Source organism: Limnothrix sp. HT2024 (assembly GCF_059138625.1).
In genome coordinates this window covers 1-57,671 of sequence record NZ_CM181121.1, presented here as the reverse complement: position 1 = coordinate 57,671, position 57,671 = coordinate 1, and the positions used below count along the sequence as shown (strand labels likewise).

Here is a 57,671-nt window from a genome sequence, read left to right as displayed (position 1 = left end):
CCAGCCCAGCACATTCAACAGGTTCAGTAACTCCGTGGTGTACTCGGGCAACCAGCGATCGGGTTGGATCTGGCTTAAGGGAGAGGGAGGACGGCGATCGCCCAAGAGGGGGCGGCTGCGATCTCGCTTACGATAGCTGAACCAATGCAGAATCACCGGTTTACCAGAAACCTCATAATTCCAAACCGCAGCGGGCACGTTGTCGATATAGCCATCGCCCACATGGAGCCGATCGTGGCTGGAATCGTGGCTAATGGTGTCTGGCATTCGGTCAGGATCAGCCGGAATCTTACCATCCTTGGGGATTGTCGGGCGGCGATCAGTTCGCAGGCGCGGCGGCCCCGGTGGCCGGCCCTGGCTCGGGTCAGCACAGCGATCGCCAAACGTATGCAACCACAGCACCTGCTGCCCGATTTCCAACGCTTCAGTAAATAACGCGGGATCGGCAGTCAACGGAATCCGAATTCCTGGTGTTTTTAGCTCCGTTTTAAAGCGCTTTGTAAAACCCGAATGGGCGGCAACTGCTGCCAAATACGCCAACAGCAATTCGGGTCTAATAGCTTGACCAAACGTTTTACTAAAATAGTCCAGTAACTCAGGCTTGATGTTAGAAACCCTTGCCTCAGCATCAGCCCAAAGCGGAAAAACTCGCCCTCCGAATGAACCTTTGTAATGGTCGAGATCAGGGATGAGTGCAGTGAACGTAAAGCTAGGCCCGGTAGCTGGTGAAGTTCGTGAAAGAGCTGTCAAATAAATTTGATGGTCTGAGTGCCACTGCCAAATAGTCGGATTTGGTTGATTGATTAATCGATTATCGGGAATAATCCATTGACGATCGAATGATCGATATGCATACTCCATTGGTTGCACAACCGGTTGAGTTTCATTCGCCACTGATACTAAGCGTTGGGGTTGACCGGCCAAGGGCTGATTGATAACCTTTGCTGAGTGTTTATCTCCTGGCTTACCTTTCCTCAGATGGGGATGAAAGAGGCGATCTTTTTGACTAATGGGAGCCTTGATTAACGTTTGCCAGCGTTGACTTAATGATTCAACATCAGGTGCAATCACCCAGGTACGACCTGGCATCACGCCCGAGCCGTTGTAGTTAAAAAAGTCCTGTAAGCAAGGATAGGTTGACCAAGCGCCATTTGAGCCAGGGGCAAAGGGCGATCGACTGCCCGATTGTGAACAGTCTGTATCCAAGGGACAGTCGAGCCAATCGGGCCCATCAAGGGTGATTTGGCTTAATTCAGCAAACTTTTGATCCCGCAATCCGATCGGTAGTGTTCGGAATTTTATAGTTGCCAACTCATTGGCCTTTTTCTGCTTTGAACGACTTGCGAGAACAATACAAACAGGCTGCTGAACCCCTTGAAACAGTCGTGTATTAACGTCCGGTTGATGACCTTCGGGGGAACAGTCAATTACCCAAATGCGATCGCAGACTTCCCGCAAATACTGCCGCATTCGCTGAAAGCCAGGCCCGTTTAAAAAACCAGAAACGGTGATGAAGCAAATCATTCCCGTACTGTTATTCGGGTGATGGTCAAAAACTTTCCAAGTGGCCCAGCGCCAAAAATAAACATACAAATTGCGTAAGTGCTTCGCATGGGCGCTCACACCCCAATCCTTCGACGGTTGCCAATCATTTAACGGTGCAAGGGTTCCCGTTTGAGAATTACCAGACTCCACCCAACCGCCACGCCCTTTTGCTTTTTCCTTATAGGGTGGGTTACCAATAACGACGGTAATCGGTTCTGTACGTTTGATTTGGTTGGCAGCTTTGCGAGATTGGGCGATCGGGGCCAGCAGTTGCGGAATCCACCCGGCATCATCCTCCGGATCAGCCAAGGTATCAGCCACAAACATTCGCAGGGATTCGGTCGGACTATCCCCAGTTAACGTAATAATTTCCGCTAAAATTCGCAATTGGGCCACGGCAAACGGTCCCAATTGCACTTCAAAAGCAATCAATCGCTTCAGGGCTGCATTAATTGCCTGGGGAACTGCCCCTTCTCCTTCGTTCTCGCGCACTGATTCAGCAATTTGCTTGAGAATTCCCAGCATGTAAGTTCCCGTTCCCGTCGCTGGATCGATGACGGTCACGGATAGCGCAGCCAAACCCGAATGCAGACCAAAACTGGGACTCTTTAAAAGATCATCAACCAACCGCACCATCGTTTCAACAACAACCGGTGGTGTGTAGTATGACCCGGTTTGTTTGCGTAACTCGTTATCATAAACTTCTAGGAAATCTTCATAGAAGTAAAGCCAGGTTTCAGGATTACCCTTGTTAATCGTTACCCAATCCACAGCATCAAGAACTTGGGTGAGCGATCGCAACGATGTTTTCAGCGTCGCCTGATTTTCAGAGGTTTCCGTTAATAATCGCAGAGCTGCACCAATCAGCGAATAGTTTGCTTTGAGGGCAATTGCCACGCGATCAAGACCCTGCGCCAACTCAATTCCATTAGCCCGAGCCATGAGTAACCCAAACGTTACGGCCTGTGCATAACCATCGGCAAATTTCCCATCTGTTGCATCGGGGAATAGCAGTTTTCGCCAATCTTCTGCAAGGACTGTCAGGGCTTCAGAACCTAAGGCTAATTGCTCAACCACCTCGTCTCTTAATAACCGACAAAGACGCGCACTCATAACCGCCAGTTCCTTTGCATTACGGGGTGGAACTGCCTGCCAAAATAAGAATTGACGAAATAGATCAAGAAGACTTGCTGGTGCAGTTAATTGTTGTCCTGCCGTTGCAATGTCCCCAGAGCAGGAAACGATCGAGCCAACTAATTTCCCATCTTGCCAGAGACTAAAGCTATTGCCATCGGAATAAATCAGATTGGGAAGTGCCTTTAGTTTTTCCCATTGAGCCTTATCGTGGCGATCCTTAAACTTTCTGGGATCTGCACCTTTTCCGGGGGCTTTGAGTTCAATAAATCCCACCCAAACACGCAGCACAGTAACGGAATAATCGGGGCGTGTTTTCAAATCTCCAATGGCCGATTCTCCGACCGGAATCACATCACCCTTTTTGAGTCCAATCAACTCAGCCAGATCTATTAATAATTGCTCAAAGGGGCCTCTGAGTTGATCTTCAGGTTGTCCACTGGTTGCTGGGTTAGAAAGCTTTCCTTTAACTGCTTTTCCGAAAGCTGCAATCGCAGATTCGAGGCTTAGATGCATTTTCGAGATGTGCTGGATTGTATGGATCGCTCAATCATGCGCATTCTATTCACTTTACCAAGGACTGCCGATCGCCACGAAGGCGGCCCAGTAGTAGGGATGGGCCAGGGAGCCGGAATTGTCGGGAAGCGACGGCAGGGGGATCGGCCCCCGGGCGCTGGAGGTGAGGCCGCTCCCTTCGACGCGGACTCGTCCTTCAATCATGGCCATTTGGGCCTGGCGCAGGGCTTGGGACTTGGTGGGGGCGATCGAGAGTTGCCGATAAAACTCGCTCATGAGGGCCAGGGTTCCTTCGTCGCTCACATACCACAGGCTGGCGAGGGCAGATTTCACACCCGCCTGCACGGCCAGCCCCGCAAACCCCAACTCCGCATTCGCATCACCCACGGCCGTGCGACAGGCACTCAGCACCAGCAATTCCACTGGCGGATTGTTCAAACTCAGTTCCCGCAGTCGATCGAGCGTCAGGCGCTCCTGATTCCAGAACTGAATATAGGAATTCACCGGTTGGCCGGGTTTGAATTCGCCGTGGGTAGCCAGGTGCAAAATGGGGGCCGGTTGCCGTTGGCGCTGGGTTTGCAGGTTGGCGATCGTGAAGGCTTCGTTCAGGAAGGTGGTGGTTTGGGCCCGTTCTTGGGCAATGGTTTGCAGCTCCATGGGCACGGCAGGCAGGGGATTCAACCCCGCTGGAAATTCGGAAGCTCCCATGGCCAAAATGGGCGCATCTCGAAGGCTGACGTAGCGGGCATCGGTTAGGTTAACGCTAGGGGTCATGCCCAGGGCAAACCGCTGCACCAAAAATTGCTGACCATCATGCAGGGCGGCCCAAGGGAGCGATCGCAGGCCCACATCGGGCGAGATCAGCAGGGTATCGATCTTTTGGGCGGCCAGTTCTGGGGCGATCGGGGCGATCAGCCAGCGATCGAGCTGTTCTGCTGCGGTTCGGTAGGCGTTGCCCCGCCGCAACACAGGATTGGTGATCGCTTGGCGCAGGCGATCGGCGGCGGCCAACACTTCGGCCCGGCCCACGCCCGATCGCCGGTAGATCGGTTCCCCGCTGCTGGTAATCACCACCAGATCCGTTTGTTGTTCCTGCAACATCACGTAGATCAAGGCGGTTCGGCTGTTGGTTTGTTGCCGAATGTCACCCAACAGTTCCCGCAAGGAGGCGCTGCTCACGGGGTTACTGGTGATGGAACTGTCCAAATAGTTCTCAATTTGTTGTGTCCAGGCGTTTTCCAGTTGATCCAAACCCAAGTCAAAATTTCCCTGCACGAAGGTATCGCCCAGACTGGCATCCAGGGCTAAATTACTGGCCTCAATGTCAGCCAGCATGGCAATACTTTCAGGGCTAAATTCGCCGCCGGGCCACAGTTCGCCCGGTTCAGGGCCAAATTCGCCATCGGGCCCCAACTCACCCGGCTCAGGGCCAAATTCGCCATTGGGCCCCAGCTCGCCCGGTTCAGGGCCAAATTCCCCCGGATCCAAGGCTAGATTCCCCTCTCCCCAAGGGCCACCGGGGCCAAACTCCCGATCGCCAAAATCCCCTTGAGGGCCGGGCGGGTCAAACTTTCCGGCTTCAAAGTCGCTGGCAATATCTTGGGCGTTGTTAGGGGGTAGCCGATCGCCCAGTTCATCGAGAGATCCGGGGCGATCGGGAATCGCTGGCGGCACGGGGAGCGGCGATTGATCGCGCAACACTTGCAAACCCGCGCCCCCCTCTTGGCCATTCACCGGCCCCGTCACCAAGGCCGTGCCGGGTTCCAGGGCCACCGTGTCGCCAGTGCGGGTGAGTTGCACGGTTCCATCGTCCTCCACTGCAATGCTGGTGGCGACATTTTCAGCGGGGCCGCTCAGCAGTTCCGGCAGGGTGAGGGGTGCAAAGAATCCCGTATCGGCGGGCCGAATTGGGCTGTTTTCGGGGCTGCTGAGGCCAGGGATGCCAACATCGAAGCTGAGGATGTTGCCGATCGCCTGGATCCGCACCACCCGATCGCCCTCCACGGCGGCCACCGTGACGGCGTTGGCCCCTGAGGCGATCGACCCCGTAGAAAGGACGGTTCCCCCCAGGAGGGCTACCTGTTGATTCGCCTGAATGGTTCCATCGTGAACGATCGACCCGGCCAGGAACGGCGAAAAGGCAAAGGCCGTGGGCGTGCCGTTCAGGCCCCGCAAGTCATTGCCCTCAAAGACGTTGAACCACTGAAGACCAAATTGCACAGCGTTGGCGCTGGTGGCATAAAAGCTGCCGGGTACGTTCACCTGGGCCGTGCTGCCAAAGACGATGCCCGCCGGGTTCAAAAGATAAAGATTGGCGGAACCACCGCTCAGTTGCACCAGGCCATCAATCACCGAGGGATCGCCACTGCTAATCCGACTGAAGATGTTCTGGATGCTGGGATCGATGATGAAGGTGGCCCTGTCGCCCGGTTTCAGATCAAATTGCTCAAACCCATGGAAGAGGTTGGTTCCACTGCTCGATCGACTGCCACCCGTGATGTTGAACTGTTGATCATTGGGGCGATCCACAAGGGTTCCCAATCCGTCATCAGCCGGAACCACTTCGGCCAGGGCCGGGCCGCTGATCCAGACTGGGCCGAGGGCGATCGTGAATCCCAACCAAAATCCTAACCAGGGCCAAACTTGCGAGATCACGCGAAAGGACATGAGGCGATCCTGAGGTAGGGGAGCGGAAATGATGGTTGTTAATCGAGCAGTCGATCGGGCAATTTTCCGGAAGCGGGTGAAGCGCCTATTATTCTAGGCTTCGTCCCCCATGCATTTGCTGGTTTCCCCCGTGGTCTAGTCGAGCAACTCCGGTTGTTTGCCTGGGGCCGAAATCCACATGCCTTTAGGCGGGGGAGGATATCAAGAATTATCTATTCCAGGAGACTGAGCCGTTATGGTGCTAACCGCTTCAATGATGTTGGAATTGGGTACTCTGGCTCCGGATTTTGCCCTGCCGGAGGTGACCACAGGGGAAACCATTTCCCTGGCAACGGTGGCCGATCGCCCGTTGCTATTGGTGATGTTTATCTGCCGCCATTGCCCCTACGTCAAGCATATTCAGGCGGAGTTGGCCCGGTTGGGTCAAGATTGGGGCGATCGCGCCGGGATCATTGCCATCAGCGCTAATGATGCGGCGGCCTATCCCGATGATGCGCCCGATCGGCTGGCGGACTGGGCCCGGGACTGCGGATTCAACTTCCCGGTGTGCTATGACGAAACTCAGGCGGTGGCCCAGGCCTACTCGGCCGCCTGCACCCCAGATTTCTTTGTTTTCGATCGCGATCGCGCTTTGGTCTATCGTGGCCAGCTCGATCGCAGCCGCCCTGGCAACCCAGAACCCAATGATGGGGCAGATTTGCGGGCTGCGTTGGCGGCCGTTTGGGCGGGGGAACCGGTTCCGGAACCCCAAATTCCCAGCTTGGGTTGCAACATCAAGTGGAAACCTGGCAATGAGCCAACCTATTTTGGTCTCAGTGCAGTTTAGGGGGCGGTTTAGGGGATTGCCGGTTGGTCGGGTGCTGCCGCCGCCATGCGTCTGGATCTCGGCCTAGGTCTCAGTCTAGATTTCAATCTAGGTCTCAATCATGGGTTAATCAACGGCACAAGAAGTTAGCCAATAGCTATGAGCGATCGTCCCCGTTCTCGAAAGATTCAATCTAAGAGTCAGTCCAAGATTCAACCCAAGAGTCGATCAACGAGTCGATCAATCCCCCGAAATACCCTATGGGGAGCGATCGGGTTGGCGATGTTGCTGTGGGGGGTGGGTTCTTGGGGCCGCGCCACTGATCCGGTTCCGGGGCGATCGGTCTTGGCGAGTAATCAGCTAATTGGTAATCCGCTTAATGACCAGTTTGCTGATCGGTTTGTTGGCCGATTTGATGATCAAATTAATGATCAACCCAATAATCCACCCAATAGTCAGCAATATCTCAATAACCAACCCCATCAACCGCTTGCTCAGTGGCTCATGAGCACGCGCCGATCGAGCGATCGGCGCTATTCTCGGGCCGCTTTAGACTATTTCATGGAAGTGGCTTTTGGGAATGAGTTTTCTAACAATCCTGATACCAACTACATTCGCAAGTGGGCCAACGATCTGCAATTAGCGGTGCGAGGTAGGCCAACGACGGACGATCGGGCCACGCTCGATCGCATTGTGGGGGATCTCAATCAATTATTGGGCGGTGCAATTCGGATTCGCTTCACCACTCAAAATCCCAATGTGGTGATTTACTTTGTGCCGGAAGCAGATTTTCCAAAATATGACCCCCACTATGTGCCCCGAAATTTGGGATTTTTTCGGGTTTGGTGGACGGGCAATTTAGAAATTCAACGGGCCCAAATTTTAATTAGCACTACGGGGGTGAGCCAACGGGAGCGATCGCACTTGATTCGGGAGGAACTGACCCAATCTCTGGGCCTGATGAATGATGCGGAAACCTATCGCGACAGCACGTTTTATCAGGGTTGGACAGAAACACAGGAGTTTTCGCCGCTCGATCGGGACTTAATTCAAATGCTTTACGATCGCCGGGTGCGCAGTGGTCAAACCCGTGAACAAATTCGCCAACTCTTCCGTTGACCATTGGGACTCCAGGCAATCCGCGTCAGACCGCTATCTCCTTGGGTGGAAATTCGGCGCAGCAGCTCGCCCCGTCGGTTCCAAATCCGCACCTCTTGGTTATGACTGGCGGTGGCAATTTGTTCACCGTCGGCCCGAATCGCCAAGCCCCAAGCGATTTAAGTGCAAAGAATTTAAGTGCAAAGAGTGTAATTACCAGTTAACCAACTTGTCCATCGTGATTCAGCAACAGAATCGGAGTTGTAATTCAGGGACTCTAACTGTTGTGCGGATTCTCTGTGCAATGCCGAATGATTTTGGCAGGAACACCGCCCACGATGTAGCCATCGGGCACATCTTTGGTGACCACTGCACCGGAAGCAATCACCACGTTGTCACCAATTGTTACGCCGGGGTTGATAATCGCACCGCCGCCAATCCAAACGTTGTGGCCGATCGCGATCGGCTTGCCAAATTCCTGACCCGATCGGCGCAAGTCCGGGTCGATCGGGTGGGTGGCCGTCAAAATGCTGACCCGAGGGCCAATTAGGCAATAATCGCCAATTCGTACTTCACAAACATCCAGAATAATGAGATCAAAATTGGCATAAAAATGATTGCCTAAATGGATGTTATAGCCATAGTCACATTTAAAATTCGGTTCAATATAAATTTCTGGTGGCACTGTGCCCAACAGGTCGCGCAAAATGCTGAACCTTAGGCTGGGTTCTTCTTCGGTGGTGGCATTATAGCGGCGGCAAAGTTGGCGAGCTTGGGCCCGTTCTTGAACAAGTTGGAAATCGGAGGCTAAGTATAGTTGACCTGCGATCATTTTTCCTTTTTCGCTATTTTCTTTAGCAGAATTAGCCATAATTAGCCACCAAAAATTGATCGATCTTCATCAAAATCAAAATCCCAGGAGCGATTTATGAATCATAATCATCTCCTGGAATTTTATGGAACCTGTGCAGTTGTGGGATTGATCAGCCTGGGTCGATCGCGCTGTGCCGCAACACCTTTGGGATTGATCAGCTCCCGATCGATCCAGTGCTGAATCGATATAGAAACCGAGGCTTAATCGGTGTACGTATAGGTTTCCCCGCCGCAAATCGTGCCCGAACTGACCGAATCTGAACCATCCGCAAAGCGAGCCATGAAGTCATAGGTACAATCTTCGCGGCCGTCATCAATGGTGATGTCAACAGACTCGCCAGGATTCAACACATCAACCCCCAAAATGTCCTCTTCCCAAGAACTGGTGCTGGGGGGCGAAGCGTAAAAATGCGTCATGGTTGAGCTAGTGCCATTAACCAGTGTGAAAGTCACTGACTCTGTGTTCGCTTTGGCCATGGCTGCCGACAGGGCCACCATCGGAACTGCAATGGTGGCCGCCAAGGCCGATTTCAAGGTCGATCGCATCGTCCATTGAGTCATATAAAGTCTCTCAAGTTCTCTGCGAGGATGTTTAAAAAGTATTCTTTGGCACGGGCAAGCACCAATAGTCGTGGAGACAAGGGGCTTAAGCCCCTTGTCTAAGTCGATCACTGGGGCGTACAGAGTAGCAATTTTGGCTTTTCAGACATCCTCTAAGGTGATGTGGAGAAATGGTCAAAAACCGAGGTTAAAAAGCATTTCTCAGCCAACGATTTTAGTCTTGAATCGCAGCCAGCAGCAATTCCTCGATCGGGCGATCGCCAAAGGTACTGGCGGGGAACGTATCAACCACGTCGAATTTGGCCCCCAACCCCATTAATTCATCATCCAAAAACTTTAAGAAATTGGTTGCGCTCGGATCGTTTCCCACTTGCACAAAGCTAATGGCCAATTGCTCATCAACGGACATCTTTTTGGTGGCCGCGACGATCGCTTGGGCAGCAGCGGCCTTGTCATCGGGCTGACCATCAGTAATCACCAGTAGAGTCAAGGGGACTTCCGCTTGCCATTTCTTCAACAAAACGGTATTTAGAAGTCCTGCTAAATTGGTAGAACCGAAGGGTTCATTTTGGCTAAAAATTTCGGCCACCGTCGCCGCCGTTGCATTGCCAAATTCACGAATTTTGCTGGCAAAAGTGTAAACTTCAATGCCATCTGGATCCAGTTTTTCCACTGCTTGAGCCAGACCAAAAGCTGCTTCCGCAACAGCAGCCCAGCGGGTTTGTCCATTGGGAAGGGATATACCCATGGAGCTGGAAGCGTCAATCGCCAAAATGTAATCGCGCTTGAGGCTAATCATGTCTCAATTTGATAGGAGAAAAGTGGTTAAACGATCAGAGTGTCTAGAGAAGTTATGCAACTAGCGTCAATCGTTTTCAGGAAATTGGTCGCTGAATCATGCTCCATTCACTGATCGTTAATTCTTGAACATTAAGCACATCAATTTATCTTAATCTTGGATTGCAGCAAGCAGAATTTCTTCAATCGATCGGTTACCAAATTCACTCGCAGCAAAGGTATCAACCACATCGAATTTAGCGCCCAATCCCATTAACTCATCATCCAAAAATTTCAAGAAATTGGTTGCACCTGGATCATCACCAATTTGGACAAAGGTAATCGCTAGTTGCTCGTCCGATTGCATTTTTTTGGTGGCGGCCACCAGGGCTTGGGCGGCGGCGGCCTTGTCGTCCGGTTGCCCGTCGGTGACGATAATCAGGGTGGTGGGCACTTCGGGAACCCACTTTTGCAGCAACACCAGGTTCAGAAGCCCGGCCAGGTTGGTTGACCCAAATGGGCGATTTTGGCTAAACAAATTGGCAACGGTTTGAGCGTCGGCGTTGCCATATTCCTTGACCCCAGAGGCAAAGGTATAGACCTGGATGCCGTCGGGATCAAATTGTTCGATCGCCTGGGCCAGTCCAAAGGCGGCTTCGGCAACGGCGGCCCAACGAGTTTGACCGTTCGGCATCTGGATGCCCATGGAGCTGGAAGCGTCCACGGCCAAAATATAGTCTCGGGTTAGGTCAGTCATGATTTCACGCAGGCAATTACTTTCCAATATCCTAGATACCGCTAATTCGCCCTCATTGATCCCAATTTTCCTATTGAATTAATGCTGATTGAATCTTTTGGATCAATCTTTTAGATCAACCTCAGATTGCATCCTAGGTATCAATGCTGGCTAACAGCGCAATCGGGCGAGATCGGGCGAGATTTGGATTAACCCAATCTCTCGTGGCTCAATGCTAGCTAGATATCTGTACCGGGTTGATTGTTGGGTAGCTGATTGTTGGGCAATGAATCGCTAGGGGCTTGATTATTGGGGATGGATGGTGAATTGGCGGGGCGATCGGGTGCGGCGGGACTGGCGGCGGGGCTGGGCGACTCCAGCGGCGTGACCCATTGGAAGTCGATCGCGATTTTTTGGTCACCGACTTTCACTTGGGTCACTTCAATTTCGCGGGTTCCGGCGGCCAGGCGCTGAAAACTATCCGCCAAAAGCTGATTCACGGTGATGATGCGGGGGTCGGCCAAGGTGATACAGGGCGAATCCACGCGAGCAATTTTGGCTTCTAGGAGTTGCTTAGAGCTGGCTTGCAGCACAAAATCGAGGCTACCGGGTTCTAGGCGCTTGTCGGGACAAACGAATTTGCCAAAGGCTCGCACTTGCCCCTCTTGGATTTCAAAGCGATCGATGGTTTCCACAAAAGAAGCGGGATCGCCTTTAAAACTGATGGGGTTTTGGTTCAGTAGGGTTTCGGAAACTTCGTAGCCGCTGTTAACCACCAAGTTGCCGTTTTGGATGTCGGCTTTGAAGCTGAATCCACAGCCCACCAAGGGCAACAACAGGGCGATCGCCCCGAGGGTGGGAATGCTTGGCCGTAGCTGGAAACGGGCTTGCGATAATCGAGATTGCCTAGCCGATCGATTCACGGCGATCGCCCCTCCCTCTGGGCTGATTGCGGTGCGGAATGCTGAAAAATGGCTGTTGATTAGCCCTGTTCGGTTCCCAACCTAGCGCGATCGCCCTAGGCAGCATCCACACCGGGAACCCGTACCGCATTCATCGGAAATCCGCTGGGGGGCTGATTTTGCCCCTGAATTGACTGCCCGATCGCCTCCCTAGTAGCGTGGCTGCCTTAATTCGCTGGGTTAAATGACATGGCTGTTACCGTCACCTGATCGTTAAGCAGCAAGATGCTCAAGCCCCTTGTTACCACGACTGGCTCCGCAACTTTGACCCAATGTCTTAAGCCTGTCGCGCTACTAGGGTTGGGGTGACAGATAGGGCGAGGCGATCGGGGCTTGGCGTTTTTGCCAAACCAAGGCTTGATAGAGCGCCACGGCCACATCTGCGCGGGTTGCTGGCCGCTGGGCATCCAGGCGATCGCGCAAGGGATAGTAAGTGACCAGATTGTTTTGGCTGGCGGCGGCCACCTTGGGCTGGGCCCAGCGGGCTAGGGCCAAGCCGTCGCTGTAACGCTCCAGTTGCCGTTGGCGATCGGGCGGTTCCGGCAGCGGCAAATTCAACCCCGAGGCAAGGGTGATATAGAGTTCGAGGCGAGAAATCGGTTGTTCGGGGGCGAATTGTCCATTGGGATAACCGCGCATTAATCCCAACACAACGGTTCGATCGACGGCGGATTTTGCCCAATGGTCGGCCGCCAAGTCCGGGAAGGGCAGGGGCGATCGCACCGTGGGCCCCGCCCAGGCATCTCGCAAAATGGCCGCCAATTCAGCCCGGGTCACCGGTTGATCGGGCTTGAAGGAACCATCCTCAAACCCGGCAATAATTTTGTCTTTCCGCAGTTTTTCAATGAAGGGATAGGCCCAATGTTGCCCGTCCACATCCTGAAAGGGCGCGGCTACTGGCTCCGAGGCGGCTGGCGCAATGGCTGGTGCAACAGATGGCGCAGGGACGATCGGCTGGGCCGGAGCGGCAGAAATGGGGTTGGGCCCCGGCGCGGGAGCAGCAGGAGCCAGGGTTTGGCTAGCCACCGGGGGAGCCGTGGGGGAGGCTGCTGGGGCCTTGGCGGGCGCGCCGGGCTGGGGTGTAGGGGCGATCGCCTTTGTGGGTTCTGTTCCTGTGCCCTTGGGCACTTCAGGGGCAACGGGGCGAGATCGCAGCAAGCCCTGCCAACCCGCTGGGACCGATTGGCGACTGGCAAACCACCAGAACAATCCCCCAAAGATTAGCAGGGCCACTAGGACCGCAATCCATTCGTCATTGGTCTCGCGAGCCGATCGCGATCGATCCTCGGGCAAGGGCCCATCCGGCAATTGAGACACGCACCACCTCCAAACTCAGGCCATGGCCGGGGTTTTCACTTACTCGCGCCTGAGGCACAGGGCGACCCCGGGGCTTAACCGTTCCCGGCCCCTTGAAGGTCGGTGGCGGCTAAGTCTCCGGACAGCCTAGCAAATGGCCCGCTGGGAGGCAAAATTAGGGCGCGATCGCAGCCGCGCTCCTAGGAGTCCCGCAAGTCCAAGGACTGATGGCGACGCTGACGACTCATTTCATAGAGCGCCATCCCCGCCGCCACCGAGGCATTCAGGCTGGGCGTGTGGCCGCTCATGGGAATGGACATCAACACATCACAGGTTTTTTGCACCAACAGGCTCAGGCCATCTCCCTCTGCGCCAATCACCAGCACGATCGGGCCCGTGAGGTCTACCTTGTCGATCGGTTCACTGCCCTCAGCAGCCAAACCATGGATCCAGAAGCCAGCAGCTTTCAGGGTTTCCAGGGCTTGAACCAAGTTGCCCACTCGTGCAATGTTCAGGTGCTCGATCGCGCCGGCCGCCACCTTCACCACCGTGGAAGTCACACCCACGGCCCGCCGTTGGGGAATGATGATACCCTTTGCGCCCAAGGCTTCGGCACTGCGGGCGATCGCGCCCAAATTGTGCGGATCCGTCACCCCATCAACTGCTACCAACACGGCGCGATCGGTGGCCGCTTTGGCCTTTTCAATCACATCGGCCAAGTCCAAGTAGTCATAGGCCGCCGCCTGGGCTGCCACGCCTTGGTGATTGCCTCCGTCCGTCAGCCGCGCCAGTTGGCTGTAGGTGGCTTCGTCGATGATCGTGCCGTTGGTCTTCGCCGTTTGCAGCAGCCCCATGAACCGGGAATCGTAGCGCAACTGCGGCACGATCCAGAGTTTGTGCAGGGTGCGCTCGCTCTCTAGGGCTGCCAACACCGAATGACGGCCGTAGATGATGTCATTGTTGGTTTCGGCTTCGCCCGTGGAAGGGTTGCCATTTTGGGCATTGCCATCAAAGGCATGGGCAGCGCGATCGCGCCCGCCGAAGTCCCGGCCCTGGCCGTCCCGATGTTGCTCGCGGAACCCATCCCGACGGCCGCCAAACTTGCCCCCTTCGGGACGGCGACTGAAGGCCGGGCGGTCGCCTCCGCGATCGAACCGAGGAGACCGATCGCCCCGTTCACCCCGATCGCTCCGTTCACCGCGATCGCCCCGGGGTGAACCATAGTCACCATCCCGACGCTCATCCCGGTTGCGCTCCGGCCGGTCAGGTCGATCGGGTCGATCGCCAAAGGGGCGGCTGAACTTGCCTTGACCCTTGCTAAATTTCTTGCCTCGGAAGTCTGAACCCTCACCCCCGCGCGAGTCCCGGTTCTCTTCCCGGTTCCAATCACCCCGAGGACTAAAGGGACGATCGCCCCCACGGTTTGGCCGATCGCCATCCCGGCCACGGCGCTCAAAGGACTGGCCGCCCTGACCGCCACCAAAAGGCTTGCGGCCAAAGGATTTGCCGCCAACGTCCCGGGACTCGCCATCGCGCTGGCCGGAGCCATAGCCCCGTGATCCTTGCGATCGATCCTGGGATCCCTGCGATCCCTGAGAGCCATAGCCCGATCGCCCCTGGGAACCATAGCCCGATCGACCTTGGGAGCCATAGCCCGATCGCTGGCCGCCGTAGTCCTTCTTTTCCTTGCCAAAGTCCCGGTCTTGGCCAAAATCCCGGCGATCGCCCCCGTCATAGTTGCGACGTTCCCGGTCTTCCCCGGAGAACCCGAAATCATCCGCGCGATCGCGCCGTCCCTCGTAACGCCCCTTCGAGCCTTCTCCCCCTTGGGAACCTTGATACCGTCCCTTGCCCTGAAACTGTCCGCCCTTAACCGGTTTCCCCGGACGCTCAAACTTGCTGGATTGACCGGCTTGGCCTGCTGAATTGCCGGTACGACCCTTACGATACGAAAAATCAGTCATGATGAAGAGTTGCGATCTACAGTCGCATGAGAGGAAACAGACGGCGACAAGTCCAACCGGGCCAACAACTCGGTCAGTCGGGACGGCTGGGTTAGATAGAGATAGCCCACCAAGGTTTCAAAGGCCGTGGCGGCCTGGTATGTTCCACCCGCGAGCCGTTTCGGACGCTTATCAGTGGCATTGCGACCGCGCCGAACTATCTCACGTTCAGCCTCGGTCAGGTGGGGCAGCAGCGCCTCTAGATGGCGGGCTTGGGTTTCAGCGCGAACTTGAGCAACCACGCGATCGTGATAGGTTCGGGTGCGTGATTGCGGCAAGAGGTAATAGCAGCGGATGTAAAGTTCGTAAACGGAGTCGCCTAAATAGGCCAAGGCGGCCGGCGACAGACGTTGAATTTCGGCTGCGGGAATTGACGAACTGAGGGGGAGGGGCGATCGCAAGGCCGCGGCGGCTAGCCAGCCTGCTTCGACACTCGGGGAATCCGTCGCGATCGCCGGTTGTAACTCCACAGCCAATCTTAGCCTTGATTCGATTCAGAAACGCGCTTAATCGCCACTTCAACCGAATCTTGGAGTGATAGGAAGCTTTCGAGACGCACGAGTTTAACGGTCTGGGTGACGCGGGGATTCGTCACAATCTGGAAACTACCACCTGCACTCTGGGCCTTTTTCGCCAGTTGCACCAGAGCGCCTAGCCCAGAACTATCTACAAAATCGATATGCGCTAGATCCAGCACCACATGGGGCGGGCCGTCTTCAACATACTGCCCGAGCTTTTTGCGGAACGTGGGTTCCGAAAATGCATCGAGCAGCCCTGTGAGGCGGAACAGTTGACAATCTCCCTTAACTTCGCGCGTGCCTCGTAAGCTGACGGTTAGGGTAAGTTGCTCGGGAATAATGACCTCCTAAGAACACCGTCGCAATCTAGACAACATCCCAATATAAGGATTCCGAGCCTGGTTGTCCACTGAATTTTGTGCGGGTAGCCGCCCGGCTTTTGGGACTGGGGTTCTTGCAGGGGCGTTTTTGCGATCAATTGCAATCAATTTTAAAGATCTTTGGAGATTTTTTGAAGATCTTGGAGATCTAAACCTTGACAATCTAGTAGAAAAAGATCCCTAGAGGGGATGTGCTGACTAAACCCGCTGGCTGAACCCGCCCGCCATTAGCAATATTTCTCGATCCCAATCGCGATCCCGATCCCAACCTCGATCCCGATCGCCCTCTAGATCCCGATCGCCCTCTAGATCCCGATCGCCCGGCGGAACAAATCGCCCAAATCAGCCCGAGCCACCACTAAGCAAGCGTTAGAGCGTTTGCCATAACTGTCGCCAGGGGTGAGCGGAAAGGGTGGATAGGCTTCCAGGGAAATCCAGGTGGCTCCGGCCGCTTGCAGGATGGGCCAAACGGCGGCAATGTCCCAGGCTTTGGGCGTTAGCTCGTAGGCTCCCACCATGCTACCGGTGGCAACGGTGAGCAAGTTGTAGCTAGCGGACCCGATCGCCCGGATTTTGCAACAGAAGGGACGTGGGGCCCGCTCAATGCTGCGGGTGCAAAAACTAAAGGTTTGGTTGGGGCCCGGGTCGGCGCTGGTGGTTCGGATCGGGCGGCCGTTGTGAAAGGCTCCTGGTTCGAGATCCAATCCCGTTTCACCGGGCCAAAAGCCATAGCAAGCTTCTTGGGTGGGGGGATAGTACAGATAGCCAAAGACGGGCCAGCCGCGATAGAGCAGCCCGATCGAGATGCCCCAAACCGGGATGCCGTGGCTGAAATTGGTGGTGCCATCGATCGGGTCAATGATCCAACACCAGTCCCGATCGGGCAAATCATGGTTGCCCTCTTCGCTGAGCAAGCCGTGATCGGGAAATCGATCGGCGATCGCCTGGCGCAGGGTGGCATCGGCCCAGGTGTCCGATTGGGTCAGCAAGGTTCCGTCGTCTTTTTCGGTGGTAGCTCGATCGCCCGCAAAGTCCTTCAGCAGTTGCTGACCCGTGCGCTGGGCCAGGTCGGCAGTAAAGGTTAAAACATCAGTCCAAAAGGCGCGATCGATGGCGGTCATGGCAAGGGTTAGGCAGCGGAGGGCAAGGGAAGAAGGCGCAGGAACGATAGTTGCTCGGGGCCCAGGCAACACAAAGACAGGATAGCGACCGGTGAGCGATCGTCCAATGGCCAACACCGGCCAAGGAATGCGATGGCCATTGGCGGGCGAGCTGGGCATTCGGAGGGCAAACCATTGGAGGGCCGGGCCGGTGTGGTATTTTTCCTGAGAACCCCACCGGTTCCCAGATGCACGCCCAGATGCACACCCATTGCCACGCACCCGTTGTCGATCTTGCAACCCCCTCCTATGACTGAGCCGACTATTGCGATCGTTGCTGGACTGTTGCCGGTGGGATGCGATCGGGTGGCGGCGGCCCTCGAAGAGTTGGGCTGGCGACCGGTTTCCGTGGAACCCTGGCATCAGGCCGTATTGCGGGCCCAAGGCTTCCAAGAGTCCGGTTGGGTGACGCGGCAACCGGAGCCGGTTTCGGCCCTTTGGATCGATCGCTTGGGGCAGCTTTGTCGCCGCTGGCCCACGGGCCCGGTGGTGGTGGCGGACGCTTTGGCCACCTTGTTTTTGAGTGATTGGCAAACCCAGTTCCCCACCGCTCGGTTTGTGTTGGTGTCCTGTGCCCCTTGGGTGGGCGTTTCAGCCCTGTTTCGGGCGGCGGGCGATCGGGCCCTCGAAGATCCAGAATGGGCCCTGCGGGTTTGGCAAACCTACCACGAGGCGCTGTTGGTGGCCCTTGAGCAATTGGGCGATCGCGCCATTTTGGTGGACTTGGCGGCCGGGGCGGTGGAGTGGGGCCACGAAACCCTGATTTTGCCCGACTGGGAGGCGATCGCCGATGAACGCCAAGCCCTTTTCCAGCATTTTTATCCCACGGCCACCGCCCTTTATCAGCAGCTCAACGCCCGGGCCCTGGCTCCGCACCCGCAATTGCCGATCGACCCCAGCGCGCCCACCGATGCCCTCACCTGGTTGCAGGATTGGGCCTTGGCTGAACAAACCCGCGATCGCCAAGGGCAGTTTCGGCAACTGCAACGACAACTGGCCCAACTGCAACCGGCCTTGGCCCAAAGCCAATTTCAACTGGAGCAAACCCGCGCGGATCTCAGTCGCTATCAGGCCCGAGTCTTAACCGCCGAACAGGGGGCGATCGAGGGGCGATTGCAAGTGGATCAGTACCAAGCCCTGATTGGAACCTATGACAGTCGGCTGCAATGCACAGAAGACCTGCTGCAAGCGGCCAACCAAGACCTAGAAAGCCTGCGGGATCAAATCGCCGACCTCCACGAGGAATTGGAACTGGCAGAGTTGGAAGTGAAGCACGGTCGCCAGGCGATCGCCCGGGCCCACGAACTGCGGGATCACGCCAAGGCCCAAATCGCCGCCGCCCAAGATCAGTTTCGGGAGTTGCGATCGCGCCTTGAGGAAACCCGTCGCCTGTTAGACATCATTCGCAGCAGCAAGTTTTGGGCCCTGCGGAATTTTTGGATCAAGCTGAAATACAAACTGCGGCCGCCAGCGGCCGATCACTTTGATCCGGAGCTGTTTGCGCGCACGCTGGTGGCCCTGTCACAAATTCCCCCGGAACTGGCGATCGCCCCAGATCCGGCAGCCCAACAGTCTGCGATCTATGAGGCAATTAAGCGAGAACTGCCCAGCCTGGATTTGCGCAAGCCCCACGCCCTCCTGCGGCTGTTTGATGCGGCCTACTATCTGGAAACCCAACCGGATGTGGCCAACTGTTTGCCCAATGCCACCTATAGCCAGGCCTTTGCCCACTTTGTGGCCAACGGAGCAGCGGAAGGGCGCGACCCCAGCCCCCTCTTCAAAACTCGCTACTACCTGGAAACCTATCCCCAGGTGAAAACGCGATTGGCGGCCAAGGATTTCAACAGTGCGATCGAGCATTTCCTTGAAGTGGGAATGGCGGAGGGGCTGAATCCCAATCCCAACTTTGACAGCGAATTTTATTTGCAAACCTACGGCGACGCGGCCTTGGCGGTGGAACTGGGGCAATATCGCAGCGCCTTTGAGCATTTTCTGTTGGTGGGGGTGCGCGAAGGACGCTTGGCGGCTCCGGTGAAGGTGCAAACGGCGGACGATCGCCCGATCGGGATGTTTGCCTTCATCAGTGGCTGCGGCGGTGCGCCCTACCGCTACCGTTGTCTGCATCAGGCCGAAGCCCTGCGCTATTTGGGCTATAGCGTTGAGGTCTACGACATTGCCCAATATCCTTACCGGGAACTGCTGGATCGATACCGAGTGGTGGTGATGCACCGGCCCACCTTCCATCCCAACCTGGAGTCCGCGATCGAGGAAGGGCGAAAACAGGGCGTGCGGTTTGTGTTTGAAACCGATGATTTGGTTTTTGATCCGGATCTGCTCTACCAGTTGGAAGATGCCAACAGCGGCGAAGAAGAACTGCGGCAGGTTTACAAGGAGATGATGCACCAATACCAACGGGCGATCGCCCGGGTGGATGGGGTTAGCACCAGCACCGCCAACCTGAAACGGTCGATCGAACAGCGATTCCCCGGCACTCCCGTGGCGCTGCTGCCCAACCGAGCCAGCGCCGAAATGGAACGACAAGCGGCCGAAACCCTGGCCGCCGCCACCGATGAGCGAGATCGCTCCGTGGTGCGCCTGGGCTATCTCAGCGGCACTAAAACCCACCAGCGGGACTTTGCGGAATGTGAGACCGCCTTGCAGGTCATTGCCGCCCGCTATCCCCAAGCGCGACTGCTGGTGGTGGGGCATTTGGAACTATCGGCGGACTTCGCGGCAACCTGGGGCGATCGACTGGAGCGGTTGCCGATTTTGCCCTGGGAAAAACTGCCGGAAGTTTATGCCCGTTTGGATATTAACTTGGCTCCCCTAGAGCGCGATCGGGAATTCACCGCCGGTAAGAGCGAGCTGAAATATTTTGAGGCGGCCCTGTTGGCCGTGCCCACGGTGGCCTCCCATTGGGGAACCTATGCGGAAGCCATTCAACCGGGAGTCACGGGGTTCCTGTGTGGTGACTCGGAAGACTGGATCGCCACCTTGGGCCAGTTGATTGAGGATCGGGATTTGCGCGATCGCATGGGCCAAGCGGCCAACCAAGCGGCTCGCCAGCGCTACCTCACCCGCGCCGCCTTGGGAGAAACCTGGGCCGGCTGGCATCACCTGTTGGCCCGCTCGATCCCGGAACCCAGCGCCTTGACCGTGGCGATGGTGGTCTCCCTGGCGGCCAGCGACAGCGTGGAGGTCGATCGAATCGCCACCCTGGCCCGGGCCCTGGATGCCCAAGGCCATGAGGTGCGGCTCGTGGTGCAACCTTTCGGAGCCAGCAGCAGCGGCCAAGTCCATCAGGCCTGTCGTGCTTGGGAAACCCAATTGCAAGGCAGCGGTGTGCAGGTGTTGGAAGGCCAAACGGAACTGCCGGCTTTGGATGTGGCCCTGGCCACCGATTGGCGATCGGCCTGTGCGGTGGCCGATTGGGCCAACGTGCGGCTGCGGGTGCGTTTGGTTCAAAACTGGGAAGTGGATTGTGAAGCCCTGGGCACGATCGAGCGAGAAACGGCCCTCGGTTCCTGTGGGTTGCCGTTGCGGCCGATCGCCCTCGGCCAGGCCCTCGCCGATCGCTGGGAAACGGCCCGAACCCTGCGAGTGCCGCCCCTGTGGTTGGAAGGCGGATTAACGGCGGACTTTTTGCCCAACGCGCCCAATTGGGTGCGCCACAGCGGCCCCGCCCGATCGATCCTTTGGTTAGACGATCGGGCCACCGATGCCGACCAGCGATCGGCGATCATTGCCGGGTTGAGCCTCCTGGCCACCCAACAGCCGGATTTACAAATTCGCCGCTACGGTTCCCACGCGCCGGAGCCGCTACCCTTTGCTTGTGAAGAACTGGGCTGGCCCGATCGGGCCACCTTGGCCGCCGCGTTGCAAACGGCCCAACTGCACTTGGCCCCCTCCGCCGCCAATAGCGCCCTCCCCACCCTGCAAGCGATCGGTTGTGGTTGTGCGGCCCTGCTGGTGGGCGAAGATTTGCCGCTGCATTCCACCCTTTCCGCCGGGATTCACTACGGTACGGTGCTGCCCGTAGCCGAGTCGATCGCCCAAACCCTGCTGCAACTGACCACCGACGCAGTTTCGCGGGTCAACCTGGCCCAAACGGGACGAGCCACCGTTGAAACCCTTGGGATCGATCGCACTGCCAACGAACTGGAGCAACTGCTGCGTCGTCTGCTGTTTTTAGAGTAGGCAATCGCGTAAATTTCGCTATCCTGGGGCCATTGGGGCAATTTTGCTCAATCAGGAGTCCAAAGAGGAGTCCAAAATGGTTCGTAAAATGGTGATGAGCTGCCGCATTCTCAACATGAAAGATGATCAGGCAGCCAAAGCAAGCGACCTAGCCTATTGGCGCAGTCAACCCGCTGAGGCCCGTTTGGCCGCCCTCGAAGAAATTCGCCGCGAATATCATCAATGGGCCTATGGTTTTGAACCCCGATTTCAGAGAGTTTATCGAGTGCTTAAACGCTAACCAAGTTCGCTATCTCGTTGTGGGTGGCTATGCCGTGGCATTCCATGGACACCCTCGATACACCAAAGATCTAGACATTTGGATTCAGCCAACCCTAGAAAATGCCCAAAAGGTGATTCAGGCTCTCGCTGCCTTTGGCTTTGCGAGCTTGAATCTAGTAGCTTCTGATTTCGCCCAATCCGATCAAGTGGTTCAGCTCGGTGATCCTCCCAACCGAATTGACCTAATTACATCACCGGATGGAGTTGATTTTGAAACCTGCTATCAGAGCAAAATCGAGTCTGATCTAGATGGGCTAAAGATTTGCTGGATTGACTTGGAAAACTTGCGGCTGAATAAAAAAGTATCGGGCAGATCCCAAGACTTAGCTGATTTAGAAAGTCTGGCAGGTTCTCAGGATCAAGCCTAAATGAGAGCTTTGAAAAATGTTTGAACTGTTTCTTTGTGACAGAATCCACAAGGTTCGTTGAGTTAATTTGACCAAGCAAGACTTAAATCACCAGACTTAAAACCATGAGCTTATTAGGTAACATCATTTGGCTGATTTTCGGTGGTCTCATCAGTGGGTTGGGCTACATCATCGGCGGCCTCAGCATGTGTTTAACGATCGTGGGAATTCCCTTTGGTCTTCAACAAGTTAAAGTCGGATTGGCCACCATGACCCCCTTCGGTAAAGAAGTGGTGGCGGTGGAAAATGCCGATAGCCCTTTGCGGGTGATTTTGAATGTGATTTGGGTGTTTTTCTTTGGTTGGGCGATCGCCCTTTCACACCTGATCCACGGCGCGATTTTGGCGATCACAATCATCGGGTTGCCCTTTGCTAAACAACATTTCAAGCTGTTGGTGATGGCGCTGTTGCCCTTTGGTCGAGAACTCAAGGAAATGGAGCGTTAACCAGAAAGGACGCGAGGTGAGGATGGTGAATCCTCGGGGCATTATTTTGGGCGGGCCCTGAAACGATATACTGCTCACGGCATAGGGCTAATCAACAAATATGGCGATTGCGCGGTTGGCCAGTTGGCCCGGACGAGCTTGGCGGTTATGGCAACGAGGCGGCCTGGGGGCGATCGCCCAAAAATTGCGCACCAAACTACGGCGGCGACTGTTGGGAGAACGGGCCCAACTGGCCGCTTGGGATCAATATCGCCGGGGTCTGTCGCCCGAAAATCGACGGCGATTTGCCGATCGAGCGGCGGCCCTGGAAAATCCGCCCCAAATCTCGATCATCATGCCCGTCTACAACACGCCAGAGCGCTGGCTGACGGAGGCGATCGAGTCTGTGCGGGCCCAAATTTATCCCCATTGGGAGCTGTGCATTGCCGATGATCGATCGCCCGATCCCCAGGTGAAGGCCACGCTCGATCGACTCGCGGCCGAGGATGCCCGCATCAAAGTAACCTACCGCGATCGCAATGGGGGAATTTCCGCCGCCTCCAATGCGGCCTTGGCTTTGGCCACCAGCGATTTCGTGGTGCTGATGGATCATGATGATCAACTGCCGGAACATGCCCTGCTGCGGGTGGCGGAAACCATCTTGGCCGACGATCCAGACTTGTTTTATTCCGATGAAGTGCTGGTGACTCCCGAAGGCGAGCCGATCGAGTTTGCCTTTCGGCCGGCCTTTTCGCTGGAGTTGCTGCGATCGCACCCCTACATCGTGCATTTGGTGGGGTTTCGGCGGTCTCTTGTGCAGGAAATTGGCGGTTTTCGGGAGTTTTTGACCGTTTCCCAGGATTACGACCTAATTTTGCGGGCCTGTGAGCGGGCAAAACGCATTAGCCATATCCCCGAAATTCTTTACCTGTGGCGACAGCACCTGACCAGCACCGGCAATCAGCGGCGATCGGATGTGTTGGAGATTTCGCGGGCTGTTTTAAGCGAACATTTAGATCGATCGGGCGATCCGGGCGAAGTACAAACGGGATTTCGGTTTAATTATTTCCGAATCCGCTATCCCCTCCAGGGCCCGATCCGCATTGCGATCGTGATCCCGACCAAAAATTGCGGAGAGTTGGTTAAACAATGCATTGATAGCATTGCCAAAACCGTGCATCAGGTCGCCTATGAAATTGTTTTGATCGATCACGATTCCAATGATCCCAAATCCATTCGCTATTTTCGATCCCTGAAAGATCAGCACCATGTTTTAAATTACTCCGGCCCTTTTAATTTTTCAGCGATTAATAATTGGGCCGTTGCTCAGTTGCCGACCGGGCATTTTACCCACTATCTCTTTTGCAACAACGATATTGAGGCGATCGAGGACGGGTGGCTTGAACGAATGGCGGAATTTGCCCAAAAACCAGACATTGGCATCGTGGGCGCTAAGTTGCTCTATCCCGATCGCTGCTACATCCAACATGCGGGCGTTTGCGTGGGAATGCATGGGATGGCGGAACATTTCGGCAAATTCATGCGGGATTCCTTGCCCTCTGGAGAGGCAGAACCGGGCTATATTGGCGCTCTGATTTCCTGCCGCGAAATGTCTTCGGTCACGGCCGCTTGTTTGCTGATGCGGGCCGATACCTTCGCCAAAGTTGGCGGCTATGACGAGTCTTTAGCCGTTGGTTTTGGGGATGTGGATCTGTGTTTGCGGGCCCGAGAAGCGGGGTATCGCGCGGTTTTTTGTGCCGATGCCACCTTGGTTCACCACGAGTCCTATACCAGGGGCAAAACCTTTGAAGGGGATCCGCACCCGGAAGATTCCGCCAAGTTTTTTAAACGCTGGAAATCGATGATTCAAGCAACCGATCCTTACTTCAATCCCAATTTGGATATTACGCGCCAAGATTGGGCCATGAAGGAGTTGGAAATTCCCGAAAAACCCCGATCGCGCTGTTACGACACCCAAACCCACCAGTTCCGATCGCTCTAGCCGCGTGACAGGCTTAAGGTATTGGGTCAAAGTTGCGGAGCCAGTCGTGGTAACAAGGGGCTTAAGCCACTTGCTGCTTAGCGATTAGGTGACAGTAACAGTCATGTAATTTCACCAAGCGAATTAAGGTAGCCGCGCTACTAGGATAGCCATGGGGGCGATCGCCGGGGGAATTTCCCTCAATCTGATCCCGATCGGGGTAATTTTGGGCAAGGTGTACCTAGAGATCTGCTCAGTCCCCTCGAAGCCCAACCTCAAAGCCCCGGTGGCTGATCAGGATCTGAGACAGGGTTGCAAACAGGCTCCCGATCGTGGCTGTCCTGTGGCATTGGTTGTTTTGTGGCATTGGGTAAAAGCGGGTGAACGATCGACCCCAAATTACGGTGGTGTTTGCCATCACCGCTGACGGCAAAATCAGCGATGCGCATGGGTCGCCGGGACGCTTTGGCAGTCCGGCCGATCGGGCGCATTTGGAAAAACAAGTGGCCCAAGCCGATGCGGTGTTGATGGGAGCCGGAACCCTCCGCTCGGAAGGATTGGCCATGCCGGTTTTGGATCCAGCCCTCATTCAGGAGCGGATTGACCAGGGCAAACCGCCGCAGCCCACCCAAATTATCTGTTCCGCCTCCGGGGCGATCGACCCTGGCTATGGCTTCTTTCGCCAGGCCTTGCCCCGATGGCTGTTGACCACGGAAGCCGGATCTCAGCAATGGCTCGATCGCTGGTCTGCCTCAGGGGATTCCGAGGATCCATCCTCCCATTCAAAAGCAGCCAATGGATTCGATCGAATCTTGCTCGGCCCGTTGGGCGATCGGGATTTTCAATGGCCCGAAATTCTCGCCCAACTGGCCCAGGAAGGAATCCAACAGCTCGCCGTTTTGGGCGGTGGGAACTTAGTCGGCTCCCTGTTGTCAATCAGAGCGATCGATCACCTGTGGCTGACAGTCTGCCCCCTGTTGGTGGGGGGAGCCGCCGCCCCCACGCCCATGGATGGTGTGGGTTTGCCGCTTCACGGGGCCCAATGGCTCAATTTGGTCAGTGCCGAAGCCCAAGGCCAAGAAGTGTTCCTGCATTACCAGCGGCGCGACACGGAACCTTAGCGCCCGGTGAGTTTCTGCTTCTTGTTCTGCTGTTTGTTGCCCTTCCCCAAACCCGAGGTTTCCTATGATTGCCTCTCGCCGTTTCCCCCGTCCCGATCGCTTATTGCAATTCCTGAGTCAATCTCGGAGCCAATCTCGGAGCCAATCTCGGAGCCAATCTCGGAGCCAAACAATCCAGTGGCTGTTGACCCAAACCCTGCGCCATCGCCAGGCAACCCCGCAACCAACCGCGCGATCGGGCTTTACCTTGCTGGAACTGTTGGTGGTGCTGTTGATGGTGACCATTCTGATGGCCATCAGTGCGCCCGTTTGGCTGTCAATGGTGGATGGCCAACGGCTCGGAGCCGCCCAAGACGATGCGTTTCGGGCCCTGCGATCGGCCCAATCCAAAGCCAGGCAGCAACGACGACCCTGGGAAGCCTGTTTTCGCACCAACCCAGAGGACAAGCGTGCCATTCAATATTCGGTGCATCCCGCCGTGGGCGCAAAATGCAGCAAAGCCGTTTGGCGGCCCCTGGGAGCTGAAGCATCGACCTATGCCGCGATCGACGGCGGGAAATCAGACTTCACTCGCGACGGCGGGAGTTATGTGGTGCAGTTTAATGGTCGCGGCTGGCTAGCTTCTTCCCAGGACGGCACTGAGTTTAGTAGCAATGACAACGCCGGAAAGCGGATCACCTTCCAAATGGCAGGCCGCCCTGATTTGACCGATCGAAGCTGTGTTTATGTGGAAACCTTGCTGGGTTCCCTGCGAGCCGGACGCAACGATCGTTGTGTCTCACCACCGCCAGCAACACCCTAGGAGTGCTTCAACCTTCGCCGTTACTCCACCACATCACGGGCATATTCTTCATTCACAGCCTGGCGGGGAATGGTGCAAAAACGCTTGACCGTCAGGGCAATTGTCTTTTTAGGAACGCCGCCTTTGAGATAAATGTCATATTCCATGGCCAAGGTTTTTTCGGAAGCAATATAGGCCTTGACCATAATATATTCACTGTTAATGGCGTTCACGCACTCCAAACATTGGGCGCGGGTGGCCGTTTCCGCAATGCCAAAAAGAGTCAGCAATCGCACTCGATCTTTGTTCTCGCTCAGGAAAACATAACACTTGATTTCTTCCTGAATCAGAATGTCGCCATCGTCATCGATCGAAACATCCATCAGCGCTTCATCAAAGATGGATTGCAACAGAGCTTTTGAAGCATTACTGGGTGTGACTAGCTCTTCGTTCATGATTTTGGACTGCGATGAATGGATGTGATGATTGTTGTTGGCCGAGTGGTGGTTAAAAGTCATTCAGCAAGATCAATTGAGAAGGATTAATTGAGGACTGTGGCCAACAGGATGTTGAGTCCGTTCTTGTTTCGGCCTAATCTTAACAAGCGAAAGTGGGGACTGATGGTGTTGTGGTGGCGGGCAGATCGGCAATGCGGTTTTTAGTGGAAGGTTGGCTGTCGGCTCCCCACTCCTACACAACGGTGAATCAGTTCCAATGCTTGGCGCTGCTGGGGCGATCGGGACTGCAACTGTTTCATCGCGAGCAACCGTTGGCCCATGGCTGGCAGCCAATCGCGGGGCAATTGGATCCGGAGCGATCGCGCCGCTTGGCCCAAATTCCAGCCCCCGATGGCGAACCGGTGGATGGCCTGTTGCGGATCGATTCGCCCTACCGATTGCAGCCTGACCCGATCGCCCGTCGATCATTGGTGTTTGCCACGGCGGAATTTGGCAAGCTGCACCATGAATATTGGCAATGGATGGGGTGCGCCCAAAAAACGGGCAAGTGGGCGGCGGCCGGGGGCGATCGGGGAGCCGTGGTGCTCACCCCTTCAGCCTGGTCGCGGCAAGGGCTAATCCACAGCGGCGCAGCGCCCGATCAAGTCGTGGTGTTGCCCCATGGGGTGGATCCCCAGATTTATCATCCCTTGGCAGCAGCCGATCGCTCGGCCCTGCGGCGGGCCTGGGGCTGGGAGGGTTGCCAAGTCCTGCTGAACGTGGGGGGCACAATTCCCCGCAAGGGTGGCGATTTGTTGATTTTGGCGTTGGGGGCGGTGATGGAGCGATCGCCCCAATTGCGTTGGGTTTTGAAGGCCAATGACGCAGTTTATGGGCGCGATCGGGGGCGGGCCGCCTGGGTGAATCAGGTGCGATCGCTGTTGCCATCCGATCGGGCCCAACGGTTGCTCGATCGAACGATTTACCTCAACAAATTTTTGTCCTACCAAGACATGGCCAAGCTCTATCAAGCGGCCGACGGCTACGTTTCACCCTACCGAGCAGAGGGATTTAACCTGCCCGTGTTGGAAGCGATCGGCTGTGGGTTACCGGTCATTTGCACCCAAGGCGGGCCCACCGATGAATTCACCAACCCCGCCTTCACCCTCCCGATCGCCAGTCAACTGATTGAGCAACCCGTTCAATACCCGGATGGCGTTTCCGAAACCGTTTGGATGTGGGAGCCGGATTGCGATGCCTTGGTTGATTGCCTAGAAACCTGGCTCGATCACCCCCAATGGCAAACGGCGGCCCGGGCGGCCGGCCCCGCTTGGGTGCAAAGCCGGTTCACCTGGGACCACGCCGTGGACAAACTCCTGAGCCTGGTGGCCCAGCAACCCTAGTGCGCCCGAGCCACCAAAGCCCGGTGACGCACCGTGGTTTCTTGGACGGTGACCAGCTCAAAGCCCGCTTGCTCGATCGCCTCGCCCAAGTCCAGCGCAAAGTACTGATCCAAAAACGGCTCCGTACTCTTGAGCAGGGTCAGGATATAGGGCGGCATTTGGGCATAAATCTGGGATTTGGGGTTCATGTCCATAATGCCCAGATAGCCACCGGGTTTCAGCAACCGCCGGGCCTCTTGCAAAATCGCGATCGCCGCCGTCTGGGGCAGCTCATGGTATAGCAGGCAAGCCGAAACTAAGTCATAGCTCGCGGCCGGTAAGCCGGTGTTTTCCGCTGCCGCATGAACCCAATGGGGCTGGGCCCGATCGGGATTCATAGGGGAATGGTGCGTGTTGTAGGCGGCCACCGCCAGGAAATTCGGCGACAGATCCACCCCCGTTAGCTGGGCTTGGGGATAAATTCGCTGCAAGGCAAAGGTGCTCATCCCCACGCTGCATCCCAAGTCCACAATCTCCCGAGGCTCGATCGCCACCGTGGCTTGCAGCACGTCATGGTAAGCGGCCCGCAATTTTGCGTCCCCTTCCGGGGTTTTTTCGCCAAAAATGGTGGAATGCACCGAATAGGCCGCCACTTCCACCTCGCTGGCCGGCTCCCAACCCAAATTCCCGTCGGGATAGGCATGGAAGGGATTGAGGTAATAGGCCGGGTAGGTCAGGTTGGGGTTGCTGACCTGGGCCAGTTCCGCCGACCAATCCCGACTTTGCAACTCAGCGGCCGTCTTGCGCCAGGGAATGCCCATGCTTTCAGCCCGCTCAATCATCATCTTGCGGGCGCGGCTACGGGCAAAGTTAGCCAGGGGTTTAATGGACAGCAGCCCATTCACCAAACGCGAGGCAGGGCCGGGTTTCACAAAGGCAGTGGCGGTCATGGAAAGGTCAGGCAAAGTTGTTTGGGTTAAAGCTTTTTTGAGTTGAAGCTTTGGGATGAGATCTTGAGGGTGGAATTTTTGGGGCTAATTAAGTTTTTGCAAGTTTTTTGAATTTTGAAGATTGGGTTTTGAAGGTTGGGTGAGTTTTGAGGCTCGGAATGTTGAGGGTTGAACTTGGATTTTCTGGATATTGTATCAGTCTTCAGAGAATGTCTGAAAAGCCCAAATTGCTACTTTGTGCGCCCCAGCGATCAGCGTAAACAAGGGGCTTAAGACCCTTCCACGACTATTGGTGCTTGGCCCATGCCAGAAGATACTTTTCAAACATCTTCTAACAGTTGTGGTAACGGTTGCGGTTCGATCGCCCCCACCAAGGCAACTGAATCGCACAGATCGATCGCGCAGTTGGTCGCTTCCCAAGCCGTGAGCTATGATGCTGCCTGAATTTGCGAAAATCGCCGCCCTGGGACGAAACCCTGAACCTTGATGCAATCGCCCAACCCAGAAACCTTGAGCATGGTGCTGAAAGTCGCGGTCTTGTCCGTGGTGCTGTCGGTGGCCATCAAGCTAACGGCCTATGGGTCGATCGGCACGCCGCCAGATTGGGTGGCTTGGGTCATGATCCTGTTGCCATCGCTGATTTTGGCGGGTTGGATGTGGCAGCAAAGCAAACCCGATCGCCCGTAAGTCATCCGTCAATCACCCCAACAATCACCCCGCACATCGCCCAGACAGTTGCACAGGAAATTGCACAAGAAATCGCACAGGACGCTCGGTTCATGACCCTCGGACGCTGGTTAGGCTTACTGGTTTTTATTGCGGCCCTGTATGTGCTGTGGGCTGTGCGGCAGTTGGTGCTGATGATTTTTGGCGCGATCGCCATTGCCGTCGCGATCGACCGGTTGGCCCGCGCCCTGCTCACCTTCCAGTTTCGGGGGCGCAACCTGCTCCAGGATCGAACAAAGGCAATTTTTGGGGCGATCGGGCTGTTGGTGGCTTTTTTCTTAGGGGCCATGTTGTTGGTTGTGCCCCCCTTTGCGGCTCAATTTCGGGAGCTGACCGAGTTGGTTCCCGTGGCGCTCGATCGCCTCGATACCTGGTTCAGCAACTTTTCCCAACAGCCCTTGGGCCAGTGGTTACAAACGGTTCTCCCCAACCCCGACTTCCGCAGTTTGCTCACCCAGGCCCAACCAGCCATTAATCCGCTCTTTCGAGGCGGGTTTGCCCTGTTTGCCAGCACCCTGGGCGGGTTCTTCAACCTGCTGTTGGTGACCATCTTGGCCCTGATGATGCTGTTCGATCCATTGCCCTATCGCAATGCCTTCGTGCAGCTCTTTCCCTCCTTCTATCGGCGGCGGGTAATCACGATTCTCGATCGCTGCCGCAATTCTCTCGATGCTTGGCTGCTGGGCATTTTGCTGAACATGTCGATCATTGGTGTCCTCAGCGGCACGGGATTGGCCTTGATGGGGGTGAAGCTGGCCCTGGCCCACGGGGTTTTGGCGGGTTTGCTGACGTTCATTCCCAATGTGGGGCCGGTGTTGAGTGTGTTGCCGCCGATGCTGGTGGCGCTGTTGGATGATCCGCTCAAATCCTTGCTGGTGCTGGGTTGGTACGTGATTGTGCAGCAGTTGGAAACCAATTTGCTCACGCCGATGGTGATGTCCAAGCAGGTGTCCCTGCTACCGGCCGTGACGCTGATTGCCCAAATCTTTTTTGCGACCTTTTTTGGGTTCACGGGGCTGGTGTTGGCGTTGCCGCTGACCGTGGTGGCTCAAGTTTGGTTCCAGGCAGTGTTGGTTGAGGATGTGCTGGATCATTGGGATCAGGGGCCGCGCTGGCTGCGATCAAGCCGAGAAGGGGCGATCGATTCCGATTCTGAACAGGCGTTACCGGCGGCCGTGGCCGTGGGTGGCGATGATTCTCAAGTTCCTGAGCCATCAGACTCCTGAGCTACAGGATTGGCGATCGCGAACCGTACAGCACTTTGGATTGTTGAGTTGAATGTTTGATCAAAACAGCCCAACATCCCCCAACGCCGCGAAACCCAGATCGCGCGATGACAGCCACCCGGCTAAAATGACAACAACTCACCACTTGCTCATGGTTGGGGCAAGTGCTTGCGCTACATGGCCTTTAGCGACAGTCGGCGCTACTATCAAATTTTGGAACTGGAACCTGGCGCTTCAGCCGAGGAAGTGAACCAGGCTTACAAAGACCTGGCTTTCGTTTGGCATCCCGATCGGATCCCAGACGACAATCCCCGTTTGAAAGCCAAGGCCCAAGAAAAACTGAAGCAGCTCAATGAAGCCCGGGGCTTCTTTCGGGCCCATTTTCGGCAGCGTCCCAGCAGCGGGGCCCCAGCGGAACGCACCGTCGCCCAACCCCATGGGCGATCGACAGCGCATCACCACAAAAACCCATACCATGCCGGTGTGCATCATCACGGCGCTAGCCATAGTGCCAGCAATGGCGCTAATCACAGTACGAACCACAGTACGAACCAGGGCGGCTCGGCCCAAGGTTTTGGGGCCAATGGGCAATCAACCCCCAAAGCAGGAACCTACGGAGCCAGTGCCAATGGCTCCAGTGGATCCAGCGCCTACGGATACAGCACCCAGGGTGCATCAACGGGGGCGGTTCACGGCCCAGGCATCCATCCCGAACCGGAGCCGTTCGCTTGGAAAACACCCCGTCGATCGCCCTTCAGTAGCCATCCCCCCGGTGACCCCACGGCGGAAACGACCGCCAATCGATCGCCCGAACCCCCACCCCGACGACCCCGCCCCCCGATCGTGCCGCCCCAATGGCAAGATCAACCGCCGCCTCGGCCCGCTGCCGACTTGAGCGGAGTCAAAATGCGCGGAGCCAACCTGCGGGAACGGGATTTTGCGAGCCGAAACCTCAGCGGGGCTGACCTAGCGGGAGCTGATTTGACGGATGCATTTATGCACCGCGTGAACCTGAGCGGGGCCAACCTGAGCGGGGCCCGGCTGTTTCGGGCCAACCTGCTGCAAGCGAACCTGAGCGGGGCCGACCTGAGCGGCACGGACTTGATCGGGGCTGACCTGAGTGGGGCTGACCTCCGGGGAGCCAATTTGACCAATGCCAAAATGACCGTCGGTGGGCGGCTGATGGTGCGGTTAACGGGGGCCAAGCTGGATGGGGCGATCGTCCCGGCGGATCTGAGGCGATCGCCCTAGCAATGGGTCAGGATTGCCCCCAGTCCTGGAATTGCACCTAAGCTTCCCAATCAGGACAAGCACCCTCCGTCCAACCAAAGGGATACATCCCGCAGATCAGCAGCGTGCCATTGTAGACCCGGCCATGGTAGTGGCGACAGCCCACACAGGCGGCATGGCGGTCAACCGGCGGCACTTTGGGGTTGAGCTGGTCGTAAAGCGCATCGTATTGGTTGAGGGTCGGCGGGGCCAAAGTTGCCCGGTCGCCCTCCGATTCCGGTTCTTCGGCGGTGAAAGGATTGACCGGAAAACCGGTTTCCGCCCAGTCTGCCCACAGGGGCGCTAACCAATCGTTCACCTCAGTGGCCCACTGTTCGATCGCCCCGTCCACCTCCTGGCACAGTCGATCGACCTCAATTCCCCACTGTTCAGCCAAATGGGTTTCCACTTGCTCCTGTAGGTTAAGGGCCGTTTGCTCCAGTTCCCGGGCCGAATCCGTTAGCCATTGATCCACCTGGGTCACGGTTGATTCCACCGATTCGGCCATGGTGGCGATCACTGCATCCATCGTGGCTTCCACTTCCCGGGCGATCGGCTCCCAATCCCGAGTAATGGGGGTCAACCACTGTTCAAGATTCTTAGCCCAGTTCCCGGCCCAATCATCTCTCCAATCGTCCATTCATATCTCCGCGTTTCCGCTTGGGGCCCCCATGTCACCAACCGCTGCCACCTCGGTGATGCGATCGAGTGGCCAGCTTGAGGGGCTGTTCCCAGCTTAAGAGCTGGATCCCGATCGCTGCCAAGGGGATCCCTCTAAATTCTTGGGGGTAATTCTTGGGGGTAATTCTTGGGGGCAATTCCTGGAGACGGTCGGTTATCTCCTCAAAGCCGAACCGGATCCCGATCGCCCCGCCACGGGTGTTTGCGCCTATGATGCCTACTATGATGTGCGTTGCACTTTTGCGCTGCTGCCTTTGAAGGCGCGATTTTTTTTCGGTACTTGCCCATGGATACTTCAATCAACCTGCTGGCCAACACCATCCTGCAATTCGTCAACATTTATACGTTGGTGATCTTCATTCGGATTCTGCTTAGTTGGTTTCCGAACATCGATTGGTTTTCCCAGCCCTTTGCCACAGTGGGGCAGTTAACCGATCCTTACCTGAATCTGTTTCGATCGATCATCCCGCCCCTGGGTGGCTTAGATTTTTCGCCTATGCTGGCCATTTTGGCGCTGCAATTGCTGTCCCAATTGGTCAGCAGCGCTGTGATGGCCTTGTAGCCAGAGGGCCCGGTCACCAATGGTTCAGAGCTGGCCCGGAGACGAGGGGCGATCGGGCTGGTGTTGTTGCTGGCGATAGAGACCATAGCCAATGGCGAAGGGTTTCAGCAGCCCATACAAACCAGCCAACACGCCCCAAATCAATCCAATCACCAGGGCCGGACGATGGGCCGCCAAGTCGTTGGCCATCCGCTCCAGCAGGGTATGGGGTTGGGTGAACAAGTCCCAACTGTTGAAGCGCCAAAACCGGCCCACAAACACCCCCACCGCCGACAGGCCATGGAGCAACTGTTCCATGAGCGGAATCCAGCGGCTGCGCCCGATCGCCCGGAGCCATCCATCCAGCCACACCAGTGACCAAACATAGGCCCCAAAGCCCACGGCCACAAACAGAACGTATTGCGGAATCACGATCATCACCGTGGCCCAAAGGGACGTGTAGCGATAGCGAATGTCGTTGACCAAATGAATCAAATCGGTCAAGACATAGGGCGCATTGGGTAAGAACAAAATGAACACGATCGCCAGCCCCCACCACAGGGGCGATCGGGGCGATCGAGCGGGGCGGTGTCGAAAGAGCCAAGCGGCAATTCCCAAAGGGACAATGGCTAAGAATAAATTCCAAGCCATCCAATAGCTGTTATCGGCCCAGAGTGCGATCGTAATCCGCAGCCACTGCGCCAATGTTTTGAGAAGGGGTTCCATAGCCGATCGCCTTGATCAGAAGCGTTTGAGATCAGAAGCGTTTGAGGACGGTTCAAATTGAGCCAGGCAAATTCGATCAGGCAAATTCAATCAGGCAAGTTAAACCGGGCAAATTTAACCAGATAGATTCAACCGAGCAAATTCAATTGGGCAAATTCAATCGAGCAAATCTAACCCGACCCAGATCCTCTCAGGAAGACTGAATCAAGGTTTGTAATCGATCGGCTGCCGGTTGGTCTCCCAAGGCCAAGTACAAATCTCGGGCCTGTTTCAGATGCTCGATCGCCTCAGCAGAACGGTGTTGAGATCGACGTAGACGGGCAAGCACCAGGTGTGGCTCCGGGTCGTGAGGATTATGGGCGATCGCCTGCTCCAGTTCCTTCGTTGCCTCGTCCCACTGCTCCTGTTGGATCAACACCCCAGCCCAGGCCACACGATAGGCCGCCTGATCCGGGTCAAGCCCCCTTGCTTGCCAAGTCTGTTCAATCGCCTTAGCCGCTTCGCCACGGCCTTGATAGGCGTAAAGATCTCTCGCCGCGATCGCCGCTTGCAGGGCCTGGGCCTGTGCGCCGTGGGCCTCCAGAGCCTTCGCCAGGGCCAAATGGGCATCGGGATCGCTGGGATGTTGCCGAATCGCCGCCTCCAGCAGGGGAGCCGCTTCCGCTGGCTGGTCATTGTCCAGCAGCGCAATGCCTGCCATCAGGGGCGATTCCGTCAAAGATGAAGCATTAAACGCACTGCTGCCGCCGGTTTGAACCGTTTCCGCGATCGCCCGCACCTGTTCCAACTTGCCCAGGGCCCAACTGGCGGTCTGTTGGACTTGTTGATCCGGGTCGCGGGCCGCCATGCCCATCATTTGGCTCAGGCGAGTCACTTGTTCATAAACCTGCGTTAAATCCCGAATCGCATTGGTGCGAACTTCCGGATTCGGATCCCGCAGGGCCAGGGCCATCGCCTCCAGGGTGGGTTCCAACACCCGCGACCCGATCGAGGTTAAAGCCGCGATCGACAGGCTTCGTTGCTTGGAATCCCCATTCAGCAACACATCCATCAGGGGGCGCAGGGCCCGAGAGTCGCCCCGTTGTCCCAATTCCCAAATGGCCTTGCGGCGATCGGCCGCGTTGTCGCTGCGGAGATTTTGAATCGCCCGCTCAATCAGGCTCGGTTGCACCACCCGCGTAGGCGCAAGGGCCATTGGACTGGGCAAGGGAGCCGTCGGGTTGGTTGCGGCATTGGGTGCGGCTTTCGGCGCAGCAGCGTTCGCCGCCGGACTGGGCAAGGGAGCAGACGCTGCCGGTTCAGGCGCTGTGGATTCCGCAGGAGCCGGAGCCGCTGTTCCCGTAGGCTCGGCCGAAGGTTCCGCATTGGCTGCTGGGGCTGGTTTTTGCCAAGGAAACAACCGGCGACGGGGTTTCGATTCTGGCTTGATCTCCGGCGGTGCGATCGGGGCGGCCGTTTCCAACGCCATAGCATTTTGACCATTGTGAACCGCCGCACTGTGGGCATCGAGGGTGGGGCCCACATCCCGAGGCCGGGTCGATCGCGCCGCCGGAGCCAACGGAGCGCCCCAAGGGTCGATCGCCTCCAAACCCTCTACGGCATCCGGATCCGCCAAAGGGTCAAAATCTGCCTCCGACTCCGCATCCGCCTCATCCCAACCAAAATGCTCATTATTCCGAACTTGGCGAACAAACCAAACCAAGCCCCCCAACAAACCAAGCCCCCCAATTCCCGCCGCCCCAAACAATACGATTCGGCGTTGGAAAGCCCGTTGATCGTTTTTGGGTTTCTTGGGCTTTTTATTTTGTTGGTTCTGATTATTATTTTGATTATTATTTTGATTATTGCCTGAATTATTGGGCTGACTATTTTGATTATTCTGGCTATTGGAATTATTGCTATCAGAATTACTATTTGAATCGTTGTTGGAATTGCCTTGATTGCCTGAATTATCTTGCCCAGAATTTTGCCCAGAATTTTGCCCAGCATTCGCCGGTTGCGATTCATTGGGAGCCGCCTGGGCCACAGGCATCGATGCTGAGGATGGCAAAGACTGGCTAGAACTGCGGTTGGGGCCGCTGATGGCCGGTTGAACTTGGAGCAAGGCTTGGGCCACCGTTTCCGTGGCCGCCAGTCCACCGCCGGGGGTGGCCAAACTGCCCAACATCACGATCGCCATGGCCCGGGCTGCGCGATCGCGGGTGCGGGATTTGGCTCCTGTCCAACTAGCTCGCTTCATAAACAACCGATCGAAAGGGGGCGCGAAATTTGCAGAAAACTTGCGGAAAACGCCTGGAACAGACGCTTGCAAGAGCCTAAAGACGAAGGCTCCTATTCATCATTCCCTGAGATGCCACAAGCAAGACAATCGTAGGCCAGGAGTTTCAGATTCTTTGCTGATTCCTTCAATGCACCGATCCAAACAGGTTTGCATCTTCTAGACCAATGGGAGCGAATCCGTTTGCCGATCCGTTTGCTGACGTTGGCTTGCGGCCGCGATCGATACGTCTATCGATACATTTCCTGTCGAGACTTCTGTTGATATCTCTATTGTGGCATTGGTGTTTGTGGCATTGGTGCTCGATCGTCACCCCCCCTAGGGTCGCGGTGTGCCGGTGGGGCTGGGATTGCTTTGGGCGGGCGCTGCATTAGGTTTACGTGGCTCCGTAGGTGACATCAGTTGAATTGAGTCAAAAAAAGCCTGCACCTGTGGAACCTTGAGTTTGCCGTCTTCGGCCGCCACAATGGCCCGATACCAAATTCCGTTGGCATAGAAAATTCGCACCCGGGCCGCAAAGCCACCCGATCGCGACAATTCCAGATCGCGCCCTTGGAAACCACTCTGTTGCAAGGGTTTTTCGGAAACCACCTTGGCGGAAATGCCCTTGGCGATGCTGTCGCGACTGGCATCCAAAGCCTTGACCACATCCAACCCCGTGCCCGCCGGAACCGGAAAGCGATTGTGAGCAAACAGATAAAACCGCTTGGCCGGTCGGTCTTGGTAGCGGAGCATAATCACTTCCGCCGGCCCCACTTCGGTGGGAACACGGCTAGTTTCTTCCTGGGGTTTGGCGGGAAACGCCACGGAAAAGCCGGCCTGGGGCGATTGGTAGCGTGGCCAGGTTTTCAGTAATCCGGCGATCGTGTTGGGGGTGGCGGAAGGGCTGGGCAACAGGGCCGCCGGGGCCACGTCCGGCAGCGTGATGCCTCCCGGTTGGGCAGCGGGCTGGGAGGTGGTGACTTGGTTGGTGCAGCCGATCGAGAGGCTACCCAGGCCCAAACTGAGCAGGATTAGCCCGATCGGGCGAAACCAGTGAACGGACAACGGAAGAATGCGATCGAGCATGGAACGCCAGCAATGAAACAGCAAAAAGGCTTGGGCCCGAAACGCCCTCCATTATGCGTTGCTGATTGCCCGGCTGCTCATTAGATCGGCTTAGATCGATCTGATCGCCAACGAATCAGGGACTGCAAGGCTCCGTGATCACCGAATAAGCTCGATCGCCCTGAATTGGCTGATTCTGGATTGACTGATTCTGGATTGGTTGGCCCATTTCGCCCATCCCGCAGCAACACCACAAAGGAACCGGCCCCCAAGCCCTCCTGGGGAAACATTCGATAGCAAGGAAAAGCGGCGTGGGTCGATCGCCAAGGCTCCAGTGCCGGAACGGGTTGCGGCTCCAGGTGGGGGAATCGATCGAGCAGCCATTGGGTGGCCCCTTCGTTTTCCTCGATCGCGTAGGTGCAGGTCATGTAGGCCAACCAGCCGCCGGGAGCCACCAGGGCCGCCGCATTGGCCAAAATTCGTTTTTGGCGATTGGCATTTTTCCCGATCGTCAAGGGATGAAAACAACCGGGATTTTTCTCCCCTTTAGCCAACAGGGATTGGCCCGAGCAGGGCGCATCCACAATCACCAAATCCGCCCAGCCGGGAATCGCCTGGGCCAAGGTTTCCGGGTCGGCACAGGTGGCGATCGCCGGGTCAAGGCCGCAGCGTTTCAGGTTGCTGATCAACATGCCGATCCGTTTGCCGATCGCCTCATTGGCCACCAGCAGCGACGGTTTCAGCGCCCGCCAAGCAAAGACACTTTTACCCCCCGGCGCGGCGCAGAGATCCACCAGCCGATCGACCCGATCGGGAATTGCCAGCAGGGCCGAAGCCGCAAACACCGAAGAAAAATCCAAACAATAGAACGCGCCCGCTTCGTGCAGGGGATGCTTGCCGGGTCGCCGGTTGGCCGATTGGTCGGCGGTCACATCGAGCCGATCGACCCAGGCCGGCTGCATCGCCAAAGGCAGCAGGGCCGCGAAGGGAGACGGATCGGGGCGATCGGCCAGCCACAACAAACAGGGCGCAAACCGCTGGGCTTGGCCAAGGCTCTGGACAAAGGCCGATCGCTCGATCGTGTCCCCAAACAGGCGATCGGCCAGCTTCAGCAACAGCCGCGACGGCTCCACCGCGATCGGCTCCGCTGCCGCTGGTTTGGTCGATCGTTTCTTCGATTTGCCCATCTCCACTCGCCCCCAACGGTAAGTAGACAAGGGGCTTAAGCCCCTTGCCCCCCAGGATCACAGCTCGGATCAGTGCGCCACTGGTTCCTTAAACGGCGGCGCGATTCAGATCCAACACCGCTTGCAGGCGATCGAGCACCAGTTGCCGATCCAAGTAGGACAGCAGCGGCCCCGCCTTCGGGCCCCGTTCCTTGTTCAAAAACGCCAGATAAATCGCCGAAAAGGCCACCGGCATTTTCAAATCCAGCTCCCGCGTTGTGGCAAACAAGGCCGTTTGCAGGGATTCGCCGTCCCAGCTCTCAACCGTTGCCAAGGTCTTCAGCAAGGCTTCCACATAGTTAGTTTGTTCCGGCGACAGTTGATTCGCCCGCTCCGGAATCGTATCCAGATAAAGCACCAACTTTTCTTCTTCGTCGGCGTAGTCATTCAGCCACTTTTGAGCAGCCGAAATCCGTTCGCGAGCAATTTGCCAATCGTAATCATTCAAAGGTTCAGCCGATCGCGCCGCCACTTCCTTTTCCACATCCAAATGGGGCACTTGCAACAGCGAAATCGCCGTGCTCAATTCAAAGGGTTGGTAGGGCTGAATTTCCCCATCCAACTGGGCATAAAACAGCGCCATCCAATCTTCGTTCAGTTCCGGTGGTTGGCCGCCATTGGCGATCGTTTCTCGGCGATATTTGTCGATCAAATTGTCGTAATCGCGGAACACACGCGTGATGCTTTCGTAGTTGGGTGCGAAGTTAATCGCCGTGCGGGGCGGGGTGCGCAACATCAAAAATCGCAACAACTGCGGCGGCAACAGATCAGCAATTTCGCGAGCGCTGGAACCGATGCCCTTGGAAGAACTCATTTTCGTGCCATTGACCAAAATGAATTCGTAGGGCGAATGGAAGGGCGGTTGCTGACCCAAAACCTTACGGGAAATGGCGTTGGCTACGTCGCGGGAGCCGCCCTTTTGGGAATGGTCTTTACCGGCTAGCTCGATCGTCACGCCCAGCAATTCCCACTTGGCCACCCACTCGACTTTCCAGGGCAGTTTGCCGTTGCCATCGAAGGGCGAAACCCAACCGGAATGGCCACAACCTTGGGTGTAGTCCGTGGCATTGGGATCGCAGGTGTAGAACACTTTGCCATCTTGGTAGTCGGTGACTTGGGTGGTGGCAATTTTGCCGCAATGTTCGCAAATCACCTGGAAGGGATACCAGTTGCTGGGGCGATCGGCCTTGCTGACTTCTTTATAGGCTTCACGCACCAACTGGGCATTTTTCAAGAAGCGATCGATCGCAGGATTCAGCTTGCCCGATCGATACAAATCCCGCAGGTAATAAATCTCGGGCCGCACCCCCAAATACTCAAACACATCCAGAAATTCGCCCATGAAATATTTGGCGTAATCACTGGCGCGATCGCCCGGTGCGGTTTCATCGGGCGAGGGCACATTGCAGAGGGGCCAGCCCAAATAGCGCTCAAACTTTTCCCGATCGAGGTAGCGCGGCACGGTGTCCAGCGCGTCGTAATCATCCACGCCGTAGATGAATTTCACGGGCTTGCCGGCCTGTTTCAGGGCGCGATAGATCGTGTCGTGAATCACGACTCCCCGCAAGGAGCCAACGTGAACACGCCCCGATGGCGTTTTGGAGTCGTTAACGATCTGTGGACCCTGTGCGTCGGCGGCGATTTTATCTGCCCAGAAACTCATGGCGGTGGGGCGGTGATGACGAGGTAATGGTTACAGAAAAAGATGGGTGCAGAATGCCAAGGTTGCAAAATGCCTATTCATTTTAGGGACTTGGGGCCTTTTACGCGCGATCGCCCCTGAAAGGACACTGAAAACGCTGCATTGCCAAAGACTAATTGAGCGGCTTGGGTCGATCAGGTTGATTCAGTTAATCCAGCAATCCAGTCCCTTTCAACGCTTTTCGTCCAACCCGGCCGATCGCCCGTTGGCATAATTGAGACCAATTGCCATCTTGAGGACAAACCGATGGTTGCCCCAATTCCCCCGATCGAGCCGGGATGGGTTTGGATCCCGACTCGATCGACCCCTAGGGCCCTGAGCTACCAGCCCGAGTGACCACCATCAGCACTCGCAGCCATCGGGATTGTGGCCAATATCACCCCTACAACAACCCAGAAACCTCGTAGAGCTGGCGGGTGCGGGACAAAATCTTATCGCCATAGTTCATATCCGCCTCCCAACGCCCACTCAGCAGCGCCACCGTGGGAGCCACGCCACGCGGCACAAAGCTAAACCGAGGATCCACCACCGCATTGGCCAAGGGTTCTGTGCTGGCGTAGGCCTTGAGGTGTTGGATGTGGGCCCGCACCCCCAGCCGCGCACTGGCAAAGGAAGCCCCCTCGGGATTGCCGCCCAAGGCCCCCAGCCCCCCAAAGTTGTTTTGGCTGGATTTGGTGGGGCCCGGAAATTGCAGAAAGTCCGTTTCCACGCACATTTGGGCAAAGGCTAGATCAAAATTGACACCCTCGGCGATCGCCTCTTCGCGGTAAAGACGCGGTAAATCGGGAAATTGGCTACCCGCATTGGGGTTAAAGGCTCTCAGAAAGGTCAGCATTTGGGAATCAACGGTGCTGCCCAGTCCCATGATCTGCCCTTTCAAGGTGTTGGAAACCAGAAGGTTGGTGCGGAGGGTGACGGCGCGGGTTTGGCTGTTCCAACCTACGGAGATGTTGTACTGCCGCAGGTCGATCGCCTTGAAATAAACGATGTTTTGGTAGCGCACTCGAACGATTTGCGGGTTGGTGGCCACCTTGATGCCCAGGCGATCGGCCAGGTCGATCGGGATATAGGAATTGCCATTGATCAGCACGCCCCGCTCGGGATAGCGCTGATTATTCACCTCAATTTGAATACTGCTGTAGGGCTGGGCAGGGAATTCCAGCAAAATTTGTTGCAGGCCATCGCTGAGGCCGGTGGCAATGCCCCAACCTTGATTTTTGAGAATCGTGCGATCAGTCTCGTTGGTTAAAAAGCCCACTTCCACCAACAGCGAAGGAACCGTCAGTTGGCGACAAAACAGCCGATTCCCCAACCCCGTGGCCGTGTCGGGCAATGCCCCCCGCGAAAGGAGTTGGGGAACCCGCGCCAGGGTCGATCGCAACAGGATTTCTGCCTGGGTTTGGCGCACCTGATTATTCGCAATGAAATAGACCGTTGTGCCTCGGGTGGCGGGGTTGCTGGAACCATCCAAGTGAATTTCCAAGGCCACATCCCCGGCGCGCCCTCGGGCATTGATCCAAGCGATTGTCTGTTGCAGGCTCAAATCATCGGGAACCATCAGCACTTCAACGCCCCGCCGTTGCAGGGTTTGGGCCGTGGCTTCCCGCAGCCAAATCATTTCCCGGGCTTCGGTGGTTCCTGCCGCCATAATGCCAGGATCCAAAACCCCGTTTTCATAGCCCCCATGGCCCGCTGAAAGGAGAACCCGCCCCATGAATTACTCTCGATCGAACTTCGACCAATGCTAGATCACCCGATTCCCAAAAATCACTAGGAGCGTTGGTGTTCAGAATCCTTCCGAACGATTCCGAGGTCGATCGAGTGGTTGCTTGGCCAACCGAGTTGGAATTTCCCACCCTTGATCTGGTCGAAATTCACCGTTTTGGAGCCACAAGCAACGGAGCTGGCGGCCGTCCGGTACACTGCATAGATCCGTTGTCGGGTCGATCGCCCGGTTTGCTGATCATGGTTGAAGCTGCTGCATTTTCTGAGCACCCAAATCCTGAAGATTTAGAAAACTTAGAAAATTTACAAAATCTAGAAACCCTTGAACAAGAAAAATTTGCAGCGTTAGAAGACTTACCAGAGCCGGAGGAATTGCCCGATCGGTCGGTGGCCAACGGCGATGACTTGCCCGATGATTTGGTGTCGGCCTTGGCGATGCCCTTGCGGGGCGCAAAATTGCCACCCATACCCACAACCACCCAGCAGCCGGCCGAAAAAACCTCAGCCGAAACAACAGCAACTGAGCATGACCCGGCTCAATTGCTCACCACTTTGGCAACCAGCTCGAAAGCCAGCGACGAAGTTCCCATGGCCGAGTTGCCGCCCCTGTCGCCGGAAGCAGCTAAGCTGGCGCGGGAATTGCTGACGGGAGCCGATCGCCCCGTGGCGGATCTGACCGGGGAACGGGGGCCCCAAGTGCGCCTCTGGATTCCGGGCGGGGTTGAATTGACTGGATCTACCGAATCTGCTGAATCTGCGGAGACAGAATCCGCGACGGGTCAGGAATCGCCGCCAGCATCCCCAGCCGAATCCCAGCCAGAATTGCAAGGGGCTGCTCCTGAGGCTGTCGAGGCTATCAAGGCTGCCGAGATTAACCCTTCTGCCCAAAAGCCCTTCGAGGTCAAACCCTCCGAGATTAAAACAAGCAACAACCAAGGGAGCGCCGATCGAACCCAACCGGTGCGCCTGGTGCTGCCGCCGGACTTTGTGGCCGAACAGCCCGATCGGGGCTTGGCCTGGACAGACTTGTGGCAACAACTCATGCATCGGCTCTATGGGGGAGAACGGGGCTGGACACCTGATGACCCCGTTACGCTGCAAGCGATCGATCGGGCCTTGGAAGCCAGACAACTGAAGGCGATCGCCGAGGCGCTCCAGGAGGTGCAACTGCGGCTGACCCGGCTGGAAACCAACCATCCCGCCACCGCTGCCCTGGCGATCGAAATGGGCTATGCACTGCAGTTCACACCGCCCGCACCGACCCAGGAACCGATCGCGGCTAATCCTAACCTCGACCTTGCGCCCGATTGTTTGTATTTGGACAAAACCTTGCGATCGGGGGTGGAAATTCGCTATCCGGGCACGGTGGTGATTCGCGGCGATGCCAACCCGGGCAGCGCGATCGCGGCCGGGGGCGACATCCTCGTTTGGGGGCGGCTTTGTGGCGTGGCCCACGCAGGCATCAACGGCAACGAAAGCGCCATCATCATGGCCCTGAACCTGGCGACCAATCAGGTGCGCATTGCCAGTCGCACCGCCCGGGTTCCCGAGTCCAAGCTCGATGTGCCCTGTCCGGAAGTGGCCTACATTTCCGAAAAAGGGATCCGAATCTCGCCGGCCGCCGACTTTGCCAAAAATGAAGTGCGATCGCGCCTGGGGGAACCACCCGCCTAAACGCTTGCCTCAACCCCCGATCGCCCCTCGATCACCATGCTAAATTGAGGTGTCTTTGCGGGTTCCGCCCGATCGCACCGCCCTTGGCTGTTCTGAATCCACCCTTCTCGATCGACCCTTCAGCCGTTGTCAACTATCAGGCAATTCCATGAGCCGCATCATCGTAATCACCTCCGGCAAAGGTGGCGTAGGCAAAACCACCTGCACCGCCAACTTGGGCATGGCCCTGGCGCAACTGGGGCGAAAAGTGGCGCTAGTGGATGCCGACTTTGGCCTACGTAACCTAGACCTGTTGTTGGGTCTGGAAAATCGCGTGGTCTATACCGCCGTGGAATATCTGGCCGGTGAGTGCCGCCTGGAGCAGGCCCTCGTGCGCGACAAACGACAGCCCCGATTGGTGCTGATGCCTGCCGCCCAAAACCGCACCAAAGAATCGGTCACCCCCGACCAAATGAAAGCGTTGGTTTTGACCCTGGCCAAAAGCTTTGACTATGTGTTGGTGGACTGTCCGGCGGGTATTGAAATGGGCTTCCGCAACGCGATCGCCGCCGCCCGCGAAGCGATCATTGTCACCACCCCCGAAATTGCCGCCGTGCGCGATGCCGATCGGGTGGTGGGCCTTTTGGAAGCGGAGGGCATCAAAAATGTTCGGTTGGTGGTGAACCGGCTGCGGCCGCAAATGGTGCAAGCCAACGACATGATGTCCGTGGACGATGTGCGCGAAATTTTGGCGATTCCGCTGGTGGGGATTTTGCCCGACGATGAACGGGTGATCACTTCCACCAACCGAGGGGAACCGCTGGTGCTGTCCGAGCAAGTCTCCGTGCCCAAGATGGCGTTTAGTAACATTGCGCGCCGCCTGGAGGGTCAAAACGTGGAATTTTTAGACCTCACCGCCAGCCATGATTCCTTGCTCAAGCGGCTGAAGCGCTGGCTGAAGGGTAGCCCTCGCGGTTAGCCTGGATGGGTTGGCCGCTCCCGATCGGCCGCTGGAAGCTTCCCTGACCGATGGCTAAGCTTTGGCCAAGCTGTCCAATCAATCTGGTGGTGTGTCTTGACCGTAGGGGCTGTTGCGATCGCCCGGGGCCCATGACCGGCGCAAAACCAATCAACGCCAATCAATCGGGCGGCTTTGGCTCCGTTGGCAACCAGCCCTCAACCCACAACTCGTTTTTTCCCTCAGATCGCCCTTCGATCCAGCGCGCTGCGTTACCTGCGTCATGTTAAGCGAACTTCTCGATAAACTTTTTGCCCGCGATCCCGACAGCCGCAGCGTGGTGAAACAGCGGTTGCAATTGCTGTTAGCCCATGACCGAACTGATCTTTCGCCGCAATCGCTCGATCGAATGCGCCAAGAGATTTTGGATGTGATTTCTCGCTACGTGGAAATTGATAGCGAGGGATTGCAGTTCATGCTGGAAAACGACCTTCGCACCACGGCGTTGATTGCAAATGTGCCCATTCGGCGGGTGCGCCCGGACAATGAACCCTCGGAGGAAGCGGCCGCAGCCATGGAAACCCCGATCGAGCGTGTGATCCCGGAAGCCCCTGCTGAAGCGGACGAAATCATCGATTTGGAATCTTTGCCGCTCGATGGGCCCACGGAAATTACCCCCTAGCAAGGTAGATCAGCCAGTGTTGGGTAATGGCGATGCGGAAGGCCCCATGAAACCGCAGAAGGGCAGTCAGTCCCAATCGGGGGAGGCAGTGGACAAGGGGGAAACAACGACCTTGGCCACGGTGCGATCGCGCTGGGTGCAGCGGCTGCGGCACGATCGCGCGATCGCCGTGATTCGATCGCACAACTGGCTTCAGGGGTTAGCCATGGCCCAGGCGGCCGCCGAAGGGGGCCTGCGACTCATTGAAATTACTTGGAACAGCGTTCGACCGGCGGAGTTGGTGGCGGAACTGCGCGATCGCTTGCCCCATTGCCAAATTGGGGCCGGCACGCTGTTGGATGCATCCATGGTGCGGGAAGCGGTGGCGGCGGGGGCCCAATTTGGCTTTGCACCCTTTGGCGACTCGGGGGCGATCGCGGCGGCGGTGGCGGCCGGCATCCCGATCGTGCCGGGAGCCTTGACCCCCACGGAAATTGCCCAAGCTTGGCGGGCCGGAGCCAGCAGCGTTAAGGTGTTCCCCATTTCTGCGGTGGGCGGGGCTGCCTACGTGCGATCGCTCGTGCCCGTGTTGCCCATGCCGCTGATTCCCACCGGAGGGGTCACTTTGGCCAATGCGGCGGAATTTTTGGCGGCCGGGGCGATCGCGATCGGCCTGTCGGGGGAACTGTTTCCAGCGGAAGCCGTGGCAGCTGGTCGTTGGGATCACGTGCGCGATCGGGCCCGTCGCTTGGCTGAACAGGTGGCCCCCCACTGTCTCCCAGAGACGACCCCGCCTCTCGAAGATCTCCGCCCCTAGGCCAACCGCCCGGCGACATTCTGGCCAATCAACCGGATACACCAGAAAATCAACTGGGAAACCGATCATCTTTCAAGCACTTCGTGGCCCCAATCATTGGCCCCACGAAAATTGCCCGGTTAAAATGCGGAACAATCTGCTCGATCGCTGTGCTGCGGACTTGGCAGATTTTTTTGCAGACTTGGCAGATTTTGCAAATTTTTTTAGGAACCTCCATGACAGGGCTGCTGGCAAAACTCGATGACACCCGCGATCGAGTGGTCGATCGCACCCGAGAACTCAGACAACGGCCGCCCCAATGGTTGCGTCGGCCCAAGTTTTTGATTGCGGGGGCACTGGTGACCTTTGCCGCCTCCTGGGCCGGGGCCCAATCCAGCGCCGCTCACTACTACTTCGATCAGTGGGAGCGGGCGCAACTGACCAAAACCCTGGCCGTTCTGAACCAACCCACGCCGGATCAGCAACCCCGCTGGGCCGCCATCACCGATCAACGCTGGAGCTTTTTGGAGCGATCGACCCGGGCCATGGCCCAAGCCGCCAGCACCGGCCTGGTGAACTTTAAGGAACTGCCCTTTAATCCCAAGGCATCGATGGCAATTCTGAAGCGGCTGGATAATGTTCGTTGGCTCCAAGTCGATATTGGCAACCAACGATTAACCGCCTGGGAAGGAAATCGCCAAGTCCGCACGGATGCGGTTTCCACCGGCAAAGCCCGCACACCCACCCTGCCCGGCACCTGGACGATTTACACCAAGCTGCGATCAACCCGGATGCGCGGCCCCGGCTATGACGTGCCCAATGTGCCCTACACGATGTATTACGACGGGGGCTATGGCATCCATGGAGCCTACTGGCACAACAACTTCGGCACACCCATGAGCCACGGTTGCACGAACCTCCCCGTGTCTACCTCCCGCTGGTATTTCAACTGGGCAGAGGTGGGCACGCCTGTGGTGGCCCATCGCTAGGGGCGATTGGGGCTGGTTGGATCTGGATCCCGCACCCACAGGGCCAAGCCGCCACTGCGCCCCCGAGCCGCCAGCCCCGATTCACCGGCCCAACAGAACGCAAAAAAGGGCAAATAACCGATCGCCCGGCGGTTAAATGGCTCCTGGGTTAGGGCCTTGGTGGCCGATCGCTCGCCCCGGACTGGGCCGCGATACACCACCCGATCGCCAAGCCCGATCGCCAGTTCCAAAAAATCAAAAGCCAGTAAATTTCGTTGGCCCACCCAACGGGCCGGGCCAGAAAACTCCATAAAAATTGGCCCCACCTGCACTCGGTTGGTGATTTGGGCGATCGCCCCCGTAGCTTCGTTGGCCAAAAAAGTCAGATAGGCCGGGGCAAAGGCTGGAAAGTAAAACCCCCGATCGCGCTGGGCCGACTTTTTGGGCGACACCACCCCCAAACGCCAGCGACCCACCAGCGACCTTTCCGAGAGCTGCACCCGATCGCGGCGGGTTTGGGTTTCCACGGTTTTCAGCGCGGTCACCACGGCGGCCGGCCGCGGGCGCTCAGGCTCAGACTGGGGATTTTGGATCGATCGCGCCGTCTGTTCCAGCAGTTGCGCGGCGGCCGGTTGCATTGCGATTTCGGTTGCCATGATGGAGGCGGTCATAGTCATATAGCCATAGTCAATAATAGTTCTGCTCTTCGGGATGCCAACGGCTCCCGGCCACCCCTCCTCGATCTGCTATTCCTTCTCGATCCGCCATGCATATCTCGCCATGAATATTTTGATTAGCAACGATGACGGGATTTTTGCCCTGGGCATTCGCGCCCTTGCCAATGCCTGCGCCGAAGCGGGTCACCAAGTGACGATCGTCTGTCCCGATCGGGAACGTTCCGCCACGGGGCACGGCCTAACGCTTCAGGATCCCATTCGCACGGAACTGGTTCCCAACCTGTTTCACCCCAGCATCACCGCTTGGGCCTGTTCTGGAACACCCGCCGATTGCGTCAAGCTGGCCCTGGGGGCCCTGCTCGATCGCAAGCCCGATGTGGTGCTGTCGGGGATTAACCACGGCCCCAACCTGGGAACCGATGTGCTCTACTCGGGAACCGTTTCGGCAGCCATGGAAGGCCTGCTGGAGGATATTCCCAGCTTTGCCTTCAGCCTGGCCAAGTTTGGCCATCTTGACTTCAGTGCCGCCGCCGAGTTTGCCGTGCAAGCGGTGGCCCAACTGATTGCCCAGCCGCCCGCCCGGCCCATGCTGCTGAATGTGAATATTCCAGCGCCCGACGGCCCGATCGCGGGTGTGCAGCTCACCAAACTGGGTTTCCGGCGCTATCACGATCTGTTTGAAAAGCGGGTGGATCCCCGTGGCCGTACCTACTATTGGCTGTCGGGAGAAGTGCTTGAAGAAATTGACCCGGAAACCATGCCCGGGGGCCAAACTTCGCCCCTGATCACCGATGTGCAAGGAATTCGGCAAAACTACATTACCCTCACTCCCTTGCATTTCAATTTGACCGATTGGGCGGAGATGCCCACCTGGCAACCTTGGATCGATCGACTGGCCGAAAGTTACGGGCCCGTGCCTAATCCCGCAGGCTAATCCATCAGGTCAATTTCCCAAGAATGGGTTAATCAACCGTTTAAATACCCCAAATTTGCAGAGACACGGAGCGCGATCGGGGGCCGTCTAACTCAAACAGCAACACCGATTGCCATTGCCCCAAACCCAAGACCCCATTCACTAGAGGAATCGCCTGAGAGTTGCTCAGGGCGATCGCCATCAGATGGGAATGGGCATTGATCGGTTCATCTTCCGGCACATCTCGCAAATGCAGATCATTGTGGCGATAGGAACCCATCGGCGGGGCCAAAGTTTTGAGCCAAACCTTCAAATCCTGCAACAATCGCACTTCATATTCATTCACCGCCAAGGCCGTGGTGGTATGCAAAGAAGAGACCAGAATTTGACCGTTTTGAGCACCGGTTTGGTGACAAAATTCGGCAACTTTTTCGCGAATTTCGGGAGTTAAATCATAGATTTCAATCCCTGAATCGGTGTTTCGTTTCAGGGTGTGGTGAACAATTTGCATGGAGCTAAGGGAACAATGGGCAGAGAACGAAAAGAAAAATCAACAGAATCAAATCGGATCGAACAGGATCGGATAGGGCTGAATTGATTTGAATTGGGTTGAATTGGGTTGATTTGAATTAACTTGGATTGCTAACTGGGCGGTAGTTCCAGGGGCAAATTACCCAACGCACCCTTCCGAAAGTCTTGCAACAGGGTACGGGCCGCCCGTTCCCGATCGCCCTGATAACGAAATTCCGCCAACGCGGGCACATAGTCCTCGCCGTTCAGGAGTCCCGGAGCTAAGCCATAGCGTTTTTCCAATGCCCGATCGCCCGTCGATCGCGCCGTTGCCTTCGGGATTTCCGTGGCGATTTCGGTTAAAGATCCCGGCGAGGTTTCTGTCAAAGATTCCGGCAAAGTTTCTGGCGAAATATCCGCCGAGGTTTCTGAGGTCGGTTGCGGATCCAAATGCAACCCGCAGAGCAAATCCACCAAAGCCGCCGCCACTTTTTGGTTGTCGTAGGCCGCTTGGCCAATGTCGTCGCAAATGGCTAGCTTCACGGCCGCCGACTGATCCACCAAATTGGCGGGCAAAATACCCGGCGCATCCAGTAATTCCAACTCCGAAGAAATTCGCACCCACCGCAATTGGCGCGTTACCCCCGGTTTGGCCGCACTTTCCACCACGCGCCGCTTCACCAATCGGTTAATCAGCGCCGACTTGCCCACATTCGGAAACCCAATCACCGCCGCCCGCACTGGCCGCGGCCGCATTCCCCGTTGCAACCGTCGCTCATTCACCCAAGCCGCCACATCCTGGGCCGCATGGGCGATCGACTTCACCCCCTGGCCCTGGCGTGCATCGGTGAAATAGGGTGTTTCCCCTTGCGATCGCATCCATTGTTCCCAATTTTGGCGAATGGGCCCCGGGATGGAGTCCACCCGATTCAGCACCAACACGCGGCCGGTTTTAGTACCGGGGCGCTCCAGCCAACTTTGCAACTTTGGGTGATGGGTGGCCAGGGGAATTCGTGCATCCCGCACCTCAAAAACCACATCCACCAATTTGAGTTGCTCCAGAAGGGCTTTTTCGGCTTTGGCAATGTGACCGGGATACCACTGAATGGTTGGGGTAATCATGGGCGGGCAAGGGTGGAGAAGAACTGGAAACGGGCTACTCGTTCATGTCTTTGTAGGTGGCGACGGCGGAAGGCGAAATGCGATTGAGATATCGGAAAATCCAATACTTAATCACAGCATCCAAAATCACCGGAAAGGTCGCAATAAACAAAAACATGAAGTCTTTATTTTCCGGTAGCCCCAGGTGTCGAGAAATGCCGCTGACCACCACTTCCCAGCCGTGGGCCGAGTGATATCCCACAAAGATATCGGTTGAAAGAATGATCACGAAGGCCTTAGCGCTGTCGCTCAGACCATACATAATCTCATCAATGAAGGACTTGAGAACGGCAATTTCTTCACGACTATAGGCAATGACTAGCCCAAAGCCGGCCAGGGACAGGAAATCGGAAAAGACGTTTTTGAGGGCATCGGCGCTGCGAACCCAGGATTCATTGGCAATTTCTTCGGCTTTTTCTTGAACTTTTTCCTCAATTTCTTCGGGGGTGAGTTTGGGGGTTTTGCCCAGCAAGGACTGGAAATGTAAGAAGTTTTCATAGCGCTCTAGCTCAACCATGGCCTCTTCTTGCATGTCCATGTTGAGAAAGACGTTGTTGATGCCGGGGTGATAGACCCGATCGACAATCGGCCCCACCAGAAAGTTTTTGGACATCTGCTGCACCAACAGGGGCACCAAAATTAGCAGCAAGATGAATTTGAGCGAAACGATCGTCCGCACTTTGGAGGTGCGATAGTTTTGCAGCACTTCTTCTTCGGAACGATCGTCCAGGTCGCGCCGCACGCGATCGAAGGTGGTGAGGAGCGATCGGGGAATGAGGCCGGTGCTGCCGGTGGCGGAGGGTTTGCGCATTCCGCCGGAGATGTTGCGCGTGGCCACGTTCAGGGCCCCGGCTCGCCAACTGGAGGGCCGCTTGGGGCGAATTTTGGCGGCGTTGGCGGCGGCCTGCCACGATCGGGACTGGTCTAGGGGCGCGGTGGTGGTGGGGGCGGTGACGGGGGGCGATTCCTCTGGGGTGGCGGGCAGGTTGTCGCTGTTGAGTTCCAGCCGATCGACCGATCGACCGTGGACATAGCGATCCAAGATATTGTCGATTAGCTCCAGTTTTTTGAGCACGATGAAGGAGCGATCGCCCGGTTCCGAAAATCGCCGGCCGCTCGCGTCGGTGCTGGTGGCGATCGGGGCGTTGGGATTGCTCAGTCCCGATTCCGTTTTGCGGCTGGGAATCCCGATCGTCTTGGTGCCAAAATCCAAAAAAGCATTGCTGCTGTTGAATTCCCACAACCGCACATCGATCATTTTCAGTTGTTTTTGCAGCTCGGTGCGAAAGTAATCGCAGGTGCTTTCGCCGTAGCGGGTGCTGTCGAGGTCGATTGGATTGCCCTCGAAATAGCGATCTTCCAGGGCCCGAATGGCGAGGGCCGCTTCATAGGCCTGGTTGAGCGCCCGTTCTGGGGTGGACTCGTACCAACTCCCCGCATTCGCCCAGAGCGATCGCAAACCCGGAAGCCACCGATTCTTCATATTGCTCAAATCAAAGGCGGTTGAAATGCTGTGGCCTGAAATGCTGTGGCCAGCGATCGGGCTGACAAGTTAACATCGTTCCCTGACAAAGATTCAGGGAATTCCGAACCATGATTGAACCCCACATAGTTGCGCAAAGAAACCCAAAGGGCAACCCGGGAACGGGGCTGGAGGGCTGGGGCTAGGGTAATCGTTTGGAATCACTGGGCGATCGGTATCATAGCAAAACCATCATTTTTCCGTGCTTGTGGCTAACCATTTCCCGGACTCCGCCACGTTTGCGCCCGATCGCCCGGCTTCGATCGCCCGATCCATTTGGATCACGGGCGGGGCCCTCAGCGGCAAAACCCAAACCCTGGTCGATTGGTTCCAGAAATTGCGGGATCAGTTGCCCCCGGGGAGTCGGGTGTTGGCCCTGGCGGCCAGCAGCGAAACCCGTTGGGCCCTGATGGAACGGTTGGCGGCGGTGGGCTGGCCAGCAATCGACTGCACCACGCCTCTGGGTTTTTTTGAGCAGGAGGTGATGCTGTTCTATCCGTTGCTAGCGGAGCGGGCGGGGTTTGTGCCGCAATTTCCGCTGCTGTTGCGCCCGGAAAATGAACAGGAACTGGCGGGGCAGTTGTGGGGCCCGGCACTGGCTGAAAACCCTGATTCACCGATCGCCCAGCCCTTGCGAGAGCGGGCCGTGCGGCGGCTGTTGGATCTGTTGCAGTTGGCGGCCAACAGCGGCGCGGATTTGGCGGAAATTCCCGATCGCCTGGTGCAAGGGCTGGGGCCAGCGGCGGCGGTGGAACTGCCGGGAAATTGGGTCGATCGGGCGGGCGCTCTGATTGTGGAATGGCGAGATTGGTGCTTGCGGCGCGGTCTGCTCACCTACGGGCTGGTGAGTTGGCTCTATGGCACGTTTTTGCTCGCGGATCCGCGCTATCTCGATCGACTGCAACGACGCTATCAAGTGGTTTTGGCCGATGACACCGATGATTTTCCGGCCCTGGCGGGGCGGCTGTTGTCCCTGTTGCAGGAGGGCGGGGCCTGGGCGGGCTATACCCACAATCGCGATGGGGCCAGCCGCTTGGGGTTGGGTGCGGATCCCGCAGCCTTGCAGCCCTTAGCCGATCGCTGCGAAGGTCGTCTGGATTTGGGACGCGCGAATCACGATTTGGTGCAACGGGTAGCTCCGCTGCTGACCACGGTGGCACGGGAACCCTTTGCGATCGCCCAATGGGCCGAAGCTTGGCCCTCCAGGGTGCAAGTGTTGACCACCATTGCTCGGGCCCAATTGCTGCGGGAAACGGCCGAAACCATTGTGCAAGCCGTCCAAACGGAAGCGATCCAGCCCCAGGACATTGCGGTGATTAGTCCCGGTTTGGACTCGATCGCGGGCTATACCCTAGCCACCATCCTGCGCGATCGGGGATTACCCGTGACCCTGTTGGGCAACCAGCGGCCCTTGATCAGTTCGCCCACGGTGCGATCGCTCCTGACCCTTTGGACGTTGGTTTATCCGGGCTTGGGCGATTGGCTGAATCGGGAAGATGTGGCGGAAATGTTGGTGGGGCTGAGTACGGAACCAGATCCTTGGTTAGCCACCCCGGCCCCGGCGGCCACCGGGGCCGGGTCGATCGAGACAGCAGCGGCGTTGGATTTGGCGCTGCCGGACTTGGCCGAAACCAGCCCCACGGGCCTGCGCCGGGCGATCGACCCCGTGCGCGCTGGCCTGATTGCTGATCACTGCTTCCGTCCCGATCGACAGCGGCCGGAACTGTTGCCCGTGGAAGTCTTTGCCCGTTGGGATCGGTTGGGTTACCGAGCCACCATGGCCTATCAAAAGCTGCGATCGTGGATTAGCGAACAACAGCAGCAACTCCGCCAGCGCCTGATTCGCAGCCCCCTGATTGTGCTCGATCGCGCCGTTCAGCAGTTTTTGTGGCACGGAGGGCGGTTGGATCCCGCCGAATTGGCCGCCCTGCGCGAACTCCTAGAGGCCGCCCATCGCTATTGGGACATCAGCCACCGCATTGATCCCCAAGCACCGGAAACGGAGACCATCCGCCAATTCATTGCTCTGTTACGACGCGGCACGATCGCCGCCAACCCCTTCCCCAGCCAAGTGCTGAACCCGGCCCCCAGCGGCATCATCCTCGCCAATATTTTCCAGTACCGCACCGCTCGCCTTTCCCACCGCTGGCACTTTTGGCTAGATGCCGCCTCGCCCCTTTGGCCCCGAGGGGGTGCAGCGGTGTTGTTCGGTTCACCCCTGTTCTTGCAAGATTGGAACGGTCGCCGCCGCACCCCAGACGACGAGGAACAAGCAGACCTCGATCGGTTCGATCGGGTGGTGCATGACCTGTTGGGGCGCTGCCGCGATCGGCTGTATCTGTGCCACAGCGATCTATCGGTCACCGGCCAAGACCAGTTGGGCCCCATGCGCCCGGTGATCGATGCCAGCGAGCTTGGCGTAAGCGATTAGGAGATTGAGGCTTGCCCGTTCGTCGGCAACCCTGATTCCACCGTGGCGAGATCGTGGGGTGCAAGGGGCTGAGGGCTGGTCGTCAAATTGCCTGAAACCCTAATGATCTCGTTCTCCCAACCAATCAGTCGGAGGGGCGGGGTCTCCTCGCCCAGTTCCCGTGATCCTTGGGTGTTCCCAGGGGTGAACAGGGTTAGAGCGATCACCCGGGTTAGGGTTGGGAGACCCAATCCCTACGGCGATGGAAATGACGACAGGCCCTAAGCCCAGGCCAGGTAAGGCAAACGGCCGGCAGTGGCCTGCACGGCCTCTCCTTGACTGACCAATTGACCGCAGCTATCCCACATGCCGCTGAGGAAGGCCTGGCGCGGCCCTTCCTTCATGGTGACGGTGATGGTTAAGTCCCCGATCGCAGCGGTCAGATTCACCAAATCCAAGGAAACCGAGGCGCTGGGGTTGGCTTCAATGGCCCCTTGCAATGCCAACACATCCTCATGGCTAGCCGTGACGCAGGGAATCCCGATCGCCACGCAATTGCTAAAGAAGATTTCCGCAAAACTTTCGCCCACGATCGCCCCAATCCCCCAACGGGCGATCGCCTGGGGTGCATGTTCACGACTGGAACCACAACCAAAGTTACGATTCACCACCAACAGCTTGGCCCCTTGGTATTGAGCCTGATCAAAAGGATGCTCGCCGTTTAGTTGGGTGCGATCGTCCACAAAGGCATATTCACCCAATCCATCAAAGGTGACACAGCGCAGAAAGCGAGCCGGAATGATGCGATCGGTGTCAATGTCATCACCGCGTAACGGCAAACCAGTACCCGAAACCCGTTGAACTTGACTGTTGATTTCGCTCATAGGACTGCTAAAAGGCTGCTGATGGTCATGAAACAGAGTGGAATTATCCTACCGCAATCGGATGATTTAGTGATTTAGTTCAGAGGACTGAGTTGAACCCTGAATCGTAACGCAATGCTCTGAACGTAATGGCCTTAGAGGATGTCTGAAAAGTGTCTTTTGGCACGGGCAATGCACCAATAGTCTTGGGGGCAAGGGGCTTAAGCCCCTTGTCTTCGTCGATCGATGAGGCGTGCAGAGTATCGATTTTGGCTTTTCAGACATCCTCTTAGCACAATGCTCTTAGCGCAACGCCCTTAAACCAATACTCTTAACTGAATGCCCTTAACTCGCCGTTGGCGGAGCCGGAGGTTGAGCCGCCAAATTGATTCGATCGCTCAGTTGGCGTAAATTTTGGGCAAACTCCGGATCCGCGTCCTTTAATTGCGCCACTTTGTCACAGCTATACATCACCGTGGTGTGATCTTTGCCGCCAAATTCTTCCCCAATTCGGGGCAAGCTCAAATCCGTATGTTGTCGCATCAAATACATCCCAATTTGACGGGCTTGGCTAATTTCCCGGCGGCGAGAATTACCCTTCAAATCCTCAATCAAGATATTGAACGCATCGGCCACAATTTGAATCACCGACTCGGGCGAAGCTTCCACCGTTTCCACAGGCGGGTTCAAAACCGGCGCAATATTCTGCACCGTCATCGGCAATCCCGAGATCGAAATATAGGCCACCGCCCGAATTAGGGCCCCTTCTAATTCCCGAATATTGGAGGTATAGCTAGCGGCAATATATTCAATTACATCGCGGGTCATCCGAATATTTTCGTACTCGGCTTTTTTTTGCAAAATCGCCATCCGGGTTTCAAAATCCGGCGGCTGAATGTCGGCAATTAAGCCCATGGAAAACCGGGACGAAAGCCGTTCTTGCAACCGAGGAATTTGACTGGGCGGGCGATCGCTGGCCAACACCACCTGCTTACCCGCTTCGTGCAATGTATTGAAGGTGTAGAAAAACTCCTCTTGGGTATATTCTTTCCCTTCAATAAATTGAATGTCATCCACAATCAAAACATCAACGGCGCGGTAAAACTCCCGAAACCGCTGCATTCCGTCCTTACGAATGGCTGCGATCAAATCATTGGTGAATTGTTCAGTGGAGACGTAATAAATTCTGGCATTCGGATCGGTTTCCAGGCGGTAATGGCCGATCGCCTGCATCAAATGGGTTTTGCCCAGTCCCACTCCCCCACACAAAAACAGGGGGTTAAATTCCCGACCCGGCGACTCAGCCACCGCCAGGGAAGCCGCGTGGGCCATGCGGTTGTTGGCCCCCACCACAAAGCGCGAAAAGGTATATTTCGGGTTCAATTCTGTGGCGGTGCGGCCCCGATCGCTGGGGGCAGGGCTGGCGATCGGCGGGGCACTGGGGGGATCGGCGATCGGCTCCGGTGGCGGCAAAAAGGCTTCCGGGTCGATCGCCCCGCCAACGCTTTCATCACCCCGGGCCGCCACGATCTGAATTTCCACCTCATGGCCCAACACTTCGCGGGCCGCCTGGGAAATAGCCTTTAGGTAATACTTTTGCAGCCAATTGCGAGCAAAGGGCGTGGGAGTCCGCACCACCAAAGCCTGATCGTCTAAGCGCTCTGCGATGGCCGTTTTGATCCAAGTTTCAAACGTTGGCCGACTCAGTTGGTTTTGGAGCTGATCCAAAACCTGACCCCAGAACGCATCGAGCGATTTTTCCACGGTGGACATCCTCTGGACGAATCTCGATCGAACTCCCATCGCAGGTCACCGGTAGCGATTCCACCCGTGCCCAACACCCCCAACGGTGTATTGCCCTGCGACTTCAGTTCGATGGCAACCATTCGATTGCACTGGTTGACTGCATGGTTCGCTGCATCCGGTTGATTGCTTGGATTACAGCGATCACTGCAACTGGCAACCAGTGCAGCGAAGTTATTCTAGCCGTCTTTGTTCGATTGAGCGGATCGAACCCGACCCAGCAGACCAAAACCCGGCCAAAACCAACGCAACAGCCCCGGAAGCCAGGGAAGCGATCGAGCAGTTGGGTCACCCTCACGCCCTGGCGAGCGGTTGCGTTGGCTCCGTCAGTAGGCTGGCAGTGCTCCTTCAGTCGTACTCGGTCAGCACTGGATTTAGTACGCAGTCAGTACATTGGACTGGGCCGATCGGCCCGTCATCAGATTCCTCAAGACCCTGATTCCATGCTGGTCTGGTCGATCGCGCTCCAATCATCACCACAACTCCAGCAGCGAAATGCAGCATGAAGGGTCTGCTCGCTGACATCTAGTGTCCAGCAAAGAGCCATAAACCTATCATGAATCGGGCCAAGGGGCGATCGGCCGGAATTTCTTAAA

Annotated in this window: 47 protein-coding genes and 1 pseudogene (1 of these 48 running past the window's edge); 20 read left to right on the top strand and 28 right to left on the bottom strand. The window is 56.8% G+C overall.

All coding sequences use genetic code 11. The features are described 5' to 3' along the window. Both AC2IAX_RS00240 and AC2IAX_RS00235 read right to left on the bottom strand, forming a co-directional pair. A protein-coding gene (locus AC2IAX_RS00240; RefSeq protein WP_494388810.1) for a type ISP restriction/modification enzyme crosses the window boundary here: on the bottom strand, positions 1–2,658 show its 5' portion. 156 nt of this gene lie to the left of the window's left edge; only the first 2,658 of its 2,814 coding nucleotides appear in the window; it begins with the start codon at positions 2,656–2,658; the stop codon falls past the left edge of the window. Positions 2,659–3,249: 591 nt separating this feature from the next. Beyond that, complete coding sequence (locus AC2IAX_RS00235) at positions 3,250–5,862, bottom strand: CHAT domain-containing protein (protein ID WP_494388809.1); 2,613 nt, start codon at positions 5,860–5,862, stop codon at positions 3,250–3,252. Between the two features lie 235 nt (positions 5,863–6,097). On the opposite strand from AC2IAX_RS00235, the gene AC2IAX_RS00230 reads away from it, so the two are divergent. Together AC2IAX_RS00230 and AC2IAX_RS00225 are read left to right on the top strand one after the other, a co-directional pair. Then, complete coding sequence (locus tag AC2IAX_RS00230) at positions 6,098–6,688, top strand: thioredoxin family protein (RefSeq protein ID WP_494388808.1); 591 nt, start codon at positions 6,098–6,100, stop codon at positions 6,686–6,688. A 261-nt stretch (positions 6,689–6,949) separates the two neighbouring features. After that, entirely contained in the window at positions 6,950–7,786 is an 837-nt protein-coding gene (locus AC2IAX_RS00225) for a DUF2927 domain-containing protein (protein ID WP_494388807.1), read from the top strand. Here the strand turns inward: AC2IAX_RS00225 and AC2IAX_RS00220 are convergent. The 11 genes from AC2IAX_RS00220 to AC2IAX_RS00170 form a co-directional block, all read right to left on the bottom strand. Further along, on the bottom strand, positions 7,750–7,932 hold the full coding sequence (locus AC2IAX_RS00220; RefSeq protein WP_494388806.1) for a hypothetical protein: 183 nt from the start codon (positions 7,930–7,932) through the stop codon (positions 7,750–7,752). The genes AC2IAX_RS00225 and AC2IAX_RS00220 overlap by 37 nt on opposite strands. Positions 7,933–8,042: 110 nt before the next feature. Beyond that, on the bottom strand, positions 8,043–8,597 hold the full coding sequence (locus AC2IAX_RS00215; protein WP_494388805.1) for a sugar O-acetyltransferase: 555 nt from the start codon (positions 8,595–8,597) through the stop codon (positions 8,043–8,045). A 242-nt stretch (positions 8,598–8,839) separates the two neighbouring features. Then, a complete protein-coding gene (locus AC2IAX_RS00210; RefSeq protein WP_494388804.1) occupies positions 8,840–9,199 on the bottom strand; it encodes a hypothetical protein in 360 nt (119 codons plus the stop codon). Between the two features lie 214 nt (positions 9,200–9,413). Beyond that, on the bottom strand, positions 9,414–9,998 hold the full coding sequence (locus AC2IAX_RS00205) for a vWA domain-containing protein (RefSeq protein ID WP_494388803.1): 585 nt from the start codon (positions 9,996–9,998) through the stop codon (positions 9,414–9,416). Between the two features lie 150 nt (positions 9,999–10,148). Further along, positions 10,149–10,733 (bottom strand): vWA domain-containing protein, encoded by a 585-nt coding sequence (locus tag AC2IAX_RS00200; RefSeq protein ID WP_494388802.1) that lies wholly within the window; start codon positions 10,731–10,733, stop codon positions 10,149–10,151. 218 nt (positions 10,734–10,951) lie between these two features. After that, positions 10,952–11,635 (bottom strand): hypothetical protein, encoded by a 684-nt coding sequence (locus AC2IAX_RS00195; protein WP_494388801.1) that lies wholly within the window; start codon positions 11,633–11,635, stop codon positions 10,952–10,954. Between the two features lie 333 nt (positions 11,636–11,968). Then, entirely contained in the window at positions 11,969–12,991 is a 1,023-nt protein-coding gene (locus AC2IAX_RS00190) for an S-layer homology domain-containing protein (RefSeq protein ID WP_494388800.1), read from the bottom strand. Positions 12,992–13,170: 179 nt separating this feature from the next. Continuing rightward, the gene (gene rlmB / locus AC2IAX_RS00185; RefSeq protein WP_494388799.1) at positions 13,171–14,934 is read right to left on the bottom strand and encodes a 23S rRNA (guanosine(2251)-2'-O)-methyltransferase RlmB; all 1,764 of its coding nucleotides are present in this window, start codon (positions 14,932–14,934) and stop codon (positions 13,171–13,173) included. Beyond that, entirely contained in the window at positions 14,931–15,374 is a 444-nt protein-coding gene (locus AC2IAX_RS00180; protein WP_494390442.1) for a Mini-ribonuclease 3, read from the bottom strand. The genes rlmB and AC2IAX_RS00180 overlap by 4 nt, the downstream gene beginning before the upstream one ends. Before the next feature lie 77 nt (positions 15,375–15,451). Further along, a complete protein-coding gene (locus AC2IAX_RS00175) occupies positions 15,452–15,829 on the bottom strand; it encodes an STAS domain-containing protein (RefSeq protein WP_099534531.1) in 378 nt (125 codons plus the stop codon). A 347-nt stretch (positions 15,830–16,176) separates the two neighbouring features. Continuing rightward, positions 16,177–17,151, bottom strand: coding sequence for an inositol monophosphatase family protein (locus tag AC2IAX_RS00170; RefSeq protein WP_494388798.1), 975 nt, complete (start codon positions 17,149–17,151; stop codon positions 16,177–16,179). A gap of 129 nt (positions 17,152–17,280) precedes the next feature. Here AC2IAX_RS00170 and AC2IAX_RS00165 point away from each other — a divergent pair, with 129 nt between their 5' ends. The 6 genes from AC2IAX_RS00165 (at position 17,281) to AC2IAX_RS00140 (ending at position 26,285) form a co-directional block, all read left to right on the top strand. Continuing rightward, the gene (locus AC2IAX_RS00165; protein WP_494388797.1) at positions 17,281–21,228 is read left to right on the top strand and encodes a glycosyltransferase; all 3,948 of its coding nucleotides are present in this window, start codon (positions 17,281–17,283) and stop codon (positions 21,226–21,228) included. Positions 21,229–21,304: 76 nt separating this feature from the next. Next, entirely contained in the window at positions 21,305–21,508 is a 204-nt protein-coding gene (locus AC2IAX_RS00160; RefSeq protein ID WP_199291641.1) for a hypothetical protein, read from the top strand. Positions 21,509–22,021: 513 nt separating this feature from the next. Beyond that, complete coding sequence (locus AC2IAX_RS00155) at positions 22,022–22,402, top strand: YccF domain-containing protein (RefSeq protein WP_494388796.1); 381 nt, start codon at positions 22,022–22,024, stop codon at positions 22,400–22,402. A 100-nt stretch (positions 22,403–22,502) separates the two neighbouring features. Then, complete coding sequence (locus AC2IAX_RS00150; protein ID WP_494388795.1) at positions 22,503–24,383, top strand: glycosyltransferase family 2 protein; 1,881 nt, start codon at positions 22,503–22,505, stop codon at positions 24,381–24,383. Between the two features lie 359 nt (positions 24,384–24,742). After that, positions 24,743–25,483, top strand: coding sequence for a RibD family protein (locus tag AC2IAX_RS00145; protein WP_494388794.1), 741 nt, complete (start codon positions 24,743–24,745; stop codon positions 25,481–25,483). A 64-nt stretch (positions 25,484–25,547) separates the two neighbouring features. Beyond that, the gene (locus AC2IAX_RS00140) at positions 25,548–26,285 is read left to right on the top strand and encodes a prepilin-type N-terminal cleavage/methylation domain-containing protein (protein WP_494388793.1); all 738 of its coding nucleotides are present in this window, start codon (positions 25,548–25,550) and stop codon (positions 26,283–26,285) included. A gap of 20 nt (positions 26,286–26,305) precedes the next feature. Here the strand turns inward: AC2IAX_RS00140 and AC2IAX_RS00135 are convergent, their stop codons facing one another. Then, positions 26,306–26,719, bottom strand: a complete 414-nt coding sequence (locus AC2IAX_RS00135; protein WP_494388792.1) for a YbjN domain-containing protein — start codon at positions 26,717–26,719, stop codon at positions 26,306–26,308. Between the two features lie 194 nt (positions 26,720–26,913). Here AC2IAX_RS00135 and AC2IAX_RS00130 point away from each other — a divergent pair, with 194 nt between their 5' ends. Continuing rightward, a complete protein-coding gene (locus AC2IAX_RS00130; RefSeq protein ID WP_494388791.1) occupies positions 26,914–28,104 on the top strand; it encodes a glycosyltransferase family 4 protein in 1,191 nt (396 codons plus the stop codon). On the opposite strand, the gene AC2IAX_RS00125 is transcribed toward AC2IAX_RS00130, so the two are convergent. After that, positions 28,101–29,033, bottom strand: coding sequence for a class I SAM-dependent methyltransferase (locus AC2IAX_RS00125; protein WP_494388790.1), 933 nt, complete (start codon positions 29,031–29,033; stop codon positions 28,101–28,103). The two genes, AC2IAX_RS00130 and AC2IAX_RS00125, sit on opposite strands and share 4 nt — an antisense overlap. A 486-nt stretch (positions 29,034–29,519) precedes the next feature. Here AC2IAX_RS00125 and AC2IAX_RS00120 point away from each other — a divergent pair, with 486 nt between their 5' ends. The 3 genes from AC2IAX_RS00120 (at position 29,520) to AC2IAX_RS00110 (ending at position 32,236) form a co-directional block, all read left to right on the top strand. Then, positions 29,520–29,720 carry a hypothetical protein gene (locus tag AC2IAX_RS00120; RefSeq protein ID WP_494388789.1) on the top strand — a complete coding sequence of 67 codons (201 nt, stop codon included), beginning with the start codon at positions 29,520–29,522 and terminating at the stop codon, positions 29,718–29,720. Between the two features lie 92 nt (positions 29,721–29,812). Continuing rightward, positions 29,813–30,985, top strand: a complete 1,173-nt coding sequence (locus AC2IAX_RS00115; RefSeq protein WP_494388788.1) for an AI-2E family transporter — start codon at positions 29,813–29,815, stop codon at positions 30,983–30,985. Between the two features lie 177 nt (positions 30,986–31,162). Continuing rightward, the gene (locus AC2IAX_RS00110; RefSeq protein ID WP_494388787.1) at positions 31,163–32,236 is read left to right on the top strand and encodes a pentapeptide repeat-containing protein; all 1,074 of its coding nucleotides are present in this window, start codon (positions 31,163–31,165) and stop codon (positions 32,234–32,236) included. Positions 32,237–32,273: 37 nt separating this feature from the next. On the opposite strand, the gene AC2IAX_RS00105 is transcribed toward AC2IAX_RS00110, so the two are convergent. Next, on the bottom strand, positions 32,274–32,894 hold the full coding sequence (locus tag AC2IAX_RS00105; RefSeq protein WP_494388786.1) for a hypothetical protein: 621 nt from the start codon (positions 32,892–32,894) through the stop codon (positions 32,274–32,276). Positions 32,895–33,221: 327 nt separating this feature from the next. Between AC2IAX_RS00105 and AC2IAX_RS00100 the strand changes: the two genes are divergently transcribed. Beyond that, positions 33,222–33,497 (top strand): YggT family protein, encoded by a 276-nt coding sequence (locus AC2IAX_RS00100; protein ID WP_099532210.1) that lies wholly within the window; start codon positions 33,222–33,224, stop codon positions 33,495–33,497. A gap of 24 nt (positions 33,498–33,521) precedes the next feature. Here the strand turns inward: AC2IAX_RS00100 and AC2IAX_RS00095 are convergent, their stop codons facing one another. The 6 genes from AC2IAX_RS00095 to tftA all read right to left on the bottom strand — a co-directional run bounded on the left by AC2IAX_RS00095 (position 33,522) and on the right by tftA (position 42,169). Next, on the bottom strand, positions 33,522–34,202 hold the full coding sequence (locus tag AC2IAX_RS00095) for a DUF1361 domain-containing protein (RefSeq protein WP_190529701.1): 681 nt from the start codon (positions 34,200–34,202) through the stop codon (positions 33,522–33,524). A 190-nt stretch (positions 34,203–34,392) separates the two neighbouring features. Next, complete coding sequence (locus AC2IAX_RS00090; protein ID WP_494388785.1) at positions 34,393–36,441, bottom strand: HEAT repeat domain-containing protein; 2,049 nt, start codon at positions 36,439–36,441, stop codon at positions 34,393–34,395. 357 nt (positions 36,442–36,798) lie between these two features. After that, the gene (locus AC2IAX_RS00085) at positions 36,799–37,548 is read right to left on the bottom strand and encodes a hypothetical protein (RefSeq protein ID WP_494388784.1); all 750 of its coding nucleotides are present in this window, start codon (positions 37,546–37,548) and stop codon (positions 36,799–36,801) included. 80 nt (positions 37,549–37,628) lie between these two features. Further along, positions 37,629–38,714 (bottom strand): RsmB/NOP family class I SAM-dependent RNA methyltransferase, encoded by a 1,086-nt coding sequence (locus tag AC2IAX_RS00080; protein WP_494388783.1) that lies wholly within the window; start codon positions 38,712–38,714, stop codon positions 37,629–37,631. An 88-nt stretch (positions 38,715–38,802) separates the two neighbouring features. Continuing rightward, positions 38,803–40,416 (bottom strand): lysine--tRNA ligase, encoded by a 1,614-nt coding sequence (gene lysS / locus AC2IAX_RS00075; RefSeq protein ID WP_494388782.1) that lies wholly within the window; start codon positions 40,414–40,416, stop codon positions 38,803–38,805. A 421-nt stretch (positions 40,417–40,837) separates the two neighbouring features. After that, positions 40,838–42,169, bottom strand: coding sequence for a hormogonium tapered terminus morphoprotein TftA (tftA, locus tag AC2IAX_RS00070; RefSeq protein ID WP_494388781.1), 1,332 nt, complete (start codon positions 42,167–42,169; stop codon positions 40,838–40,840). Between the two features lie 107 nt (positions 42,170–42,276). Between tftA and AC2IAX_RS00065 the strand changes: the two genes are divergently transcribed. From AC2IAX_RS00065 to AC2IAX_RS00045, 5 genes and pseudogenes are all read left to right on the top strand, one after another. Beyond that, positions 42,277–43,854: a septum site-determining protein MinC gene (locus AC2IAX_RS00065; protein WP_494388780.1), complete on the top strand. Its 1,578-nt coding sequence runs from the start codon at positions 42,277–42,279 to the stop codon at positions 43,852–43,854. Between the two features lie 148 nt (positions 43,855–44,002). Further along, the gene (gene minD, locus AC2IAX_RS00060) at positions 44,003–44,812 is read left to right on the top strand and encodes a septum site-determining protein MinD (protein ID WP_099533566.1); all 810 of its coding nucleotides are present in this window, start codon (positions 44,003–44,005) and stop codon (positions 44,810–44,812) included. 262 nt (positions 44,813–45,074) lie between these two features. Continuing rightward, positions 45,075–45,332, top strand: a pseudogene (gene minE / locus AC2IAX_RS00055) (cell division topological specificity factor MinE); the annotation flags it as partial. 187 nt (positions 45,333–45,519) lie between these two features. Beyond that, positions 45,520–46,269: a bifunctional 4-hydroxy-2-oxoglutarate aldolase/2-dehydro-3-deoxy-phosphogluconate aldolase gene (locus AC2IAX_RS00050; RefSeq protein ID WP_494388779.1), complete on the top strand. Its 750-nt coding sequence runs from the start codon at positions 45,520–45,522 to the stop codon at positions 46,267–46,269. A gap of 524 nt (positions 46,270–46,793) precedes the next feature. Then, the gene (locus tag AC2IAX_RS00045) at positions 46,794–47,237 is read left to right on the top strand and encodes a L,D-transpeptidase (RefSeq protein WP_190529780.1); all 444 of its coding nucleotides are present in this window, start codon (positions 46,794–46,796) and stop codon (positions 47,235–47,237) included. Here the strand turns inward: AC2IAX_RS00045 and AC2IAX_RS00040 are convergent. After that, complete coding sequence (locus AC2IAX_RS00040; RefSeq protein ID WP_494388778.1) at positions 47,234–47,872, bottom strand: hypothetical protein; 639 nt, start codon at positions 47,870–47,872, stop codon at positions 47,234–47,236. The two genes, AC2IAX_RS00045 and AC2IAX_RS00040, sit on opposite strands and share 4 nt — an antisense overlap. A 124-nt stretch (positions 47,873–47,996) precedes the next feature. Here AC2IAX_RS00040 and surE point away from each other — a divergent pair, with 124 nt between their 5' ends. Next, the gene (gene surE, locus AC2IAX_RS00035) at positions 47,997–48,827 is read left to right on the top strand and encodes a 5'/3'-nucleotidase SurE (protein WP_494388777.1); all 831 of its coding nucleotides are present in this window, start codon (positions 47,997–47,999) and stop codon (positions 48,825–48,827) included. A 40-nt stretch (positions 48,828–48,867) separates the two neighbouring features. On the opposite strand, the gene AC2IAX_RS00030 is transcribed toward surE, so the two are convergent. The 3 genes from AC2IAX_RS00030 to AC2IAX_RS00020 form a co-directional block, all read right to left on the bottom strand. Continuing rightward, on the bottom strand, positions 48,868–49,317 hold the full coding sequence (locus tag AC2IAX_RS00030) for a secondary thiamine-phosphate synthase enzyme YjbQ (RefSeq protein WP_494388776.1): 450 nt from the start codon (positions 49,315–49,317) through the stop codon (positions 48,868–48,870). A gap of 131 nt (positions 49,318–49,448) precedes the next feature. Then, complete coding sequence (gene ylqF, locus AC2IAX_RS00025; RefSeq protein WP_494388775.1) at positions 49,449–50,438, bottom strand: ribosome biogenesis GTPase YlqF; 990 nt, start codon at positions 50,436–50,438, stop codon at positions 49,449–49,451. Positions 50,439–50,472: 34 nt separating this feature from the next. Further along, positions 50,473–51,960 carry a proton extrusion protein PcxA gene (locus AC2IAX_RS00020; RefSeq protein ID WP_494388774.1) on the bottom strand — a complete coding sequence of 496 codons (1,488 nt, stop codon included), beginning with the start codon at positions 51,958–51,960 and terminating at the stop codon, positions 50,473–50,475. A gap of 247 nt (positions 51,961–52,207) precedes the next feature. Between AC2IAX_RS00020 and AC2IAX_RS00015 the strand changes: the two genes are divergently transcribed. After that, entirely contained in the window at positions 52,208–54,430 is a 2,223-nt protein-coding gene (locus AC2IAX_RS00015; RefSeq protein ID WP_494388773.1) for a recombinase family protein, read from the top strand. A gap of 260 nt (positions 54,431–54,690) precedes the next feature. On the opposite strand, the gene leuD is transcribed toward AC2IAX_RS00015, so the two are convergent. Together leuD and dnaA are read right to left on the bottom strand one after the other, a co-directional pair. Then, the gene (gene leuD / locus AC2IAX_RS00010) at positions 54,691–55,284 is read right to left on the bottom strand and encodes a 3-isopropylmalate dehydratase small subunit (protein ID WP_494390441.1); all 594 of its coding nucleotides are present in this window, start codon (positions 55,282–55,284) and stop codon (positions 54,691–54,693) included. 333 nt (positions 55,285–55,617) lie between these two features. Then, a complete protein-coding gene (gene dnaA, locus AC2IAX_RS00005; protein ID WP_190354999.1) occupies positions 55,618–57,036 on the bottom strand; it encodes a chromosomal replication initiator protein DnaA in 1,419 nt (472 codons plus the stop codon). Between the last annotated feature and the right edge of the window lie 635 nt (positions 57,037–57,671).

Coding starts and splice junctions, on each gene's coding strand:
- AC2IAX_RS00165 (WP_494388797.1), top strand. CDS start 17,281: ATGACTGAGCCGACTATTGCGATCGTTGCTGGACTGTTGCCGGTGGGA.
- tftA (WP_494388781.1), bottom strand. CDS start 42,169: ATGGGGCGGGTTCTCCTTTCAGCGGGCCATGGGGGCTATGAAAACGGG.
- AC2IAX_RS00160 (WP_199291641.1), top strand. CDS start 21,305: ATGGTTCGTAAAATGGTGATGAGCTGCCGCATTCTCAACATGAAAGAT.
- AC2IAX_RS00105 (WP_494388786.1), bottom strand. CDS start 32,894: ATGGACGATTGGAGAGATGATTGGGCCGGGAACTGGGCTAAGAATCTT.
- AC2IAX_RS00115 (WP_494388788.1), top strand. CDS start 29,813: ATGACCCTCGGACGCTGGTTAGGCTTACTGGTTTTTATTGCGGCCCTG.
- AC2IAX_RS00120 (WP_494388789.1), top strand. CDS start 29,520: ATGCAATCGCCCAACCCAGAAACCTTGAGCATGGTGCTGAAAGTCGCG.
- AC2IAX_RS00020 (WP_494388774.1), bottom strand. CDS start 51,960: ATGAAGAATCGGTGGCTTCCGGGTTTGCGATCGCTCTGGGCGAATGCG.
- AC2IAX_RS00080 (WP_494388783.1), bottom strand. CDS start 38,714: ATGGGCAAATCGAAGAAACGATCGACCAAACCAGCGGCAGCGGAGCCG.
- lysS (WP_494388782.1), bottom strand. CDS start 40,416: ATGAGTTTCTGGGCAGATAAAATCGCCGCCGACGCACAGGGTCCACAG.
- AC2IAX_RS00205 (WP_494388803.1), bottom strand. CDS start 9,998: ATGATTAGCCTCAAGCGCGATTACATTTTGGCGATTGACGCTTCCAGC.
- AC2IAX_RS00050 (WP_494388779.1), top strand. CDS start 45,520: ATGAAACCGCAGAAGGGCAGTCAGTCCCAATCGGGGGAGGCAGTGGAC.
- AC2IAX_RS00170 (WP_494388798.1), bottom strand. CDS start 17,151: ATGCCCAGCTCGCCCGCCAATGGCCATCGCATTCCTTGGCCGGTGTTG.
- ylqF (WP_494388775.1), bottom strand. CDS start 50,438: ATGATTACCCCAACCATTCAGTGGTATCCCGGTCACATTGCCAAAGCC.
- AC2IAX_RS00095 (WP_190529701.1), bottom strand. CDS start 34,202: ATGGAACCCCTTCTCAAAACATTGGCGCAGTGGCTGCGGATTACGATC.
- AC2IAX_RS00230 (WP_494388808.1), top strand. CDS start 6,098: ATGGTGCTAACCGCTTCAATGATGTTGGAATTGGGTACTCTGGCTCCG.
- AC2IAX_RS00215 (WP_494388805.1), bottom strand. CDS start 8,597: ATGATCGCAGGTCAACTATACTTAGCCTCCGATTTCCAACTTGTTCAA.
- AC2IAX_RS00210 (WP_494388804.1), bottom strand. CDS start 9,199: ATGACTCAATGGACGATGCGATCGACCTTGAAATCGGCCTTGGCGGCC.
- AC2IAX_RS00150 (WP_494388795.1), top strand. CDS start 22,503: ATGGCGATTGCGCGGTTGGCCAGTTGGCCCGGACGAGCTTGGCGGTTA.
- AC2IAX_RS00090 (WP_494388785.1), bottom strand. CDS start 36,441: ATGAAGCGAGCTAGTTGGACAGGAGCCAAATCCCGCACCCGCGATCGC.
- AC2IAX_RS00140 (WP_494388793.1), top strand. CDS start 25,548: ATGATTGCCTCTCGCCGTTTCCCCCGTCCCGATCGCTTATTGCAATTC.
- surE (WP_494388777.1), top strand. CDS start 47,997: ATGAATATTTTGATTAGCAACGATGACGGGATTTTTGCCCTGGGCATT.
- AC2IAX_RS00085 (WP_494388784.1), bottom strand. CDS start 37,548: ATGCTCGATCGCATTCTTCCGTTGTCCGTTCACTGGTTTCGCCCGATC.
- AC2IAX_RS00040 (WP_494388778.1), bottom strand. CDS start 47,872: ATGGCAACCGAAATCGCAATGCAACCGGCCGCCGCGCAACTGCTGGAA.
- minD (WP_099533566.1), top strand. CDS start 44,003: ATGAGCCGCATCATCGTAATCACCTCCGGCAAAGGTGGCGTAGGCAAA.
- AC2IAX_RS00100 (WP_099532210.1), top strand. CDS start 33,222: ATGGATACTTCAATCAACCTGCTGGCCAACACCATCCTGCAATTCGTC.
- AC2IAX_RS00045 (WP_190529780.1), top strand. CDS start 46,794: ATGGCCCAAGCCGCCAGCACCGGCCTGGTGAACTTTAAGGAACTGCCC.
- AC2IAX_RS00110 (WP_494388787.1), top strand. CDS start 31,163: ATGGCCTTTAGCGACAGTCGGCGCTACTATCAAATTTTGGAACTGGAA.
- AC2IAX_RS00030 (WP_494388776.1), bottom strand. CDS start 49,317: ATGCAAATTGTTCACCACACCCTGAAACGAAACACCGATTCAGGGATT.
- AC2IAX_RS00200 (WP_494388802.1), bottom strand. CDS start 10,733: ATGACTGACCTAACCCGAGACTATATTTTGGCCGTGGACGCTTCCAGC.
- AC2IAX_RS00130 (WP_494388791.1), top strand. CDS start 26,914: ATGCGGTTTTTAGTGGAAGGTTGGCTGTCGGCTCCCCACTCCTACACA.
- AC2IAX_RS00135 (WP_494388792.1), bottom strand. CDS start 26,719: ATGAACGAAGAGCTAGTCACACCCAGTAATGCTTCAAAAGCTCTGTTG.
- AC2IAX_RS00225 (WP_494388807.1), top strand. CDS start 6,950: ATGTTGCTGTGGGGGGTGGGTTCTTGGGGCCGCGCCACTGATCCGGTT.
- AC2IAX_RS00125 (WP_494388790.1), bottom strand. CDS start 29,033: ATGACCGCCACTGCCTTTGTGAAACCCGGCCCTGCCTCGCGTTTGGTG.
- rlmB (WP_494388799.1), bottom strand. CDS start 14,934: ATGACTGATTTTTCGTATCGTAAGGGTCGTACCGGCAATTCAGCAGGC.
- AC2IAX_RS00235 (WP_494388809.1), bottom strand. CDS start 5,862: ATGTCCTTTCGCGTGATCTCGCAAGTTTGGCCCTGGTTAGGATTTTGG.
- AC2IAX_RS00155 (WP_494388796.1), top strand. CDS start 22,022: ATGAGCTTATTAGGTAACATCATTTGGCTGATTTTCGGTGGTCTCATC.